This window comes from Brevibacterium otitidis, assembly GCF_042429315.1.
Lineage (GTDB): Bacteria > Actinomycetota > Actinomycetes > Actinomycetales > Brevibacteriaceae > Brevibacterium > Brevibacterium otitidis.
The window spans coordinates 1-57,671 of the sequence record NZ_JBHMAU010000039.1 but is presented as its reverse complement, the minus strand read 5'-3'; the positions used below and the strand labels follow the sequence as shown (position 1 = coordinate 57,671).

Genomic DNA, 57,671 nt, shown 5'->3' with positions numbered 1-57,671 from the left:
GCCCGGGATTCGCTCTCGCCTAAGTTCGGGTCGGCGTAGAGCACCCGGGTGGTGGCCCCGGGTTCGGGCGCTGGCCGGACGGCCTTGAGATTCGCGTCCTCGCCTGCGAAGGCCTCAGCCGCAGCGATCTGCTCGGCCAAGGGCAGGGCAGTGGCAGTCGAAGAGCTGGTGAGGGCATCGGCGTAGATGACCTTCTCCAGCTGCGGACTCAGCGCGTAGAGACCGCCGCTGATCGCGGCGATGAGGATGAATGGGCCGACGAGGATGCCGGCATAGAAGTGCAGACGGCGCAGCAGGCCGTAGAACCACGCGGAGCTCGACCGGCGCTGCCGTTCCGGTTGCCCGCCCGCGCTAGGCGGATGCTGAGATCTGTCGTCATGGGGACCGGCACCCGAAGCGATAGGTGCATGGGATGTCTGATGGGACATGGTGTGCTTTCTGTCAAAAAGGGTCGGTGAAACACGCACGTGCGCCGCAGCGCAGGTACGCAGAGAGATGGGGGAATCAGAAAGCGAGCACCGGAGGGCCGCGACTCAGCACCGGAGACCGGAGCAGGCACGGCCGCAGCGGCTCGACCCAGCACAGGGCGATGCGCAGCTGCGGGTGCGCGGCAAGAACGGGGACACGCGGAATGACCGGCAGCAGGGCGCGGATGAGGAGTCGCGCACATGCCCCGATCCTGGTGAGCAGCGTTTCGGCCCAGTAGATCATCGCCACGGTGATCGCACCGGCGGCGAGGTGCGCTGCGAGCATCGGCAGTGAGCTGTGGTCATGCCCAGCATGCCCGCCGCCGGCAACGGCGAGGACATCGGCGCCAACCGGCCCGCCGTGCCCGCCGTGGCCAGCCAGTACGCCGTGGCCAGCCGGCCCGCCGTGCCCGCCGTGATGGAGCATGTGCCGTTCGAGGGCGGTTGCGGGCCCTGGCGCTGCCGGGCCGGTGAAGACCAAGAACAGCAGATGGAAGATCGCCTGACTGGCCGCAACCGAGACCGACAGCCGCCAGAGCGAGAGGTTCCGGCCGGCGAGGATGATGCAGATGGGATGGGACAGCGCCAACGGAACGATGACGCCCAGGGGATTCGGCAGCGAACCGCCGCCGATGACGTGAAAGGCCAACGCGATGAGCGTCGCGGCTGTCGCAGCTGCGCTGCCGCGCAGCAGGCGGCGACGCCTGGCCTCGAATGTCATTCCATGATTCTCTCACAGTCGGCCATTGCCGGCGCTCAGCTACGGCCACTACGCTGAGACGATGGATGCGCCAACGGAGATGAATCCGGCCTTCGACACGACCACCGAACTCTGCCAACTGCCGAACAGCGGCACCGAACTCGAGGTGCTCACCGGCTTCATCGACTTCTCCCGCAGCGTGCTGCTGCGCAAGACCGAAGGACTCAGCGATCAGCAGCTGCGCACCGCGCTCGCCCCATCGACGATGACGCTGGCCGGCATGCTCACCCACATGGCCTTCGTCGAGGACTACTGGTTCGGCTTCCGCGTCGCCGGCCGCGCACCCACCGAGCCCTGGGCCACCGCGCCCTGGGAGAGCAACAACGACTGGGACTGGGACCTCGCTGCCGATATTCCCACCGCCGAGGCGCGGGCCCTGTTCGCCGACTCCCTCGCCCGTTCCCGTGAGATCACCGCAGGGCTCGCCGACCTGTCCGCACCGGTCGCCAAGCCTGCACGCGAAGGCGAGGCGTGGAACGTCCGCTGGGTGCTCGTGCACATGATCGAGGAGTACTCCCGCCACCTCGGCCACGCTGACCTCATCCGCGAGCACCTCGACGGCTCGACCGGCGACTGAGCCGCCAGCCGCCGCACACCCTGCCCGCCGCACACCCTGCCCGCCGCACACCCCGGCCACCGCCTCGGGACCGGTGCGTTGCGCATGTGAGCAGGTGGTGAGAGCGATGTCCGGGGCCTGCGATACCCTGGAAGCGTGAGCAGCGAAATCGAAATCGGCAAAGGCAAGCGCGGCCTGCGGGCCTTCTCCCTGGATGACATCGCGATCATCCCGGCCAGGCGCACCCGCGATCCGCAGGACGTCTCCCTCGACTGGCAGATCGATGCCTATCACTTCGACATCCCGTTCATCTCCGCCCCGATGGACTCCGTCGCCTCCCCGGCCACGGCCATCGCGCTCGGCAAGCTCGGCGGACTCGGCGTGCTCGACCTCGAAGGCGTGTGGACCCGGTATGAGGACCCGCAGCCCTACCTCGATGAGATCGCCACGCTGCCGGCCGAGCAGGCCACTGAGCGGATGCAGCAGATCTACGCCGAGCCGATCAAGGAAGAGCTCATCACCGCCCGGCTCGCCGAGATCCGCGAAGCCGGCGTCACCGTCGCCGGCGCCCTGACCCCGCAGCGCACACAGGAGTACTGGCGCACCGTCGTCGACGCCGGTGTCGACCTGTTCGTCATCCGCGGCACCACCGTCTCAGCCGAGCATGTCTCCTCGAACGCCGAACCGCTCAACCTCAAGCGCTTCATCTACGAACTCGACGTGCCCGTCATCGTCGGCGGCGCGGCCACCTACACCGCCTCCCTGCACCTCATGCGCACCGGTGCCGCCGGTGTGCTCGTCGGCTTCGGCGGGGGAGCAGCCGCGACCACCCGCCGGACACTGGGCATCCACGCCCCGATGGCCACCGCACTGGCCGATGTGCACGCCGCCCGCCGGGACTACATGGACGAATCCGGCGGCCGCTACGTCCACGTCATCGCCGACGGCGGACTCGGCACCTCCGGCGATATCATCAAGGCCTTCGCGATGGGCGCTGACGCTGTCATGCTCGGCTCTGCCCTCGCCCGTGCCGAAGAGGCTCCGGGCAAGGGCTGCCACTGGGGTGCTGAAGCCCACCACCCGCAGCTGCCGCGCGGCCGCCGCGTCGACATCGGCACCGTCGCCCCGCTCGAACAGCTGCTCTTCGGTCCCGGCCACACCGCGATCGGCGAAGTCAACCTCGCCGGAGCGCTGCGCCGGGCGATGGCGACAACCGGCTACCTGGACCTCAAGGAGTTCCAGCGCGTCGACGTCGTCGTCTCCCCGTACCAGCCGCAGAACGCCGGTTTCTGAGCCGCGGTCTGCCGCCGGGCCGTTCGATCCGCATGCTCCGACTCGCCTTCACCCCACGCTGGATGGGCTTCCTCGCCATCGTCCTCGTGCTCGCCACCGCCTTCGTCGGGCTGTCCTACTGGCAGCTTAACCGCGCCCAGCACAAAAACGACGCGCTGAGCTCCCAGGACATCGAAACCGTCAAGGACTTCAACGACGTCGTCGACGCCCAGGTCCCGCAGCCAGGCCTCGTCGCCGACCAGCGGGTCAAACTCACCGGCCACTACCTGCCCGATGCGCAGGTCGTCGTCGCCGGCCGCTACCACGACGGCACCGAGGGCTTCTGGGTCGTGACGATGTTCGCCCCCGACGGCGCGACGATCGGCGAGGACGCCCAGCTCACCGGCGCCGAGGCGGATGAGACCCGCCCGATCGCCATCCCCGTGGTGCGCGGCTGGGTGGAGAACGAAGACGCGGCGATGAACTCGCGTGCCAAGGACGGTGCGGTCGAGATGACCGCCCGGCTCGGCCCGATCGAAGGACCCGAATCGACCGAGGGCCTGCCGGCCGGGCAGGTGCGCACCGTCTCGACCTCGCAGCTGGTCAACCTCTTCGACGTCTACACCTACTCCGGCTATCTGTTCCCCGAACAGGACACCGGTCCGGGCGCCTCGGCAGCGGCCGATGGGCTCACCCGCGTGCACCTCAACGCAGACGAATCCGGCGGCTTCGACCTGCAGTCCGGCGTCTACGCCCTCGAATGGCTGTTCTTCGCCGGGTTCGCGTTCTACATCTGGTGGCGGCTGCTGCGCGACGCCTACCTCGCCCAGCAGCGCGCCGCGGCCGGGAAGACAGTAGACTATGTGGTCGTCAAGCCCGCCGGAGCGAGCCGGCCCGGCCAGGACGCGCAGCCTCAGCAGCACCCGATGAAGGACACCGATGGTCACTGACCCCCATGATGCCCGCCAGCACCCCGACGACGCCCGACCCGACCTGTCCGATGACAACGTCTGGCTCTACAGCCGCTACACCTCAGCGCTCAACGCCTCGCGCTTCTACCGGGTCATGGCGATCATCACCGGCACCCTGCTGCTCATCCTCACCGTCGAGATGATCTACAAGTACATCATCGTCAGCCTCATCATGAACGGCGACGCCTCCCAGGCGCTCATGATCGGCAGCTTCAACCTCGCCGCCGCGATCGCCATCAGCCACGGCTGGTGCTACGTCGTCTACCTCATCTCGTGTCTGTGGCTGAACCAGACGATGCGCTGGAAGCTCAGCCAGTTGCTGCTCATGGCCCTGGCCGGTGTCGTGCCGGTCATGTCCTTCATCCTCGAGCGCCGCGTCCACCACCGTGTCCAGCACGAACTCGATCAGGCCGTCGTCGTCGCCCCCGTCGAGGGCTGACCTCGCACCCGCCAAGCACACTAGGATTGAGCACATGACCCAGACTCCCGCCGCAACGCAGGTGCCACCCGTTCTCGTCGTCGACTTCGGCGCCCAGTACGCCCAGCTCATCGCCCGCCGCGTCCGCGAAGCCGGCATGTACTCCGAGGTCATCCCGCACACCGCGACAGCCGCCGAGTTCGCCGAGCGCAAGCCGGTGGCGATCGTGCTCTCCGGTGGCCCGTCCTCGGTCTACGGCGAGGGCGTGCCGGCCCTCGACACCGATGTCTTTGACCTCGGGGTGCCGATCTTCGGCATCTGCTACGGCTTCCAGATCATGACGACCTCACTCGGCGGCACCGTCGCCAAGACCGACCGCCGCGAATACGGCTCCACCGAGCTGACCGTCACCGAATCCGGCACGCTGCTCGCCGGCCAGCCGGAGACCCAGACCGTGTGGATGAGCCACGGGGACTCCGTCACCGAAGCTCCAGACGGCTTCACCGTGCTCGCTGAGACCGCCGGTGCTCCGATCGCCGCATTCGAGGACCACGAGCGCCGCTTCGCCGGCGTGCAGTGGCACCCGGAGGTCATGCACTCCGAATACGGTCAGCAGGTGCTGCGCAGCTTCCTCTACGACGTCGCCGGTCTGTCCTCCGACTGGTCGCCGGCCAGCGTCATCGACGAGCAGGTCGCCCTCATTCGCGAGCAGGTGAGGGACAAGAAGGTCATCTGCGGCCTGTCCGGCGGCGTCGACTCCGCCGTCGCCGCAGCGCTTGTGCACAAGGCCGTCGGCGATCAGCTCACCTGTGTGTTCGTCGACCACGGGCTGCTGCGCCAGGATGAGCGCACCCAGGTCGAGAACGACTACGTCGACGCCACCGGCATCCGCCTGGTGACCATCGACGCCGCCGAGCAGTTCCTCGGCCAGCTCGCCGGCATCACCGAACCGGAGGCCAAGCGCAAGGCCATCGGCCACGAGTTCATCCGCACCTTCGAAAGCGCCGCCGCCGACCTCGTCCTCGAAGCCCGCGAGAACGCCGCCGACGGCTCGGGTGAGGAGATCGAGTTCCTCGTCCAGGGCACCCTGTACCCCGACGTCGTCGAATCCGGCGGCGGATCCGGCACCGCCAACATCAAGAGCCACCACAATGTCGGCGGCCTGCCCGAAGATCTGCAGTTCACGCTCGTCGAACCGCTGCGCGCCCTGTTCAAAGACGAGGTGCGCGCCATCGGCCGGGAGCTCGGCCTGCCCGAGGTGATCGTCGCCCGGCAGCCGTTCCCCGGCCCCGGCCTGGGCATCCGCATCATCGGCGAGGTGACGAAGGACCGCCTCGACACCCTGCGCCGGGCCGATGCGATCGTCCGCGCCGAACTCACCGCCGCAGGGCTCGATGCCGAGATCTGGCAGTGCCCGGTCGTGCTGCTGGCTCACGTCCGCTCCGTCGGCGTGCAGGGTGATGGCCGCACCTACGGCCACCCGATCGTGCTGCGCCCGGTCTCCAGCGAGGACGCGATGACCGCTGACTGGACCCGCCTGCCCTACGACCTGCTCGCCAGGATCTCCAACCGCATCACCAATGAGGTCGAAGAGGTTAACCGCGTCGTCCTCGACGTCACCTCGAAGCCGCCGGGCACCATCGAGTGGGAGTGACCCGGGGTGCCGGGGAACCGGCCCGAGGCGCGGGGAACCGGCCCGAGGCGGGGTGTGCCCCGGCCCGAGGCGGGGTGTGCCCCGGCCGCCGGAGGGCCGTGAAGCGCCTCCGGCACATGTGCTGCGCCGCCAGCTGACAGCTGCTTCAGCTGTACCCCATGCACACAATTGAACGGTGTTCAGTTAAGGTGTTCGAAGTGCATCTCCGCACTGCGACCTGACTGGAGTTTTCATGACCTCTTCTGCTTCTGCCAGCACCACCGAGCAGCCGGCCTCCGCCGGCGCACACCCGGCCCCGGCCACCGGGCGCACCGCCAGCCGGTTCACCTCGACGGACATCGCTCTCATCGCCGTGTTCGCCGCTCTCATCGCAGGCTTCGCGATGACTCCGCCGATCCCGGTCGGCAGCCTCGGCGTGCCGATCACCCTGCAGACGCTCGTCATCGGGCTGACCGGCCTGACGCTCGGCCCGCTGCGCGGCTTCCTCGCCGCGCTGCTGTACGTGGTGCTCGGACTCATCGGCCTGCCGATCTTCGCCGGCTTCTCCGGCGGCCTCGGCGTGCTCGCCGGCCCGACTGCCGGATACCTCATCGCCTTCCCGATCTTCGCCCTCCTCGCCGGTGTCGTCGCCGGCTGGGCGGTCAAGCGGCTGACCGGCGGAAAGCTGTGGGCGGTGCTCTTCGGCGGCGGACTGCTCGCCAGCTTCCTCAGCATCCACCCGCTCGGCATCCTCGGCATCTCGGTCAACGCCGGCATCCCGCTCTCGGCTGCCTTCCTCGCCGATCTGCCGTTCTGGCCCGGCGATGTCGTCAAGAACCTCGTCGCCGCTTCGCTGGCGCTGCTCATCCACCGCGCCTTCCCCACGATTCTTGTGAGACGCTGAACGCGTGAGCTTCACCCCGCAGAGCGCATCGGGGCCCGGCCATGTGCCGGGCCCCGCTCCCGACCCCACCGGCCGCACCGACCCCACCGGCCGCGCCGACGGCCAACCGCGGCAGGCGATCGTGTTCGAAGGCGCCTCCGTCTCCGTCGAGGACATGGATCCGGCGACGAGCCGGCTGCGCACCCGCACGCTGCTCTGCGAACTCAATCTCAGCCTCACGCAGCAGCGCATCAGCATCATCGGCGCCAACGGCTCGTGCAAGTCGACGCTGCTGCAGCTCATCAACGGGCTCACTGCGCCGAGCACCGGCCGCGTGCGCCTCGGCGAGCTCGACACCGTCCGCGACGGCGCCGCCGTGCGTCGGCAGGTGGGCTTCGTGTTCTCCGATCCGGCCGCCCAGCTCGTCATGCCCACCCCCGTCGAGGACGTCGAGCTCTCCCTCAAACGCCGCATCCGCGACCGCCGCGCCCGCCGCCAGGCAGCGCTGGAGTCACTGGCGGAGTTCGGCGTCGCCGACCTGGCGGAGCGCTCCATCTACGAGCTGTCCTCCGGCCAGCGCCAGCTCGTCGCCCTAGCCAGCGTGCTCGCCGTCTCCCCGAGTGTCCTCATCCTCGACGAGCCGACCACACTGCTCGATCTGGCGAACTGCGAGCTGCTGCGCGCCACCCTCGACGACCTCGCCGCCCGCCGCGGCGTGCAGATCATCGCCTCGACCCACGATCTCGACTTCGCCGGCGACGCTGAGCGCACGCTCGTCCTGGACGAGGGCCGGATCGTCGCAGACTCCGCCCCGCCCGAGGCGGTGGCCGCCTACCGGCAGCGCATCGCCGAGGCCGTGGCCTACGCCCGCCACCACCCCGGTGGCGGCTCGCAGCCTGGCGGCTCGCAGCGTGGCAGCGCGCAGCCTGGCGACAGCAGCCGGCGCGGCGCGGCAGGGGAGAGGCAGGCGTGAAGCGGCAGACGCGGTTCTTCGGCACCTATGTGCCCGCCGATGGCTGGCTGCACCGCACGCCGGTGCTGCTCAAACTCGGGGTGGTCGCGGCGATGAGCATCGTCGTGTTGGTGCTGCGCAGCCCGCTCTTCGACGCTGGGGTCTTCACGGTGCTCGTCGTCTGCGGGCTGAGCTCGCGGCTGCGGCTGCGCCAGGTGCTCTCGCCGCTGGGAGCGATCTGGCTCATCGTCGCCCTCATCATCGCCGTCCACCTCATCTTCACCGGCACGGCCGCCGCGGTCGTCATGATCACCAAGCTCATCGTCTGCGTGCAGGCGGCCGGGCTGCTGATGCTCACTTCGACCATCGGTCAGCTGCTGGAGGCCTTCGCCGTGCTCGTGCGCCCGGTGCGCTTGATCGGCATCGATGCCGAGCGCGTCGCCCTCACCGCCGCGCTGACCGTGCGGTCGATCCCCTTCATGGCCCAGCTCATCGGCCAGGGTGCCGATGCGGCGCGCGCCCGCGGACTGGAGCGCAGCATCCGGGCGCGCTCAGTGACCGCAGTGCTCGGCGCCGTGAAGTTCGCGCACGACACCGGCCGGGCGCTCGATGCCCGCGGACTCGGCGACTGAACCCACACCTCGGGCACAGCGCTCCCGCCTCGGGAACGGCACCCACACCTCGGGAACGGTACTCCCACGTCGGGCGCAGCACCCACACCTCGGGAGCGGAGCCTGCCTGAGCAGGCGGGCGATCAGCTCACGCGGTCCTGCGCCCAGCGCGGCACGCCCACACCGGAGCGGCCGATGACCTGCGGGGCCGGCTTCTCGATCGCGGCTGCGTAATGGCCGATGAGCTGGGAGCACACCGACTTCCACGACCGGCCGAGCACGGTCTCGCGGGCCGTCTGCCCGAAGGCCCGCCGCTTGGCCTCATCGCCGGCGAGATCCCTGACGTGGCCGCGCAGCGCAGCCAGATCGCCGGGCTCGTAGAGCCAGCCGGTGCGGGAGGAGTCGACGAGGTCGAGCGGGCCACCGCGAGCCGGGGCGACGACCGGCACGGCCGAGGCCATCGCCTCCTGGATCGTCTGGCAGAAGGTCTCCAGCTCACCGGGGGCGACCATGACATCGAAGCTCGCGACCGCCTGGGCGAGAGCATCGCCGCCGAGGAAGCCGGTGAAGTGGGCCTTGGGCAGCACCTGCTGCAGGCGCTTCTTCTGCGGGCCCTCGCCGACGATGACGAGCTTGAGGGAGGGGTCGTCGGCGATCATCGCGAGGTCGTCGACCTGCTTCTCCGGGGCGAGGCGGCCGACGAAGCCGATGATCTTCTCGCCATTGGGCGCGACCGAACGGCGCCAGGCGTCGCTGCGGCGGGTCGGGTCGAAGCGGGTGGCATCGACACCGCGCGCCCAGGTGCGCACCGTGCCGACACCGCAGGAGGTCAGCTGCCGGGCGGCATAGCTGGAGGGCACGAGGGTGAGCGAAGCGTGCTGGTGGATGTTGCGCACATGGTTCCACAGCATCTGCTCCAGCCCGTGCATGCCGTAGCGCGCGGCATAGGCCGGCACCTCCGTCTGATAGACCGCCACCGAGGGCAGCCCCAGATCCTGGCAGGCGAGCACCCCGCGCCAGCCGAGCACGAACGGCGAGGCCAGATGCACGACATCGGGTTCGAACTCCGCCAGCAGCCGCCGGATGCGGGCGACACCGCCGGGGGCCACGCGCACGCGGCGGTACTTCGGGAGGGCGAAGGACGGCACGCGCACGATCGGAGCGCCGGCCACCTCATCGGGCTTGTCTCGTTTGCTGCCGGGGGCGATGACGAGGACATCATCACCGCGGTCGGCGAGGTGATCGAGCACGCGCAGCAGCGAGTGCGTCACCCCATTCATGTGCGGGAGAAATGATTCAGCCAGGATTGCGACGCGCATACTCTTCAGTTCACCGGGGGCGCGTGACAGAAGTGCGGCCACGACGTGACATGTCGGGCAACACCCGGCGAAGCCCGTTCGACAAGGCGAACAGGGGGTAAACTGTTGGCGGCGCCGTATCTGCCGGCGCGCTCAGAGGCCCGGCGGGAAGGATGCGCCGGTACGTTCGTCGCGGCCTGAAGAGAGGAGCATGATGCCGACGCTGCTGTGGTGGGTGATCGCGCCGCTGGGCGTGCTCGTCTGCGCCGCTGCCGTCATCGCCGTCATCCGCTTCAATCAGCTCAGCCTCGCCCGCGATCTGTGCCAGGAGAGCCGCCGCCAGCTCACCGCCGCGATCGCCGAACGCCACACCCTCATCCCGTCCTTCCTCGAATCCTGCGCCCTGCTGGTCGCGGAGCATCCGGAGATGAAGCCGCAGATCGAGGCCGTGGGCGACGCCTTCGCCGCCGCCCGGAAGGCAACCGAGCCCGAGGCGGTGGGCGCGGCCGAAGAGCAGCTCACCGTGGCGCTCATGCAGCTGCATCAGGTGTTCGGCGAGCAGCAGCTCTCGCCGGCCGAATCGGCCTCGGATGCCGAGTACATCGCCCGGGCGCTGTTCATCCAGATGTGCGTGGTCGAATCGCGCATCGCCGCGACCTCCCGCTACTTCAACGCCAACACCGCCCGCTACAAGCGGCGTCGCCGCGGGCCGCTGCCGGTGCTCATGCCGCGCCGCTTCCCCGACTGCAAGCCGCTGCCCTACAGCGAGCTCGACTTCGATCCCGACACCGACTCCTTCGATGTGGTCCCGGGCATCGACACCGGCTACCGTCCCGGCCCGCTGAGCGAGGGCCGGTGACCGAGGCGGCTGAGCGCGGGCCGGTGACGGGGGTGGCGGAGCCGGCTGCCGGGTCAGCGGCCGAGGCGGCTGAGCCGGTTCCCGAGGCGCAGCAGCGCATCCGCCTCGACCTCGGCTACCGGGGCACCGACTTCCACGGCTGGGCCCGGCAGCCGGACGCCCGCACCGTGCAGGGGCTGCTCGAACAGGCCCTGGAGACGATCTGCGGCACCCCCATCCGCACGGTCGTCGCCGGCCGCACCGATGCCGGGGTGCACGCCCGCCGGCAGGTCGTCCACCTCGACATCACCCCGGCGATCGCCGCGAAGCTCATCGGCCGCTCCGCGCGCAGCGCTGGTGAGGCGCTGGCCGCTCGGCTGCGCGGGGCGCTGCGCCATCTGGGTGCCGATGACATCGCCATCCACGCCGCCGCCGAGGTGGATGCTGCCTTCGACGCCCGGTTCGCCGCCGTCTCCCGCCGCTACACCTACCGGATCGCCGACCCGGCTGCCTTCCTCGACCCGCTCACGGCGCCGCACACAACCGTGTCGAAGGAGCGCCTCGATGCCGAGCGCATGCATGCTGCCGCGCAGGAGATCCTCGGGCTGCATGACTTTCTGCCCTTCTGCAAACCGCGCCCGGAGTCGACGACGATCCGCACGCTGCTGGAGTGCAACGTCACCCGCGATGCTGAGGGCATCATCGTCATCGACCTGCGCGCTGACGCCTTCTGCCACCACATGGTCCGAGCGCTCGTCGGCGGGCTTATGAAGGTCGGCGCCGGCGCCTGGCCGGCCACCCGGCCGGCCGAGCTCATCGCCCGCGCCGAGGCGGGAAGCACTGACCTCGGCCCGATGTTCGTCACCCCCGCCCACGGCTTGGTGATGGAGCACGTCGAGTACCCGCCGCCTCGGGAGTGGCGGGCCCGCGCTGAGCGCACCCGCGCCCGCCGCGACTCCGATCCGGGTGCCGACTCATCACCCGGCGCATCTGTGTGAGAGGGGTTACAGCCGGCCCAGGTCTATGAAAGAGTGATTCCTGGACCATGTGTAGAACCTGGGTGTTTCACAGCGCGTTCAGCTTCAGTTCGCCGGCACGCAATCGGCAGACGGCAGGCTGGGACAGTGCGCCTCCGGCCCTGAGCGGGCCCGGCGCGGAGACGAATCAGGTACCTGACGAAGGACGATAATGGCTTCATCCCTGCCCCGCTTGCTCATCGGCGCAACTGCCGCTGCCGGTCTGGTGGTGCCGCTCGGCGCCCTCCCGGCCATGGCTGATGTCGAGGAAGGCAAGAAGATCCAGATCCTGGGCATCGCCGATTTCCACGGTCGCCTCAACGGTGATGGAATCGGCACCGCTTCGGTCATCGAGCGTGAGCGCGCTGCCTTCGACGGCGGTGAGGCAGCTACGACGCTGCTGTCAGCCGGCGACAACATCGGCGCATCGATCTACACCTCCTCTGCCCAGGACGACGCTCCGACGATCGACTACCTCAACGCGCTGGACCTCGACGCCTCAGCCGTCGGCAACCACGAGTTCGACCGCGGGCTCGACGACCTGCGCAACCGGGTTGTGCCGCGCAGCGACTTCCCGACCCTCGGCGCGAACGTCTACAAGGACGGCACCAAGGAGCACTTCGAGGAGCTGCCGGCCAGCCACCAGTACGAGGTCGACGGCGTGAAGATCGCCGTCATCGGTGTCGTCACTCAGGACACCGCCAGCCTCGTCGCACCCGACGGCATCGCAGACCTCGATTTCGGTGACGCCACCGAAGCCGTCAACACCGAAGCCGAGCGTCTCGAAGCGCTTCCTGAGGGGCAGAAGCCGGATCTCACGATCGTGCAGGCCCACCTCGGCCCCGAGGAGACCGATACGATCGACAGCGCGCGTGCGTCGAACAAGGAGTTTGCCACCCTCGTCGACAAGGCCGACGCCTCGATCGACGCGCTGTACTTCGGCCACTCGCACAAGCCGATGACCCTCGAAGCGCCGGTGCCCGGCACCGACCGCACCCGTCCGGTCATCCAGGCGGATCACTACGCCAAGGCCGTCTCGAAGCTCATCCTCACCTCCGAAGGCGACGGCAGCTGGAGCGTGGACACCAACGAGGTGCTGCCGACCAAGGGCGTGGACTACGACTCCGAGCGGGTGACGAAGGCCAAGAAGGTCATCGCCGATGCCGAAGAGGTCGCCAAGGAAAAGGGCTCGGAGGTCGTCGGGAAGATCACCGAGGACATCACCCGGGCTGAGAAGGACGGCAAGGAGGACCGCGGAGCTGAATCGACGCTGGGCAACCTCGTCGCCGATGCCCTCAAGGAGGGCGCGTCCTACACCCAGCTCGGGGAAGCCGACTTCGGCATCACCAACCCCGGCGGTCTGCGCACCGACCTCAAGTGCGATGACATCTACAACACCGAAGAGAAGTGCGAAGTCACCGTCGCCGAGCTCAACGGCGTGCTGCCCTTCGCCAATGACCACGGTGTCGTCACGCTCAAGGGCGCCGATGTCATCGCGCTGTTCGAGGAGCAGTGGCAGCCTGAGGGCGCCTCGCGCCCGTTCCTGCACCTGGGCATCTCCAAGGAGCTCAACGTCGTCTACAACTCCGAGGCTGAAGCCGGCAAGCGCGTCGAGTCGGTGACCGTCAACGGCGAGCAGATTGACGAGAGCAAGGAGTACAAGGTCGCGACGCTGTCGTTCCTGGCAGCCGGTGGTGACAACTTCGAGTCCTTCGCCAAGGGAACCTTCGAGCAGTCGGGCATGACCGATTTCGAGATCTGGCAGAAGTACTTCGAGGAGAACACGCCGGTCAGCCCGGACAAGAAGGAGCGTCAGGCTGACGCCGCGCTCGACGTCATCAGCAACGGCACCGTCGAAGCGACGCTCAAGGGCAGCGAGGACGAGCCGATGAACTTCGCGGTCGCTCTCAAGGCCAAGGAGAAGGTCACCGGTCCGGTCGTCTTCGAGGTCAAGGATCTGCCTGAGGGCTTCACCGTCGACTACGGTGAGCACGCCGCCGAGGGCGCTGCGGGTGCGGAGGAAGGCGCACAGCAGGCAGCCGGTGCACGGATCGACGAGATTCCCGCCGGGGACTCGGAGTACCCCTTCACCATCACGGCACCGGAGGGCACCAAGCCCGGTGAGTACCCGTTCACCGTAAACCTGACAGCTGATCCGAAGCACGCGTTCTGGGATGACAACCCGATGCCGCTCATCCATGAGGTCGAGGCAGCTGTCACGGTGCCCGAAGAGGACCCCTCGGATGACCCGTCCGATGACCCGTCTGACGGCCCCAGCGATGACCCGTCTGACGATCCGAGTGATGAGCCCTCCGACGACCCGTCCGATGACGGCAAGGACAAGGACGACAACGGCAAGGACAAGGACAAGGACGGCAAGGGCAAGGACGACAAGGGCCGGCTGCCGCGCACCGGTGCCGAACTCGCCACCGCCCTCGGTGTCGCACTGGCACTCATCGGTGCAGGTGCAGCCTCGGTCTACGCCGTGCGCCGCCGCTCACAGCTCTGAGCAGAAGGTGAGACCGGTCAGCTGAACCGCTGATCGGCTGCGGCCACCAGCATCGGCCCGCCTGCCGGAACCCGGAATCCCCGGGAACCGGCAGGCGGGCCGATCGCGTCAGCAGTCCAGGGGAGCGGAGAGGCAGCGGCGTGAGCGCCTGGCCGCGTCTGGTGGAACCAGCGTGACGGGCCGCAGCCTGCTGCGCCGGCGTCACCGCCGCAGCCTGCTGGGCCGGCGTCACCGCCGCAGCCTGCTGGGCCGGCGTCACCGCCGCGGCGTCTCCGGTGCTGCGGCCACCGGGTGCGAGGCGCGGTCTGCGAGCTGGCATTCGGCTGCCTGCCGTCCGACGAGATGGGCGAGTGCCGGAATGAGGAACAGCAGCCCAACAGCCGGGACGATGATGCCGGAGTCGTTGACGACGGTACCGACGCCGAGCAGCACCGCCAAGGAGATCATGCCCATGCGCAGATGCGGGAACCGGGCGTAGAGCCGGGGCAGCGCCGGGATGCGGAACCGGCCCGGAGCGATCGCCGCCCAGAACACCGCAGCGATGATGAGCGGCAGCAGCAGCGTCATCCACGATTGGGTGAGGATGTCGATGTTCATGCCGATCTTGCGCATGAGCACCGCGCCGGCCTCACCGCTGATGATCGAGGCGAAGAACCGGCCGAAATGGGTGCGGTCATCGGCCGGGCGCAGCCAGTCGATGACGAGAACGGCGATCATGATGCCGGCCGTCGTGCCGACGATGAGCGCCAGCCGCTTGATCGAGGCCCGGATCTCGGCAGCCGCCAGCGCCAGCACGCCCAGGCCGACGACGAGCGCCGGCACGGAGCCGAACTTCGTGCCGAGTCCGGGGGTGGCCAGCAGCAGGCAGGCGAGCACCATCGTCACGAGGACGACGCTCATGCGCATCCACCGGCCGGTGATGAGCGAACAGGCGGTGACGAGCGCGAAGACGAGCGCTGTGAGGAACAGCGCGAGAGCCGAATTGCCGATGCCGTAGAACCGGGAGGCGATGAGCAGCGGCTCCCCGAGCAGCGTCGACATCTGCAGGTGCGAACCGGTGATGACATCACCGGCGAGGATGAGCACGGTGGCGACGGCGACGAAGGTGAGCGGTCCGAGCGTGAAGCGCTTCCACGGCCCGAGCAGTCCGGCCAGCGTCAGCGCCAGCGCCCACCCGGCCAAGGCTGCGAGCATCGCAACATCCGGGCTCGTCGAACGCTCCCACGGGATGGCGTTGACGAGGTAGGTTGAGACCGGGATCGCGGCGAAGAACAGCCCGCCGACGCGCAGCGGATTGATGACCCGGGACCAGGCGCGCCGGCCGACGAGCGCGGCAACCGCGAGCAGTGCGGCCATGAGCCCGGCGAAGACGGGATAGAACCACACCGACATCGCCGCCTGTGTGGCGACCGCGACCTGCCGGTCGAGCATGAGCTGGTAGCGATCCCCAGCACTGGCCGGCGCCGAGGCGGTGGTGATCGGGGCGCCGGCGAGGTTCGCATCCGTCTGCGCGCCGGTCGCGCGCACGAGGGTCGGCATGATGTCCGTCGTCTGGATGAGACCCGGCTGCTTGGTCGACGGGGAGGTGAGGATGCCCGCCTGCTCACCGGGCCGCTGGATCGCAGCGAACTGCATGCTGGAGGACTCAGTCCAGCCGTCGGCGATCGAGGCGACCATGAGCAGCGGCTGCGCGCTGTCTGCACCGCCTGCGGCGTGTTCGTCGTAGGCTGCGAGGATGTCGCCGAGGTGGTCGTCGAGTTCGGTGATCGAGTAGCCGGGGGTGCGCACATTGCCCAGGTCGATGAGCACGAGCGGATGGTGCTCGGCTGCTGTGCGCACCTGTTCGCCGAGGTCGGCGTCGAGGCTCTCGTAGGAGCGCACCCGGCCATCGGATTCAGCTGCGGCGATCGCTGCTCCCGGGCCGATCGCATGGAGATCGGGGACGGCTGCGGCCAGCGCACCGAGGTCAGCGTCATAGCGGTCGTGGGCGACCTTCTCCTGGTAGACGTCCCAGTCTGCCGTCCAGCCTGACAGCGGCGGCTGCAGCGCCCGGCACTGGGCGGCAGACTCATCGGCAGCACGCCGCCCGGAGCTCACGGCCAGCCAGCCGTCGGCCGGGCAGCTCGTCGAGCGCACCGACCGCGGGGTCATCGTGCCGATCGATCCGTTCTTCACCAGTGACCACAGGTGCGGGGTCCGCCATCGATCGAGGTCCTCGTGCTCGAGGCCGGAGACACCGACGAAGATGACCGGCTGGGACTGCGACTGACCGGCAGCCGGGGCCGGCTGCGCCAGAGCACCCGGTGCCTGGGCGCCCGGCACCTGTGCACCCGGCGCTCCGGTGCCCTGGGTCTGCGCGGAGGCCGCAAGCGGGCCGGCGAGTCCGAGGGCTGCGATGAGCACGGCGGTGAGCACCGCCAGAAGGGCTGGGCGCAGACGGATCATCGACCCTCCCCAGCCACGCTGGCCCCAGCCGACTCCTGCCGTCCAGAATCCGCCTCGGGCATGGTCGCCGCCGTTGAGGGCGTGCGGCCGGCGGGGACATCGGCGCTGAGGGCGAGGAGGAATGGGACGAACATCATCGCCCCGGTGCCGGGTACGGCGACCCCGGAGTCGGTGATGACGAGGCCGACGAGCAGGCCGGTGCACACGGCGAGGAACCCGGCGTGGACGCAGCGATCCTCCAAGGCCTCAGGCAGTACGCCGTCGAAGCGGCGGGTCAGCGGCGCGGTGGCGGCGAACCGGCGCAGGTAGGCGAGGAAGATAAGGATGACGACGGCGGCCAGCGGCACGATGATCGCCATGCCGGGGTTGACGACGATGATGTTGAGGTTCGCGCTCAGCTTGCGGGAGATGACCTCGAAGGCCTCACCGCTGAGCAGCTGGGCGAAGAAGTTGCCGAAGTGCGAGCGGGCTGCCGGTGCGCGCAGGTAGTCGAGGGCGGCGACACCGAGGATCGCGCCGAGCGAGACAGCCCCGATCCCGGCCAGCCGCAGCAGCGACAGGCGGGCGCGGAGGCTGAGCGCGATGAGCACCATGAGCCCGGACAGGGTGGCGACGGTGCCGCCGAACTTCGCACCCCACACCGGGTTGCCGAGCGTGCCGACGGCGATCGCGCCGAGACCTGCGAGGAACAGGATCAGCGGCCCGCGCCGGTCAGTGCGTGCCGCCAGTGCCCGGGCACCGAAGGCCAGAGCGAGGAACAGGGCGACGATGAACAGGGCCGCGCCCTGGTTGCCGAGGCCGTAGAACCGGCCGGCGACGATCGCGTTGTAGCCCATGAGCGAGTTGTACTGCAGCTGCGAGCCGAACAGCGCGACGTCGACGCCGAGCAGCACCGCGGTGACCGTGCAGATCGCGGCGACGCGTCCGGCGAAGGTGCGCCGCCAGGGACCTGCGAAGCCGGTGGCCAGCAGCAGCGCGGAACCGGCCGCGATCGCCAGGCCGAGGCCGAGGACCGGGTCGGGCATCCGCTCCCACGGCAGGAGGGCTGCGATGAACGAGCCCATCGGCACGGTGCCGAGGATGAGACCGGCCCAGCCGAGGCCGGTGCGGATCCGCTCGGCGAGCACCGGCTGGGCGATTCCGGCCCGGCGGGCCCACCAGCGCTGCAGCGGAACCAGGAGCAGCAGGCCCACGGCGACGGTGAGGACGTAGAAGGCGGTGGTCACCACGATCGAGAAGGTCTGGGCGCTGCGATGCACAGTCGCTGCCGCGGTCGCATCCCCGACAAGCGCGTCGATGCGCTCGGCTGCCGGTGCACCGGCGTCGATGCGGGTGAGCTGGGCAGGATTCGGGGCCAGCTCGCTGTCGATGCCCGGAGCGGCGGCGAGCAGCAGCCCGGTGAGGTCGGTCAGCTGCAGCACCGGCTTGCGCGTCGAGGAGCTCTCCAGGATCCCCGGGGACGCATCACCGGTGGCGACCTGTGGGGTGGAGCGCAGCAGGGCGCGCAGCCGGGAGGGGTTGCCGAGGTCGCCGACCCCGGCGATGTGCACGGTCGTCGTCGTCAGGTCGAGGCCTGCGAGGTACTCGCCGATGTGCTCGTCGATCGCGGCGAGCTGCTCATCGTGCTCCCCGGCCGGGGCGTCGGCCGTCCAGCGCTCCGAGCCGATCGTGCCGGCATCGATGAGGGTCAGCGGGCACAGTCCGGTCCCGGCAGTGTCGGCCTGCTGGGCGCGCGCCGAGCTGCCCGGCTTCGTGCCGGCCGGCTCCCACGTGTCGATGCGGCCGGACTCATCGGCTGCCGCCCACGCAGCCCCCGGGCCGATCGCCTCGACGCACACCCCGGACTCCCGGGCGGTGTCAGCCAGTTGGCCGATCCCTGAGCTGTAGGAGTTCTGCGCATTGGCTGCCACGATCCGGTCGAAGTTCTCCACCGTGAGGTCCGCACCGGTGCCCTCTGGGGTGCGCAGGTCCGGGCACGCCGAGCGGCGCTCCTCCGCTGCCCGCTCCTCATCCTCCTCGCTCAGGGTGCCGTCGGCCTCCGCAGCCGCCTGTTCACCGGTGACGTAGGGGGAGATGTTGACCGCGTGCATGCGCGCCCCAGAGCCGACGGCCAGCCAGCCGGCCGCCGGGCAGGTGACCGAGACCATGGAGCGGACGGTGACATTGGCCATGTCGGCGCGCTCGGCGAACGTCCACAGGTGCGGGGTCTTCTCCGGGCTGATGTCGGACATCGACAGGCCCGAGGCACCGATGAAGACGACCGGGTGCTCCGCTCCCGAGGCGTTGGCCGGCTCGCCGGCGGCAGCAGGTGCCGCGGTGGGAAGCACGAGGGCTGCGATGACACCCAGGCATACGAGAAGGCGCGTGAGGATGCTCGCCGGAGCGGCACCTCGCGCGCGGGTGGGAGTTGAGGAAGCTGGCACCCGCTCAGCTTATCGGCTGGAGCATGGCGCCTGCTGAGAGGCCTGCTGCCAGCCGGCGCGGGTCTGGTTTGCGCCCGAGACGGGCCCGGTTTGCGCCCGGGGCGGCGATTCCGGTAGATTAGCCTGTTGTTGTATACGTCTATACACGCTCCTCATGAAGCCTCATTCGCGTTGCAGGCACTGGGATGAGGGTCAGCTGTGTGGGAACGTATGCGCGCCAGACAAGCCGGACGCCGTTTCCTGGATCACGACCTGTGGAAGCGGCGGCCATCGAGCTGTTCACTCAATAGACGAAGAAGAAGGCTACTTTTGCGTACGTACACCCCCAAGCCCGGCGATGTTCAGCGCCAGTGGCACGTCATCGACGCCACTGATGTCGTTCTCGGCCGTCTTGCCTCGCAGGCTGCCCGCCTGCTGCGCGGCAAGCACAAGGTGACCTTTGCACCGAATGTCGACTCGGGTGATTTCGTGATCATCATCAACGCCGACAAGGTCGCGCTCACCGGCGCCAAGCTGGAGCAGAAGCGTGCTTACCGCCACTCGGGCTACCCGGGCGGCCTCAAGAGCACCAGCTACTCCGAGCTGCTGGCCAAGGATCCGCAGCGCGCCGTCGAGAAGGCTGTTGCCGGCATGCTGCCGAAGAACCGCCTCGGTCGCGCTCAGATCAAGAAGCTGAAGGTCTACGCAGGCGGCGAGCATCCGCACGCCTCGCAGAACCCGCAGCAGTTTGAGATCAGCCAGGTTGCGCAGTAAGCACCAGGCAGCAGAGACTTTAAGAGGAGAACCGTGGCTGATACCACCAACATTGACGTCGAAGACGTCGAACTGACCGAATACTCAACTGAGACTCCGGCTTCGGCTGGTCTGGGCGAGGCTGTGGCCGGTGGCCGCGGACAGTCGCTGACCGCCCCGGGGTCTGGCGTCGGCCGCCGCAAGCAGGCCATCGCCCGCGTCCGCCTGATCCCCGGCTCCGGCCAGTGGACGATCAACGGCCGCGACCTGGAGACCTACTTCCCGAACAAGCTGCACCAGCAGCTCGTCAACGAGCCGTTCCGCCTGCTCGACCTCGAAGGCCGCTTCGATGTCGTCGTGCGGATCTCCGGTGGCGGTCCGTCCGGCCAGGCCGGTGCCGTGCGTCTGGGTGTGGCCCGTTCGCTCAACCAGATCGACCGCGAGAACAACCGCGGCGAACTGAAGAAGGCCGGCTACCTCACCCGTGACGCCCGCGTCCCGGAGCGCAAGAAGGCCGGACTCAAGAAGGCCCGCAAGGCACCGCAGTTCTCGAAGCGCTGATGCGCTTCGCCGCTGTGCCGGCATGCTGCTGAGATCTCAGACCCCCGCAACCGCTCCTCATGTGCGGTGCGGGGGTCTGAGCGTATTCGGCCCCGGGCCCGCCAGGCCCTCTGACCTGTCACCCCACCCTCAAGGACGACCATGTCACGACTCTTCGGCACTGACGGCGTGCGCGGACTCGCCAACGCCGACATCACCGCCACCCTCGCCCTGCAGGTTGCAGAAGCCGGTGCCCGCGTGCTCGCCCGCCGCGGCAGCAACGGCCAGCATGCCGCCGTCGCCGGACCCTCGGGTGCCGGCGTGGCCGCCAACGGCCAGCGACCCTTCGCCGTCATCGGCCGCGACACCCGCGCCTCCGGCGAGTTCCTCACCCACGCCGTGGCCTCCGGCATCGCCGCCGCTGGCGTCGACGTGCTGCTCGTCGGCGAACTGCCGACCCCCGGCGTCGCCCACGTCGTGAAGAATACCGGCGCCGACTTCGGCGTCGTGCTCTCGGCCTCCCACAACCCGATGCCCGACAACGGCATCAAGTTCTTCGCCCGCGGCGGCACGAAGCTGCCCGACGCCCTCGAAGACGAGATCGAAACGCTCATCGGCACCGACTGGGACCGCCCGACCGGTGACGCCGTCGGCCGCATCCGCAACTTCCCCTCCGCTGCCGACGAATACGTCGAATCCCTCGTCATGGGCGTGTACAAGGGGCAGCGGCCTGCCGGCTCCGCACCGGACGTCCCGGTCGCACCGGTCACCGGTGCACTGGAGATCATCGGTGCACCGCTGGCCGGCCTCACCGTCGTCGTCGACTGCGCCCACGGCGCCGCCTCGGTCGTCGGCCCAGCTGCTCTTCGCCAGGCCGGCGCTCGCGTCATCGTCACCGCCGCCGACCCGGACGGCTACAACATCAACGACGGTGTCGGCTCGACCCACATCGATTCGCTCATCGCCGCGGTCAAGGAGCACTCCGCTGATGCAGGTGTCGCCTTCGACGGCGACGCCGACCGATGCCTGGCCGTCGACGCCCTCGGCCGCGAGGTCGACGGCGACCAGATCATGGGCATCCTGGCGCTGAGCCTCAAGGACGCCGGACAGCTGGCCAACGACACGCTTGTCACCACCGTGATGTCGAACCTCGGCCTGCACCTGGCGATGGAGCAGGCCGGCATCAAGACCGTGCAGACGAAAGTCGGCGACCGCTACGTCCTCGAGCGCATGCTCGCCGACGGCTACGTCCTCGGCGGTGAGCAGTCCGGCCACGTGCTCATGCTCGACTACGGCACCACCGGCGACGGTGTGCAGACCGCCCTGCACCTGCTGGCCCGCATGGCGAAGACCAAGCGCTCGCTGGCCGACCTGGCTGCTGAGATCCCGCGGCTGCCGCAGGTCCTCATCAACGTCAAGGGCGTCGACAAGACCCGCGCCGGCGACCCGGTCATCGCATCCGAGGTGGACGCCGTCGAGGCTGAGCTCGGCAAGACCGGCCGCGTGCTGCTGCGGGCGTCTGGCACTGAGCCGGTCATTCGCGTCATGGTCGAAGCTGAGACGCATGACTTCGCGCAGCGTCAGGCCGAACGGCTGGCAGAGGTCGTCAAGCGCGAACTCGCCCTCTGACCGTCGGGCGGAACTGACCGTCTCCGCCAGGTGGGGCTGACCTCCCCCGCGTGCGCCCCAGTGACCGGCGGCCCTGAGCAGAATCCGCTCAGGGCCGCCGGTCCGTCTGCACATCCGTGCGCTGCCGCCAGTCTCGCGCTGTCGCGCGGAGCCAGCACCCTGCAGAGCCCAGGACTTAAGCCTGGTGTGGCACCGGCCTCAGTCGATGCTGATGAATTTCAGCTGCACGCCGCGATAGACGATCTGCGAGATGCTCTGGGCATGGAGCTTCTCTCGGAGGTGCTGGGCGTGCGTGCGCACGGTTGCCGGTGAGACCGTCAGCTCCGCGGCGATCGCCTCATAGTTCAGGCCCTGTGACAGAAGCCGGAGCACGCGATGCTCAGTCTTCGTCAGGCTCGGGGACAGGGCGCCATCCGTTGAGATCATGTCACCGCTGATGATGATGGTCTCGGCGAGGCGCTTGAGGATGCGCGGGTCGTCATCAGCGAGCAGCATTCGCAGGGCTCGGGTGAGAACCATTGGCGGTTCGGACTTCGTGAGGATGCCGGCCGCTCCAGCTTCGAGCGCTCGGGCGATTCCGGGGCCCGGTGCTGACGTCGTCAGGATGACGATCGTCGACGCAGGTGAGAGTGTGCGGATCTGCGCAGTTGCGTCGATTCCGTTCATCCCGGGCGGCATGTTGATGTCGAGCAGGACGACGTCTGGCTGCAGCTTCGCTGCGAGTTCCACTGCTTCCTGACCGCTGTACGCGCTGCCGACGACGGAGAAGCCGTCATCGGTCAGTGCCGCAGAGATTCCGCGCACAGCCCATGCATCGTCGTCGACGACTATGACTGTCGTGGCGGAATCGGGTGGAGGCGTTGCGGGGTCTGTAGCTTCTCGGTGTGCCATCACTGATGGACCTCTCCGTCTAGTTCGTGTGGCTCTCCGTCCGATTCGTGCGATCCGTGTGGAGTCTCCACGGCGCGGTCCGCAGCATCACGGGCCGGTGCAGAGGAGGGCTCGCCTGCGTCACCGACCGAAGAGACGGTGAACGGAATGACTGCTGTGAATGTGAAGGTCTCGCCATCACTGCTGGCTTCGCAGGTTCCGCCGAGTCGCCGGATCCGAGAATTCAGCGAGTGGGGGGACGCGGTCTCAGCGTCGTGGCGGCAGGGGTTACGTGCGTCGAGCGTGATCTGACCGTCGCGCAGCGGCACGACGGTGATCTGAGCGTGCGTGCCGGAATCAGTGGAACTGTGGCGGATGATGTTGGCGGCGACTTCGGTGAGGATGCACTCGAGATGATGAAGCGTCCGAGGCGAGACGACACCGTCGGGCAGCTGAATGGATATGCGGGCCTCAACGTCGGATCCTTCGAAGGCAGCGGCCAGGTCGGCTTCGAGCTGCGCCGCATGGAGTGGAGCGCTCGATCGGTGGATGTGTGAACGGATGCGGGTGTTCGCGACGACCTGGCGGAGTGCCCGCTGGGCATCCTGATTCACGAGGCGCAGGATCGCGAGTTCGTCACGGACGCTCTTGTCGCCGACACTGCCGATCAGTCGGGTGATGATCGTCGCCTCTCGGCTGACATGAAAGGTCACGAGGTCATGGACGTCGCTTGCAAGAGCCAGTCGCTCGGCTGCAGCCTGCTTCTCGGATTGTCGCGCCCGGCTGATGGCCGATTTCACCGCCGCTTGAGCTGCGCCGGCCCCGGCTCCTAAGACAAGTGCCAGGACGAGGAAACGAAGCTCCGCAGCCACGAGCGCATCGGCAGGAATGTTGTGTGTGAGGACATGCGCCGCGCTGATGAGAGCGATGGCAGAGAGACCGGTGCAGACCGCCTTCCAATGGAAGTGCGAGAGCGAAATGGCGACCGCGACGGCACACGCGACGAGTGTTCCCGAGTCAGCTCGGATCAGCAGCTCCACAGCCGCGGCCGCAACGGCGACGGTCAGACCGAGAGTCGGTCGGAAGAACGCAATGAGCACACCGCTGACCGACAGCAGCTGCAGGACGGAGCCCGTTGAGAATGCTGTGACAGGGAAGTCGAGGACGAGAATGGCCAGTGCGATGACACTTGCGAGTCGAATCGGAGGGTCGATGAGGCGCGGCCCGGCAACGAAGCGAATCGTTCGGCGGTCCGCCCGCTCCCTCGAGGCATCCCCAGAAACCACCATGACTGCATCGTAGCGTCAGCCCTCTTGGATTGGAGCGCCTGCTATCGCACTTGCTGAACATAGTCAGTTGAAACCTGGCACAGCTGCGGAGGCGGCATATACGTCGTTCGTCGGATGTTCACAAGTTCGTAGCGTGAAAAACTAGGGAGACCAGATGATCCCTGGATGGCCGGGGTACGATAAGGAGGACATGGGTGTTCGGAGTCAAGGTTCGTGCAGCTGCCTGTGCGGTAGCGATAGCGGTTTTCGGGGGCGTCGGAATGATCGCGTCACCGGCAACAGCTGCGCCAGGAAAGTGTCACACATTCTCGACCGATTTGAAGCAACAGCGAGTGAAACCCAATACCAAGTGCAAGGATGTCAACCTCGTGGAGGTGCGTGCCAAGCGGGTCCGGAGCACTGTCTACTGGGGGCAGTACAAGGTGGGCAACAGCTGGCGGAACGCTGATGCTCGTTTGGAGTTGCGAAACGGGAAGGTGGGAACGAAAATTCTCATCAGCAACGTTCGCCCTGGAACGATCTATCAGGTGCGGGCGAACAATGGGGCGATTGTGAAGGTGTTGCATTGAGTGAACGTCTGCGGATACGCGGTACGTCGCTGCGGCGAGTCGTCGGACTCGCCGCAGCGACGGCCGTGATGTGTCTTCTCGCCGGCTGCGCGGGACAGCACGATGAGAACGTCGAGGGACGTGTTGACTCCCGAGTCCTCAGCGCGGTCACACCGATCCCTGGCAGTGACTCCTACTACGACCGAATCTGGGTCGTGAAACAGCTGAATCAATGGCAAGCCGACATCATCCGCAAGTGCCTGGAGCAGAACGGGCGCAAGGATCTCTGGCCCCGGGCTGAAGAACCCATCATGACAGATGCGGTCTGGGCAGATCATCGGACGCTGTCGAAGAAGATGCTGAACGACACTGGCTATGACTGGCGGCGTGCCCCCGATGCGCATGCTTCGATCCATGAGAACGACAAGGTGCTATGGGACTGCAGCGGCAGCTTCGAAGAAGAGACGCCGTCTGAGGATTCCAAGAGGTCTCAGCTCTTCGAAGACCTTCAATCCGCGTGGAAGGACGAGCTCGACAAGGTGCTCGACGATCCGAAGTACAGCGCCCGGAAGCAGGAGATCAACAAGTGTCTGGAAGCCGGCGGAGCGCAGATCAATTCCCACGACGACGGGTCGACAGGTGCCGGCTGGGAAGCTGAGTTCGTCTATGGCGCCGCTTCAAAGGATGATATGACCGATGAGCAGGCGAAGACGGCCGGGAAGCTCCTCGTCAAATGCGCTGAGCCGCTGTGGGACGAGTGGAGTGGGGTGCTCGAACCCAAACGTGCCGATTTCGCTGAGAAGCACGCGAAGGATCTGGCTGACCTCAGTGCTGCCGTCGACCATACCGGATAGCGGCGACGGTGAATCGGATGAAGCTTGTCGCCGTTGCCGGTGACCGACACCGCACGGTGATCATCGGAATCGGGATCGCGATCGCACTCATCGGCGCACTCATTGCCGGGTTCATTCTGCTGCGCTCAACGCAGTCCCCCGCGCAGCGGGTCGCCGACGCCGAACCGCCTCCGAGTCCGACGAGCACCGCGCAGGTGGAGAAGCGCGTGCTCTCTGTGCAGACGACGCTGCCGGGCAAGACCGAATCCGGTGGCGGTGAACCCGTGCAGGCCCCCTCGCTTCCCGATGGCGGCAAGCTTGTCGTGACTGATATCGCTGTCGGTCAGGATGCAACGGTGTCCGCCGGCACGGTGCTTGCTGAGGTGAGCGGTTATCCCATCATTGCGATGCCGGGGAAGTTCCCGATGTACCGAGGGCTGAGCGCGGGCGACTCCGGCCCTGACGTCCGTCAGCTGCAGGCTGCCCTGCGCGAACTCGGATTCTCGAACTCGGATCGGAAGGGGACTTTCGGACCCGGCACCGCGCGAGCGGTGGCGAAGCTGTTCACCAACCGCAAGCTCGACCCCTCTGTGCTCTACTCCGCTGCAGAGACCAGCTCCGGCGATGATGCAGGCGACAGCAGTGATGAAGCGCAGGAATCAGCTTCGCCTGCTGCAGGTGCCGCCGACGGGAAGAACCCACAGACGCGGGATTCCGACGCTCAGACGATGACGATCCCGGCCGGATTGTTCTCATTTCATCAGGGGCTGCCCGCGCAGGTCGGCGAGATCTCCGCGCGGGTGGGGGCGGTGCTCGACGACAACGCCGCAATCCTCACGCTGTCCTCCTCGGGGGTGCGGGTTGCTGCAGAAGTGCCGGAGTCCACTGCCGCCATGGTTGAGAAGGGCATGGCCTGCACGATCACGCTGCCTGAAGCGCAGTCTGCGGTCGATTGCACGGTGGACCGTATCGAGGACTCCGAGCAGGAGGGCTCGCGACGCATCGTCCTCAGCCCAGCGAACACCGATGAACTCAAGGCCGGTGAGGACGTCTCGGTCGCCATCGAGGTCGAGACCTCCGGAAAGGAGGTGCTCGCTGTTCCCGTCACGGCCGTCCGGTCAGAACCCGGCGGTGCCTCGTATCTTCTTGTGCAAGCAGACGAGAAGCACAAACGCACAGACATCACCGTCGGGCGCACAATCGGCGGCTGGGCTGAGATCACATCAGGCGAGGTGAAAGAGGGAGACACGATTGTCCTGCAATGACGATCGCCAGCCGACGTTCGACGCTGACGACGTCGCGAGGCCGAACAGCACCGGCCGCAGCGATTGGGCTGGAATGCTCGCCCGCGCTCGTGCAGCAGTGTTTCGCCAGGACGCGCCCGGTGCCCATCCGAGCGACGAGAGCGATGCCCATCCGATCGACGCGCACGGTAGCCATCTCAGCGACGCGCCCGGTGCCCATCCTAGCGACGAGCGCGATGCTCATCTCAGCGAGAACGGCAGTGCCTGCGCAGTCCGCCCGGCACTGCTGCATGCCGAGAATGTGTCGCTGACCTATCCGGGGCCGATCCCAGTGCATGCTCTCAGCGATGTCAACCTTGCGGTGGCCCACGGTGAGCGTATCGCCCTCATCGGGCCATCTGGAGCCGGCAAGTCGAGTCTGCTCAACATCCTCGGCCTCCTCGACACACCCACAGCTGGTGAGTACCGCATCGCCGGCCGCCGCACCGCGGCAGCCTCGGAGAAGGAACGCGCGCACCTGCGCAGCACGTGGTTCGGCTTCATCTTCCAGGCATTCCATCTCCTCGACCGGCGCAGCGTGCTCGACAACGTCAGACTCGGGATGTTCTTCAGTCCCATCCCCACCGACGAATGGGATGATCGAGCCGCAGATGCCCTGGAGACCGTGGGATTGGCTCACCGCATCCGCACGCAGGCACGGCTGCTCTCAGGCGGAGAGCGGCAGCGGGCTGCAATCGCACGCGCCGTCGTCCACTCACCGCGCGTCCTCATGGCAGATGAACCGACCGGCAACCTCGATTCCCGCAACTCCGAACGCATCCTCGAGCTGTTGGCATCGCTGCACCAGCCGGATGGGGCGCAGATCATCGTCACCCACGATGAGGATGTCGCAGCCCAGATGGACCGGGCGGTCACCGTCTTCGACGGGACGGTAAGCAATGCTGCGACGGACTGACCGGCTGCTCCTGGCCGAGGCCTTCAAGACGGTCGCCTCAACACCGTTCAGGTCGGTGCTCAGCAGCCTCGGGCTGCTCATCTCGGTGACTGCCGTCATCTCCGTGCTCAGTCTTACGACGACGGTGCGCTTCCAGGTCGCAGCGGATTTCGACGTCCGGAAGGCGACCGAGATCATCGCACAGATCAATGCCATCGACCCGGACGCTCCGCATGCCGTCGACTCAGACGCCGGACGTCTGCCGCTCTCCGGAGTCGCTTTCCCTACTGAGGCCGTCGAACGGGTCCGGCAGCTGTCAGGAGTTGAAGAGGTCGGTTCGTTCTCTGACAGCTATGGACAGCAGCTGCTGGTGAGCACCTCGAACCTGCCGGATTCCGCAGCAGCCACCGCGCCGCCGGTGATGATCGCAGGTCCGGGACTGTTCGAAGCCGCCGAAGCGACGATCCGCGGCCGCCCGTACGACGCCGGTCTCGCACACGCCGATATCGCCTACCTCGGCAAGGCCGCCGCTGAGACACTCGGCATGAGCAGCGCCGCCCACAGCGGAGAGCCGCGATACATCTTCGTGAGCGGGCACCCGTTCCTCGTCGCCGGGATCATCGAGGAATCCCCTCGCCTGCCGCAGCTCGGGGGAGCGGTCATCGTGCCGACGCAGACAGCCATCGATCGGTTCGGGCCCCCGGGGGACGGTGAGTCCCTGCTCGTCACCGTTGCTCCCGGTGCTGCCGGGAACGTCGCTCGTGCGCTGCCGACCGCTGTCTTTCCGGCGCAGCCAGACGCACTGCGGGTCACTCCGCCGACCGAGAGCGAGGCCAACCGGCGCAGCGTCGACTCCCTCCTCGTCAACCTCGGGATCGGAGTGGCCGTGCTTGCTTCGGTCATCGGAGCGGCATCGATTGCGATCACCGGCACCATCGGGGTGTCCTCGCGGACAGGGGAGCTCGGTCTGCGACGTGCAATCGGCGGCCGACCGCGCGACCTGCTCGAGCAGATCCTGTTCGAATGCGCCTTCATCGGCGTGCTCGCCGGTGTTCTCGGCACCGTGGTGGGCACAGCATGCGTGCTCATCGTCTGCGCCGTGCAGAACTGGGTTCCGGTGGTCTCGCCGACGCACCTCATCGCCGTCCCGCTCGCCGCGATCGGAGTCTCGGTGCTCGCCGGCCTCATCCCCGCGTGGCGGGCGGGCCGGATCCAGCCGGCTGCGGCCCTGCGACAGTGACGAACCGGCTGCACGTCGCGAGAGTCACCGCTCTGCGGCAGGGGCACGAGCGCGACCGTATGGAGGCGGTATCGCAGGCGGTTCCTCGGCCGGGCGGCGCGCACCCGTCCTGTCAGGCGCGCACCGGCTCTGCCGGTGGGACGGCGTCGATGAGCTGCTGGGTGTAGTCGGTCTGCGGGTCGCGCAGGATCTGCTCGGCGGTGCCGTATTCGACGACCTCGCCGTCCTTCATCACCGCGACGGTGTCGCTGACCTGCTCGACGACAGCGAGGTCGTGGCCGATGAAGATGTAGCCGAAGCCGTGCTCGTCCTGCAGCTCGGCGAGCAGATCGAGGACCTGCGCCTGGATCGAGACGTCGAGCGAGGCGGTCGACTCATCGAGGATGAGCAGCTCGGGGTCGACGGCCAGGGCGCGGGCGATGCACACACGCTGCCGCTGCCCGCCGGAGAGCTCATGCGGATAGCGCTCGATGAACGACGCATCGAGACCGACCTGCTCGAGCAGCTGCGCGCAGCGCTGCCGGCGCTGCCGCCGCGGTACGAGATTGTGCGCCATGAGCGGTTCGGCGATCGAACGCTGCACCGTCATCCGCGGGTCGAGGGCCGCGAACGGGTCCTGGAAGACCATTGCGATGCGCCGGCGCATCGTCTTGAGATCGGCACCCGTGAGCCCGAGCACCGGATCCCCGCTCATCCGCGCATCACCCGAGGCTGCTTCGACGACACCGGTGAGCACATTGGCGATCGTCGACTTGCCCGAACCCGATTCGCCGACGATGCCGAGCGTGCGGCCGCGGTAGACATCGAGGCTGGCATTCTTGACAGCGGTGATGGTGCGCTTGCCGGTGGGGGAGGAGACCTCGAAGTCCACCGTCAGGTCTTCGATCCGCAGCAGCGGGTCGCCCTGCTCCTCCCGGTCGGCGTACGCGTCTTCAGCATCATCGTCCTGCTGGGTGCGCAGCAGCGGGCGGACAGCCAGCAGCGTCTTCGTGTACTCGTGCTGCGGACGTTCGAAGATGTCGGCGACGCTGCCGCGTTCGACGATCTCGCCTGCGCGCATGACGACGATGTCATCGGCGATCTGCCCGATGACCCCGAGGTCGTGGCTGATCCAGATGACGGCCATGTCCCTGGAGCGCTGGAGGCTGGCGACGAGGTCGATGATCCCGGCCTGCGTGGTGACGTCGAGGGCGGTGGTCGGCTCATCGGCGATGAGCACGTCGGGCTCACACGCGAGAGCCACAGCGATCATGACGCGCTGCTTCTGCCCGCCGGAGAGCTGATGCGGATAGTAGCCCAGCCGCAGCTCGGGATCGGGCAGCCCGAGTTCGGTCAGCAGCGTCAGCGACCGTTCGCGGGCCTCGGCAGCTGAGATGCCGAGGTGCTTCATCGGGCCCTCGGCCAGCTGCGCCTCCAAGGTCATGAGCGGGTTGAGGCTCGTCGACGGGTCCTGGAAGACGAACCCGATGCGGCGGCCGTGGATGCTGCGCAGCAGCCCGGCAGGTGCTCCGACGATCTGCTCGCCGTCGAGTGTTGAGGAGCCGTGCACGTAGCCGCCGGGGGCCTCGAACAGGCCGGTGGCCGAGAGCACCGACAGCGACTTGCCGGAACCGGATTCGCCGACGATGCCGAGCGTCCGGCCCTTGGCCACGGCGAAGTCGACGCCGTGGACGATGTCGTTGCGGCCGACGCCGACGGTGAGGTCCGAGACCTCCAGGACCGGCGCCTCGGGTGCGGACTCATGGCTGGTGCCCACCGCCTCGGGAGCGGGAGCCTGATCAGGGGTGTGGCTCACTTCTTCCTCCGGTTCTGCATGATGGTGCGCTGGCGGGGGTCGAGGACGTCGCGCAGGCCGTCGCCGAGGAGGTTGAAGGCGAGCACGACGACGAAGATCGCAAGGCCGGGGAAGACGGCCATCCACCAGGCGTCGGCCATGAAGCCCTGCGCGTCGAAGAGCATCTTGCCCCAGGAGGGTTCGGGCGGCTGGACGCCGAGGCCGAGGAACGACAGGGCTGCTTCGGTGAGGATCGCGAACGCCAGTGACAGCGAGGTCTGGACGATGACCGGTCCGGAGATGTTCGGCAGCACGTGGCTGAAGACGATGCGGCCGGACGAGACGCCCATGGTGCGGGCGGCCTGGACGTAGGGCTCCTGGCGGACCGACAGGGTCGAGGCGCGGGCGACGCGGGCGAAGATCGGGATGTAGACGATGCCGATGGCGATCATCGCCGAGCCGATGCCCTGGCCGAGGATCGCGACGATCGCGAGGGCCAGCAGCAGGACGGGGAAGGAGAAGGCGACGTCGACGATGCGCATGAGGATCGAGTCGATGACCCCGCCGAGGTAGCCCGACAGCACACCGACGCCGACGCCGACGACAAGCGCAATGCCGACGGAGATGAGTGCGATCTTGAGCGAGGTGGCTGCGGCGATGATGACGCGGGAGAGGACGTCGCGGCCGAGTTCGTCGGTGCCGAACCAGTGCGCACCGCTGGGTGCCTGCAGGGCGCTGGGGACGTCGATGTCGTTGGCGCCGTAGGGGGCGATCCACCTGCCGAAGAGGGCGAGGATGACGATGACGGCGAGCACGATGAGGCCGAAGACGGCCGTCGGGTTCGTCATGAGCAGCGACAGCGTCGAGGCGCGGGTGTTCGCCTGGCTGCTGGCTGCACCGGTGGCGGTGCTGCCAGTGTCTGGGGTCTGCTGGGTCGGCTTCTGGGCACTCATGAGATCCGGATCCTCGGGTCGATGATGGCGTAGAGCACGTCGACGAGCAGGTTGATGGTGAGGAAGATGAAGGCGATGAGCAGGATCGCGCCCTGCAGCAGCGGATAGTCGCGGGCGGCGACGGCGTCGTAGATGAGGCGGCCCAGGCCGGGATAGGCGAAGACGACTTCGACGACGATGACGCCGCCGAGCAGCGTCGCCAGCTGGATGCCGGAGATCGTCAGCACGGGGATGAGGGCGTTGCGGCCGATGTGCTTGGTCAGCACCGCCCAGTACGTCAGGCCCTTCGAGGTGGCCGTCCGCACGAAGGTCGCATGCGAGACGTCGATGACGGCAGTGCGGATGAACCGCGTGAGGATCGCTGCGGAGACGACTCCGGCGGTGATCGCCGGCAGCACCATGTGCTGCGCCCAGCCGAGCGGGTCCTCGGTCAGCGGGGTGTAGCCCGAGGAGGGCCAGCCGAAGCCAAGGGCGAAGACGCTGATGAGCATCATACCCATCCAGAAGTCCGGGATGGAGACGCCGAACTGGCTGATGACGCGCACAACCGAATCGACGGCGCCGCCTTCGCGCAGTCCGGCGATGGTGCCGAGCGGAATCGCGATGAGCAGGGCGACGAGGATGCCGCACACCGCCAGCGAGATGGTCGCCGGGAGGCGTTCGAGGAGCAGCAGCATGACCGGTTCGCCGTTGCGGAAGCTGACGCCCAGGTCGCCGGTGAGTGCGCCGGCGATATAGGAGAAGAACTGGACGATGAGGGGCTTGTCGAGCCCCGATGCCTGCTGCAGCGCCTGATAGGCCTCATCGGTGTAGCGGGTGCCGAGGGCGATGCGCACCGGGTCGCCGGGGACGAGCTGGATGAGGAAGAAGACGACGACGATGACGCCGAGCAGGGTGACGAAGGCCAGCAGGATGCGCCGCAGAATGAAGGTGAGCAGCGGATGCCGGGTGAAGAACCCCGCCTGTTGCGTCTGCTCGGTCTGGCTGGACTGGTTCGCGTCTGCAGAACGCGTGGTGTCTGCAGACCGGTCCTCCGCCTCGGGAGCGGTACTGCTGCCATGGGTGTTCGGATCGCTCATGCCTATCAGTCCTCTGTCAGCTTCGCGTCGCGGAACCGCACGGCCCGGTCGGAGCGGATGGTGTAGCCCTCCAGGCGGGAGGTGTGGGCCTGGATGACCGCCGGGTTGTACAGGTACAGATAGGAGATGTCGTCGACGATGTGCTTGGCGGCCTCGTCGTAGAGCTCCTTGCGCTTGTCCTCGTCCATCTCGACGCGGCCGGCGTCGAGGAGCTCGTCGACCTCCGGGTTCGAATAACCCTGGCTGTTCGACGGGCCCTCCGAGTGGTGCTGGGCGTAGTAGTAGTCATCGGGGTCGATGTTGCCCAGCCAGCCGAGCATGAGCGCATCGAAGTCGCCTTGGGCCTGCCGGTCGAGCCACGAGCCGAAGTCAAGCGTCGTGATCGAAACCGTGATGCCGACGTCGGAGAGGTTGTCGGCCACGACCTGGGCGGCGGTGACGGTCTCGGGGTACTCGTTGGTGACCATGAGCTCCATCGACAGGTCGGACACGCCGGCCTCGCCGAGCAGCTGTTCGGCCTTGCCTGGGTCGTAGTCGAAGGGGGCATAGTCGAAGGCCCAGGGGCTGGAGTGCGGGATCGCGGTCTCGTTGACCTCCGAGGTGCCGAAGCCGGTGGCCTGGGCGATCGACTCGCGGTCGACGGCGTAGGCGATGGCCTGCCGGACCTGCGGGTCGTCATAGGGCTCCTTCGCCTGGTTCATCGCCACATACCAGTAGTCGTTGGAGATGACCGATTCGATGTGCAGCGACTGGTCCCTGTCGAGGGTGCCGAACTGCTGGGGCGGGATCGAGTCGGTCCAGTCGATCTCGCCGGAGCGCAGCGCGGCCACCGCGGTATTGTGCTCGGTGATGTAGCGGAACTGCACGCCGGCGACCTCGGGCGCGCCGTCCCAGTAGTCGGGGTTGGATTTCAGGGTCACGGAGTCGCCGGGCCGGGCGGATTCGACGGCGAAGGGGCCGGTGCCGATCGGCTGGGTGGCGATGTCGCCGGATTCGGCGTTGTCCTCCTGCACGATCGCGACGCCCTTGAACCCGCCGAGCGCTGAGAGCAGGGTGGGGCTGGGCGCGTTGACGTCGATCTCGACGGTGTGGTCGTCGACGGCGCGGATGTCTTCGAGCATCGTGAGCTTCCACGCGTTGGCCAGCTCATTGTCGATGATGCGGCGGTAGGAGTAGACGACGTCATCGGCGGTGAACGCGGAGCCGTCATGGAAGGTGACGTCCTCGCGCAGGTGGAAGGTCCAGGTCAGCTCGTCGTCGCTGACCTCCCACGATTCGGCCAGCGCCGGCTGCATATTGAACTCCTCATCGGGTTCGACGAGGGTGTCGTAGACGTTCTCGAGCACTTCGAAGGCGAAGTAGGAGGTGGTCGAATGCGGGTCGAGCTGATCGGGCTCACCGGAGATCGAGGCGACGATGACATCGTCGGTGTCGGCGGTTCCGAGGTCGACGCTCTGGCGCGAGCAGCCGCTGATGACAGCGAGGATCGCGATCGCTGCAGAGGCGGCGGCCTTGGCCAGGGGATGCAGGCGTGGTGCACGTGCAGGGATTCTCGTCATAGTCGTCATCTCTTCATCGCCATCGATGGTGCTCCAGTTCCTTCCATTATGGGCACAACTGGGATGAGTCTGCATGGAAGCTGAGCGAACGGTGGGGGATGAGAGGTGATCGTTACAGGTGAGACGGCAGGGCCGGAACGAGGTGTGCAGGTGGGACAAGTTGAAGCAGCTGTAAAATTGTTCTAGCCGCGAAAAGTGCTGTGATACGGGTATTCTGCCTGGTCAGCGAGCTGCCGCCGGGATCCGGTAGACAAGCACTAAAGTACTCTAACGCTGAGGTGTTATAGCTCGGCCTAGTTCAGCCGCCATGTCGCACGCGGGTCTTTTGGCTGCTCGCCGTGCCAGGTGACGATCTCGGCGTCGCGCATTCGAGTGAGATGTCGCAACACGGTGGGACGGGTCATCCCTACCAGTTCGGCAATCTGGCCCGTGCCCAATGGGCGTTGAGCCTGCCGCATTGCTTTGAAGATCTTCATTCCCGTAGGCCCCAGTGCTCCTTCAATGGAGCTGGGAAGTGAACTGCGTGCCAAGAGCGTCAGGCGGACTGATTGGGATGACTGAACGTACATCGGTTCGGACAGCCCGGTGCGTCGCATCTCCGCGAAAATTCGGCGGATGCCCTCTCCTAGCTCTTGTGTGATTCCGAGATCTGCGCAGACTCTGGCAATGCGTGGATTGCGCGCATTGCGGCTGATCGATTCGGGCGAGATGATGTCGGCCATGCCGGGGAACCTGCCCGGGCTTGTGATTTCGATTCGATTGGGGAAAATCTCCACTCTGACATGGTCGCCGCTGATGCTATAGGAGCGATGGACCACGGCATTGACGAGGCCTTCCAACCATGCGTCTCCAGGGATGATTGGGAGGCTCTCGAATCGTCCAGAATCGCCGAGGGCGCGGCGGTGCGGGATCATTTGGGCAATTGCATCGGCAGCCTCGCTGATCTGTGATGGCAGTGAGCCTTCGCACCTGACGTCACTTCCGGATTCAACGGCGTGTGTACGTCCAGCGCCTCTTTCGTTCTGCAAGTACTTCAATACTCTGACGTGGGCGCTCGGATAGATGGTTTGTGGTCGGCGTGCAAAGAGCAAGTACGCGGCTACCGAGATGTGGTCGTCTTTGGTGAGCAACTCACGAGCGCGCAGAGCCCGTTCGGGAGAGGACGACCCAAGCAGCTCTTGAAAGTCCCTAAGGTGGTCGGAGTCGAGGTCTGAGATATCAGCTTCAGGTGCCCGAGTGCCATCAAAGCTGGCGAAGCCACGATCCCACTCAAGTTCTTGGCGTTGCGCAAAGCTCAATCGTCGCGACTCGTCGCCGATACGCTGATAGCAATCACCTGATTGTGACTCATGCACATAGTCGCTGGGGCCCACCCTAAAGATCAGGACCCGCCCCTCCGTTGTGCTGAGTTCGCGCACATTGGTTCGCACCGGCGGTTGTGTGAAGTCTGCGGCTGTCTGTCTGAGCTCGTTGTCGTTTCTGTCAGAAACTGGTGTGACTAAGCCATTTGAAATTCCTACGACGACGACCCCTCCTTCTGCATTTGCCATCGCGATCAGAGGGACAGCGAGATCTTTCGCTTTGATCGCGCCGGACTTGCGTTCAAACCACTGATTCTCGGGCAGCGCAGCGAGTTTGGTGACGGCTTCATCTGCGTCTAGCGAGATCGCGTGGTCAACGTCTGCAGGAGTCATGCTCTAACTATAACAATTTTACAGTATGTTCGAGTTGGTGAAAGCCCTTTCGGCGGCGGGGAGCTTCAGCGTGGTCCAGCTCCGCGGTGATGCCCGGACTCGGGAGAGCGCGCGAGCGTTATACCGTAGAGATATGGCACCCACACCTCCTGATTCCGGCTCTGCAGACCAGCCCGAACGAAGCTCTCACGCCCGCGTTCCCAGCCCCTCCCGCCGTACGCCCTTCCTCACTGTCGAGAGCCGGCCGGTGCGTGCCGGCGTCGTCGCCGCCGGCTCGACAGCCCTCATCACGCTGTTGGTGACCGGCGCCTCGGCTGCGGTGCAGGCGAGCCGACCTGCCGGTGGACTCGCGTGGATCTTCGGCGAGCTGATGAGCTCGTTCCTGCTGCTGGGCATGGTCGCGGCGCTGGCGAACTTCGCGATCGGCGCCGTGCGCTGGAAGAAGCCGACCGCCGGTCTCAAGGGCACGCTCATCACCGCGCTGTTCCTGGCGCTGGCCTTCCCCGCCATCGTCTACATGGTCAGCGTTGTGTGGATGCCCTCGGCGCTGTACGTGTTCATCTCACTGCTGCTCATCTGCATCCCCGCCAGCGTCCTGTTTGCGATCATCGCCCGGTTGCCCTTAGGCCCGCGCCAGCCGGACGTGCGCTGATCAGCTGCGGCGCTGCTGCACCCACTCCGAGGCGAGGATCGCATACGAGTAGGCGTCGACCCAGCCGCGGTCGCGGTGCAGACTCTCCGCGATGTAGGTGCCTTCGCGGCGCAGGCCCAGCCGGTCGAGCAGCCTCCAGGAGGCGGTGTTGTCGGCCATGCAGCACGCTTCGATGCGCCGGATCCCGAGATCGACGATGAGGTCGAGGACAGCAGCGACCGCCTCGCCGGCGAAGCCGTGCCCGGTGGCGCCGGGGTGGAAAGCGCAGCCGATCTCAGCCTGCGTGCCGCGAGCCAGGTGGGCGACCTCCGGATGTGACCAGGCATCCTGCATCTTCACCAGCACCTCGCCGAGGATCGGGGCCGTCTCGGGGTCGCTGCTCTCATCGTCTCTGCGACGCACGACGAGCGTGTTGCCGACAGCCAGCCGCTCGGTCATGAGCTCATCGGCATTGGCCGGTCGTGACGACGTCCACCCCGAGGTCTCCGGCAGCTGCCAGTAGGACCACAGACCCTCAGCGTCGGATGGCACCAGCAGGCTCAGGCTCAGTCGCGGCGTGTGCAGCGGGAACTCGGCACCCGTCGCCTCGGTCAGCTCTGCGAACGTGGCCGGGTCTGGGGTCGGCGAGGGCTCCTCGGTGCCTGTGTCGGCAGTCTCGGCGCTCATATCTCATTCCTGGTTGGCGAACTGGGTGCGGTACAGCTCGGCGTAGCGGCCGCCTGCAGCCAGCAGCTGGCTGTGCGTGCCGCGTTCGACGATCCGGCCGTCTTCGACGACGAGGATCGCATCGGCCCCGCGCACGGTGGACAGCCGGTGAGCAATGACGAGCGCGGTGCGTCCGCTCATCGCCTCCGACAGCGCATGCTGCACGTGAGCTTCTGAGGTGGAGTCGAGCGCGGAGGTCGCCTCGTCGAGCAGCACGACCGGTGGGGCGGCCAGCAGCAGCCGGGCGATCGTCAGCCGCTGGCGCTCGCCGCCGGAGAGCCGGTAGCCGCGCTCGCCGATGATCGTGTCGAGCCCGTCGGGCAGTTCGGCGAGCACGTCATCGAGCCGGGCCCGGGAGATCGCCGAGCGCAGCTCCTCCTCAGTCGCCTCCGGCTTGACGATGAGGAGGTTGTCGCGGATCGACTCATGGAACAGGTGTCCGTCCTGGGTGACCATGCCGACAGCGGATTTGAGGTCGTCGAAGCTGAGGTCACGGACGTCGACACCGCCGATGCGCACACTGCCTTCGGTGGCATCGTAGAGGCGGGGCACGAGCGAGGCGATCGTCGACTTGCCCGCCCCCGAGCTGCCGACGAGGGCGACCGTCTGCCCGGGTGAGATCTCGAAGCTGAGGTCATGCAGCACCTCGTGGTCGGTGCGCTCATCGAGGATCGCGACCTCTTCGAGGCTGGCAAGGGACACCTCGGCGGCGGAGGGATACGTGAACGAGACGTTGTCGAACTCCACGGGCAGGGACCCGGCCGGCAGCGGGCGGGGGTGCGCGGTTTCGGCGATCATCGGCTTGAGGTCGAGGACTTCGAAGACGCGCTCGAAGCTCACGACGGCGCTCATGATGTCCAAGCGGGCGTTGGCGAGCATGGTGAGCGGGCCGTAGAGGCGGGTGAGCAGCATCGCGAGTGTCACGACGGCGCCGGCGTTGAGGGTGCCGAGCACGGCCTGGACGCCGCCGAGGCCGTAGACGAGGGCGAGTGCGAGCGCGGAGACGAGGGTGAGGGCTGTGACGAAGCTCGTCTGCAGCATCGCGGTCTTGACGCCGATGTTGCGCACGCGCGCTGCCCGAGCGGCGAACTGCTCGGATTCGCGGGCGGGGCTGCCGAAGAGCTTGACGAGGGTCGCGCCGCCGGCGGCGAAGCGCTCGGTCATGCGGGTGGACATGGCCGCGTTGTAGTCGGCGGCCTCGTGCTGCAGGGCGGCAAGCCGACCGGCGAACATGCGAGCGGGGATGAAGAAGATCGGCAGCAGCAGAATCGACAGCAGCGTGACCTGCCAGGAGACGGTCACCATGACGGCGACGGTCAGCAGCACCGAGACGAAGTTCGACACGATGCCTGAGAGCGTGTTGGAGAACGCGCGCTGGGCGCCGATGACGTCGGTGTTGAGACGGGAGACGAGAGCGCCGGTGCGGGTGCGGTTCAAGAATGCGATCGGCATCGTCTGCACGTGGTCGAACACGGCGGTGCGCAGATCGTAGATGAGACCTTCACCGGCGCGGGCGGACAGGTAGCGGCTGACCAGGCCGAGTGCCGCGTCGGCCAGTGCCAGGCCGGCCATGATGAGGGCGATCGTGATGATCGCGGAGATGTCCTGGGTGCCGGTGATGGCGTTGACGACGCGGCCGGCGAGCACCGGGGTGATGACGCCGATGGCGGAGATGACGACGGACAGGACGATGAAGCCGATGAGCAGGTGGCGGTGGCCGGCGGCGAAGCGCCAGATCCGCTTGAGGATGTCGGCGGAGAGCCCGCTGGAGCGTGAGCCCTGGCCGTGCAGGCGCTGCGATGCCATGGTGCGGTGCATGAGCGCCAGGGGTGAAGGGGTCGTCATGGAGTCTCCTCAAGGGTGCGGGCCGGCCAGGGTGGCTGCGCTGGTGACGGCAGGGTGCCGGGGAGGCGCGCCCAGTGGGTGCAACTGCGGGCAGGCGCTCACTTGTTCCCGGCGGGGCTTCTGCTCGCTGCGAACGGAGGCCGCAGGACCGGCTGGGCCGGCGGGCGGACAGGACCGGTTGGGCCGGCCGGTGCCTTCGAGCGTGCCTGCGGGGCTGCTCAGCTCAGACCGTGCGCTCTTAGGCTCAGAGCTTGCGCATCCGGATGTGGCGGATCGAGTGGTCACTGTCCTTGCGCATGACAAGGTCCGCACGGCCTCGGGAGGGGAGGACGTTCTCAGCGAGGTTCGGGGCGTTGATCGAGTCCCAGATCTCGCCGGCCAGCGAGCGAGCCTCCTCGTCGCCGAGCGTGGAGTACCGGTGGAAGTAGGAGTCGGGGTCGCGGAAGGCGCCGGCCTTGAGCTTCATGAACCGGTGGATGTACCAGTCGCGCACATCTGCGGTGTTGGCGTCGACGAAGACCGAGAAGTCGAAGTAGTCGCTGACGGACATGCCGACCCGGCCGTCGAAGCGCGGGCGCGGAGGCTGCAGGACGTTGAGTCCCTCGACGATGAGCACGTCGGGGGAGCGGACGGTGACCTGTGCTCCGGGGACGATGTCGTAGGTGTGGTGCGAGTAGATCGGGGCCCGCACCTCGGGAGCGCCTGACTTGACTGCCGAGAGGAACCGCAGCAGGGCGCGCCGGTCGTAGGACTCGGGGAAGCCTTTGCGGCCGGAGAGTCCGCGGCGTTCGAGTTCGGCGTTGGGGAAGAGGAATCCGTCGGTGGTGATGAGCTCGACGCGCGGGGTCGAGGGCCAGCGGGCGAGGAGCTCACGCAGCACGCGAGCAGTCGTCGACTTGCCGACGGCGACCGAGCCGGCGACGCCGATCACGAACGGGGTGCGCTTGGGTGCGGGATCCTTGCCGGTGTCGCGCAGCGGGGCGAGGAACTCGCGGGTGAGCTGGTGCTTCTGGCCGCGGGCGGCGACGTAGAGGTTGAGCAGGCGTGAGAGCGGCAGGTAGATCGTCTCGACCTCGGCCAGGTCGATGGTGTCGCCGAGGCCGCGCAGCCGGTTGACATCGGCGGCTGAGAGCGGCAGTTCGGAGTTCTCGGCCAGCAGCGACCAAGAGGCGCGGTCGAATTCCCAGTACGGGGTGGCGACGCTCTCAGCCTCACCGGCGCGCGCCGGCGTCAGGCCGGCGAGTTCGCGTTCGGCGTCGAGGGACGATCCGGCAGGGCTGCCTGTGGCCGGGAAGCTGTCGATCCGGGTGCTGCCGTCATCGTCAGGGGCATGGGTGCCTGGGGTCATGCCGACATTGTTGCACGAACAGCCCAGAAGCTGTGGCGCGGTTCCCCGGGTGGGCGGGTGCGAGCCTGGCAGATCTGCCGATACGAGCACAGGCACCGGCTATCGCCTCGGCAACGGGGACCGACGGCCTGGCTGAAGCGGTTACCCCCGCAGGTTGAGGGATGGGGGCGGTTCGCGGAACCCGCGGGTGAGGACGGCCAGGTATCCGACGCCAAGCGCTACCCATAGCAAGCCGAAGAACAGCGTTGAACCTGAAAGGCTCGTCCACAGCCACAACGTCAGGCCGAAGCCGACGACCGGCACGAGACCGTAGAGAAGAATCGACGGCGCTCCTCGGTGACGTTTCTGCACGAGGAAGATCGAGACGACGGCCAGGTTGACGACGGTGAAGGCAGTGAGCGCGCCGAAGCTCACGATGGAGGCGACGAAATCGACGCTGGCGAAGACTGCCGAGACTGAAATGACCGCGACGACGAGAATCGCTCCGACTGGAGTGCGGAACCGCTCGCTCAGGACACCGAAGATGCGACGCGGCAGCACGCCGTCGCGACCCATGCTGTAGAGGATCCGTGAGACGCTTGCCTGCGAGGCGAGGGCTGAGCCGAGGGCGCCAGTGACATACGCGGCTAGGAAGAGCGCGACGAGCAGGTTTCCGCCGATGTGCATGAGCATGGCGAGGGCTGCGGTGTCGGCGTTCTCTCCGGTGACGAAGTTCGGATGGGCCACGTGTGCCAGCCAGGAGATGGCGATGAAGATCCCTCCGCCTGCCAGGGTCGTGAGGATGACGGCGACGGGTACTGTCCGCCGTGGCTCCTTGGCCTCCTCCGACATCGTTGAAACTGCGTCGAACCCGAGGAAGGACAGGCATAGGATCGCTGCTCCCGCCATGATGAGGGAGGCGTCGATATCCCCGCCGATGAACGGATCGAGAAGGCTGACGTTCGGGTCGAAGGACCGCACCGCCATGACGGCGAAGATGATGAAGAAGAGCACCTGCAGCGACACGAGGACGACATTGGCGTGCTTCACGGCGTTGATGCCGACGATATTGAGGATGAGGACGAGCAGGAGCGCGGCCATTGAGAACACCCAGGCGGGGATAGTGGGGAACTGCTCGTGGAGGTAGAGGCCGATGAGCAGGTAGTTGAGCATCGGCAGGAGGATGTAGTCGACCATGATGACCCAGCCGGTCATGAAGCCGATATGGCCGCCGAAACCAGCACGAGCATAGTCATAGGCAGCGCCAGCGGCAGGAACTTCGCGACTCAGCACTGCATAGCTGACCGCGGTGAAGAACATGGCGCTCAAGGTGACCGCATAGGCAAGCGACAAATGGCCCTGGGTGATCTCGTTGACGATGCCGTACGTGGTGAAGACCGTCATTGGCACCATGTACGAAAGACCGAACATGACAAGAGTCGGAATGCCGAGTGAGCGGCGCAGTGTCGGACTGTGGATAGCGGTGCTCTCAGGTGTCATGCGGAGGGTTCCTCTCGAGTGCGGTGCTTCGTTGCACCAGCTTCGACGTCGGTGTGAGCAGTGGTCGTCGGGTTGACGCGTCAAGCGGGAGCGGTCATATTGGTCAGGTGACCAATATGGCGTGTGTCACAACCTAGGCAACGGACAGGACGGTGTCAAGAGATGGCAGGGCCGCGAGTGCGCAAGTCTGCTGAAGAGCGTCGCGCCGAGATGCGTGAGGCTGCTGATGCCATTGCAGTGTCTGATGGTCTTGCAGCGGTGACAGTGCGCTCTCTGGCGCAGCGGATGGGCGTGGTACCGGGGCTTATCGCCCACTACGTGGATTCGATGGACGTTCTGCGAGCCGAAACAGTCGGTCGCGTGCTGACCGCCGAGCTGGAGGGTTTTCGCGTGGTGGTGGAAGCAGAGACGACCACGCGCGGCCGGCTGCGGCGACTGACCGATCTGCTCACGAGAGCGGGCCGAGAAGGCTCCTCAGCGCTCTGGCTCGACGCGTGGAGCCACGGTCTGCGGGTCCCTCCCATCGCCGCAGAAGTGCGTTCGCATATGGACGCGTGGCAAGCATTCATCCAACAGCTGATCGAAGCTGCCGTCGATGCCGGTGACGTTGAATGCAGAGATCCGGACGCCACCGCTTGGCACATCATTGCGGTGGCGGATGGCCTCAACGCACACGGGCTCGTTCAGTACCGCGACCGCGAGGCTCTGCGAGGTCAGATGGCAAAAGCAATTGGAGAGAGCCTGGGTCTCTCTCCCGAAGTCCTGTGCTGCTGAGTCGCCACCCAGGGACCCCGCTCAAGCCTTGTGCAATGGGCATCTCAAAGAACGGAGACAAGGATTATGAAGACGCAGAACGTCGCACCGGATCACGACGTGGTGGTCATCGGCGCCGGGCTTTCCGGACTCACTGCAGCCACACAGCTCGTGGAGGCTGGATACGACGTCATCGTGCTCGAAGCCCGAGACCGGGTCGCCGGCCGAAACGAGAACGGAACATTCTCAGACGGGCTATCGATCGAGCTCGGCGGGCAATGGGTCGGGCCGACTCAGGACGCCGTGCTGGAGCTGATCGACGACCTCGGTTTGGAGACGTTCACCGTCTACGACGAAGGCAAGACGCTCTTGGCGATCGGTGGGCAGATCCACTCCAGCGAGGACGACGCGATCGGACTGACCGACGAACTGGCCGCTGAGTTCCAGTCCACCGTAGACATGATTGACCGCACCTGTGCTGGTATCGACATCGAGCGACCATGGCTGTCGGACAAAGCCATGGAACTGGACCGCATGACAACGCAGCAATGGCTAGCGGAGAACGTTCCGACGCCTGAAGTTCGAGACGTGCTCGACGTGCTTCTGGCAACGATCTTCGCAGCCGAATCCGAGGAGTACTCCGCTCTTCACTGTCTCTTCTACCTTGCCTCTGGCGGTGGGCTGCATCGCATGATGGCGACGATCGGCGGGGCTCAGGAGGCACGCGTGCTCGGCGGCACTCATCAGATCTCCGAACGCCTGGCCAGTCGACTGAAGGAACGTGTACACCTCAACACTGAAGTCACAGGGCTGACATACGGCGACGACGACGTCACAGTGCACACCGCCACGGGTGATGTGCGCGCTCTCCGGGTTATCGTGACGCTGCCGCCGACGTTGGCAGGACGGCTGCGGTACGATCCGCCGATGCCGCCGAACCGCGACGTTCTCACCTCCCAGATGCCCGGCGGAAACGTCATCAAGTTCCAACTACGGTATGCCAGCCCATTCTGGCGCGATGCAGGCCTGCGAGGCACGGTGCTCAGCCTTGATCACGACGTAGCGCTCGTCTACGACAACTGCATTCCCGGCGAGGAATCCGGGATCCTCGTGGCCTTCGTCGAAGGCCACCACGCGAAGGCCTTCGCCAGGCTCTCGGAGGACGAACGCACTGCGCGAGTGCTGGAGTGCCTAGCCGACTTCTTCGGTGACGATACGCGGAAGCCGCTCGAAGTGCTGCAACGTGACTGGAGCGCTGAGCCATTCACGCGCGGTTGCTACGGCGGCCGGCTCGGAGCGGGACTGTGGACGCACGTCGGTGAGGAGCTGCGCCGACCCGTTGGCCCTGTGCACTGGGCCGGAGCCGAAACCGCAGCCGAATGGAACGGCTACATGGACGGGGCAATCCGAAGTGGCCGGCGGGCAGCCAACGAGGTTGGCGACGCACTCAGCTGAACGCAGCCACCGCCTCGGGAACGGGGGCGAACAGCGCCCGCAGAGTCGCAGATGTCACGCGCCGGGCGGACGCGAGCGTGCAAACGCTGGGGGCTTGCGGGTTTAAACTGAAATCTATGTGCGGAATTGTTGGATACGTTTCATCGTCAACCCCCGAAGCTGCCGGCCACAGCGCCCTTGACGTCGTCTTGGGCGGCCTCAAGCGACTCGAATACCGCGGCTACGACTCAGCCGGCGTCGCGCTCGTCACCGATGAGGGCCAGGTCGCCAGTGCGAAGAAGGCCGGCAAGCTCTCGGCGCTGACCGAGGAGCTCGAGGCCCGCCCGCTGCCGGCGGCGATGACCGGGATCGGCCACACCCGGTGGGCCACTCACGGCGGCCCGACTGATGAGAACGCCCATCCGCATCTGGCTGACGGCGGCCGGCTGGCTGTCATTCACAACGGCATCATCGAGAACTTCGCGTCGCTCAAGGCGGAGCTGCAGGCCGCCGGCGTCGAGTTCCTCTCTGAGACCGACACCGAGGTGGCCGGCCACCAGCTGGCGAAGAACTATGCGGCGACGAAGGACCTGACCGAGGCGATGCGCCTGACCGCCGGTGAGCTCGAAGGCGCGTTCACGCTGCTGGCCGTGCATGCCGACCAGCCGGGCACCGTCGTGGCTGCCCGCCGCAACTCGCCGCTGGTGATCGGGCTGGGCGAGGGCGAGAACTTCCTCGGCTCCGATGTTGCGGCGTTCATCGACCACACGCGCACGGCCGTGGAGATCGGCCAGGACGAGATCGTCACGATCACCCCTGACGCGGTTGCGATCATCGACGCTGCGGGTGCGCCGGTCGAAGGCAAGAGCTTCGACGTCGACTGGGACACCGCGGCTGCTGAGAAGGGCGGCTTCGCCTCGTTCATGGACAAGGAGATCCACGACCAGCCGCAGGCCGTGGCCGATACGCTGCTCGGCCGGATGGACGCCGACGGCAAGCTGACCCTTGATGAGATCCATGTCGACGAGACGATCCTCAAGTCGATCGACAAGATGATCGTCATCGCCTGCGGTACCGCCGCCTATGCCGGTCAGGTCGCCAAGTACACGATCGAGCACTGGTGCCGGATCCCGGTCGAGGTGGAGCTGGCACATGAGTTCCGCTACCGCGACCCGGTCGTCAATGAGAAGACCCTCGTGGTGGCCGTGTCGCAGTCCGGCGAGACGATGGACACGATCATGGCTGTGCGCCATGCCCGCCAGCAGGGCGCGAAGGTTGTGGCGATCTGCAACACCTACGGTTCGACGATTCCGCGCGAATCCGACGCTGCGCTCTACACGCATGCCGGGCCCGAGGTGGCGGTCGCCTCGACGAAGGCGTTCCTGTCGCAGATCGTGGCCTGCTACCTGCTGGGTCTGTACCTGGCGCAGCTGCGCGGGAACAAGTTCACCGATGAGGTGCGCGTCATCCTCGATGAGCTGCAGCAGATCCCGGCGAAGATCGAGCAGGTCCTCCAGCTCAAAGGGCAGGTCGAGCAGCTCGCCCGCAGTGTGCAGGACACGCAGTCGGTGCTGTTCCTTGGCCGGCACGTCGGCTTCCCGGTGGCGCTCGAAGGTGCGCTCAAGCTCAAGGAGCTCGCCTATATCCATGCGGAGGGCTTCGCTGCCGGCGAGCTCAAGCATGGGCCGATCGCCCTCATCGAAGACGGCCAGCTCGTTTTCATCGTCGTGCCGAGCAGGGAAGGCCGCGACTCGCTGCATGCGAAGGTCATCTCCAATATCCAGGAGGTGCGTGCCCGCGGTGCGAACACGATCGTCATCGCCGAAGAGGGTGATGAGGCTGTGAAGGAATATGCCTCGGAGGTCTTCTATGTGCCGAAGACCCCGACGCTGCTCGCGCCGCTGCTGACGACGATTCCACTGCAGTTCTTCGCTATGGAGCTGGCGACGATGAAAGGCCTCGATGTCGATCAGCCGCGCAACCTCGCCAAGTCCGTCACCGTCGAATAAGACAGAGACCGGCGGACAGGCAGACTGGGAAACTGGGAGACCGGCGGACAGGCAGACTGGGAGACTGGGAGACCGGCGGACAGGCAGACTGGGAGACTGGGATGGGGATCATCGGAATCGGGCTCGACATCGCCGATGTGCCGCGGTTCTCTGAGCACATCGAGCGGGTGCCGGAGCTGCTTGACCGGCTGCTGACGCCTGCCGAACAGCTCAAGCGCAACGGAAAGCTGCGCACACCTGAGTCGCTGGCCGCCCGGTTCTCCGCGAAGGAAGCGCTCGTCAAGGCGATGCAGTATCCGGGCATCATCGAATGGCAGCACGCCGAGGTCGTTGCAGCACCATCGGGCGCGCCGTCGTTCAGGCTGAGCGGACCGGTCCTCGAGCACTTCAAACGGATCGGCGGGGAGCGCATCCACCTGTCGATCACCCATGATGCCCGCGTGACGATGACCTATGTCATCGTCGAAGGCTCCGGCGAGCCGCTCGCACCGCCTGTCGATCAGCCAGCGCCGCCCCTTCCAGGCAGCCCTGAGGCACTCGCCGCCTTGGCAGAGCGGCGAAAGAAGCCGAAGGCGAGCTGAGTCGCGAGGGGCCGAGTGGCCGCTTCAGTGCAGGGGAACCGACCGGCACCGGAGCTGAGCCAGACCGCAGCTGAACCAGACTGAGCTGAGCCAGACCGCAGCCGAATCAGAACGGGGGAGCCTCGTCGCGGCTCTCCGGTCCTGACTGTTCTGATGCCTCCTCTCGCATCGCCTCGCGTCGTGCAGCGTCACTGAGTTCGTCGAACTGCGCCATGCCCAGATAGTGCCGGGCGAGCTCGGTCGCCGTATCGAGATACACCTCGGTCTTATCAGCCGGGGAGCTTTCCAGGGAGCCGGCAGCGTCACCGGTGACCCAGTGTGAGCCCGGTGCGGCATCATCGCGCAGCAGCTCACGCTGCTCCTGCGGCAGCGCCTCGCCGATGATGCGCGCCTGCCGGCACTCAACCGGGTTGCGCGGCTTGCGCGTGTGCCCGGACAGCCCGAACATCATCGTCCAGCGCAGCACCCCGTCATCTCCCTTCCGCACGCGCAGGTGTCCGCGCGTCTTCAGGTCGTGATGCCTCTTGCACAGCGGCTGCAGGTTTCCTACCTGCGTCTGCCCACCGGAAGCGGGATCGCGATGGTTGAACGACTCGATGTGATCGGTCTCCGAGGTCGCGGCCCGCCGGCTGCACCCAGGTGCAGTGCACCATGCCCACGCAGCCTGCACTGTGGTGCGCACAGCACGCGGAACCGTGTACTTCTGCGCCGGCTCATCTAGGACCTCACCGGTCAGCGGATCTGTCAGCAGCCGGTACAGCGTCGAAGACTCAGCAGCGAACTGCCGTGCCGTCACCGCCGGAATCGGATGCTGTCCTTCCAACGAACCTGGCAGGTCCGCCTCGCCGAGCAGCGTGAGCACCGGAACTGTGACGTTGACACAGGCCTGCCGGCGCAGCCATTCGGCACTCGTCGGACACGAGATCTCAACGAGCTGTTCGCCGCCGTCCTCGGCCGTCACACGCAGCTCGGTGGCCGGGGCCATGCCGGTGAGCATGTCGAACATCGTCTGCGGGATCGTCCGCTCTTCGATGAGCTGGCCGACAGTCGCATCAGCCGGACCAGCCGCATCAGCCGGACCGGTCGGACCAGCCAGCATGCTCGGCCCTCCCGGCATGCTCGGCTCACCAGCCTGCTGACCAGCAGAATCCAGTCCGAAGGCGTCGAGCTGCCGGCGCACCACCCCGCGAGCGCAGGCGAGTGTGCGCTTGTACAGTGCCGTGAGCGGAGCCAGCGGCCCACGCAGCGTCAGCGTCGCACTGCCGTCGGGCAGCGCATCGAAGAGCACTGCCCGCCGCTCATGGATCTGCTCGGCGGCCTCATCCTGCGGGACGATCGTCGCCAACTCCATGTCGACGTGCCGGCGCACCTCGCGCATCGCCCGATGCCGGGGAATCCCCGCCACGGAAATGTCCATCTCCTCCAGCTGTTCAAGGGAGAGATCCGAGCACTTCCGGGCGGTGTAGTCGAGCCGTTCGAACGGCACCTCACCACGCAGCACCAGCGCCGTCAGCCGCGGCAGCCCCACGAATGACACCAGTGCCCGCGCCACCAGCGTGTACGCCTTCTGCAGCGAGCAGTCGTGCATCGTCGAGACCACCACGCGGATCGCGTTCTCCGCTCGGTCATTGGCGCAGAACCACGACATGAGCGAACCGCTGAAGCGCACCTGCCGCAGACCAGCGGCGACATCGCCCGGCGACGGCAGCACCGCCTCGGGCGCGGTGACTCCCGGCAGCTCCGGGACGAACCCGACCATCCGGGCGGGATCGAAAGCCGGGACGCGAACCATCGATTCCGGGTCCGGCTCCTCGGCGCCGGCCCCGCCGGAACCAGCCGGCCAACCAGTGGAACCAGTAGGCACCTCGGCGCCGGCCACCGCCTCGGGACCGGGTGGAGCATCCTCCTCTCGTGGTGTCGCCGGCCGGTGCTGCAGCGGCAGAGTCGCCAACCGGTCATCGATGTTGAGCACTGCGAACGCGAGCCGCGTCAGCCCGTACATCTGCACCGCCTCGAAGCGGCCCAGCTGGCGGTTGTAGGCGGCGACGTGATCGCTCAGTAGGGAGACGGGACTCGCCGGCACCTCGACGGCCAGCTGCGGGTCATCTTCTGGCTCCATTCCACTCACCTCCTTGGGAGTGCGCAGCCGTTCTTCGGCTGCCTTTCTCGTCGTGATCTCAGGCTATCGGGAAGCACTGACATCGGCTTGCTGATGCGGAACGCGGCGGTTTTCGTCCGTGCCAGAGCAGGGTGTTGTCCGCTGCCGGGGTTAGGGTTGGAACATGTCTCTCATCAGCCACTCGGCGGCGGTCGAGATCCTGCCGGATCTCCAGCGGCTGCGTCGAGATCTGCACCGCCATCCTGAGCTCGGACTCGACCTGCCGCGCACGCAGGCGCGCGTAGCTGAGGAGCTCGCCGGGCTCGATGTCGAGGTCACCCGCGGGCAGTCGCTGAGCTCGCTGACGGTGGTGCTGCGCGGCGGCAAGCGCGACCCGGAGAACCCGGTGGCGGTGCTGCTGCGCGGGGACATGGACGGGCTGCCGGTGACCGAGGCGACCGGCTTCGACTTCGCGTCCACCAACGGCGCGATGCACGCCTGCGGCCATGATCTGCACACCACCGGCCTGCTCGGTGCGCTGCGCCTGCTCCATGAGGTCCGCGCGGAGCTCGCCGGCGACGTCATCTTCATGTTCCAGCCCGGCGAGGAGGGCTACGACGGCGCCGGCCACATGCTGCGCGAAGGGGTCCTCGACGCCGCCGGAGTGCCGGTCATCGCCGCCTACGGCGTGCATGTCTCCGCTGATCAGGAGCTCGGCAACCTGTACTGCCGGCCGGGGTCGTATATGTCGGCGTTCTCGCTGATGCACATCACCGTCCGCGGCAAGGGCGGGCACGCCTCCCGTCCGCACACCACCCGCGACCCGATCCAGGTCGGGGCGATGCTCGTCGGCCAGCTGCAGGAGTACAACTCCCGCCGCTTCGACGCCTTCGACCCGATTATCATCACCGTCGGCCAGTTCCACGCCGGCACCGCGCCCAATGTCATTCCCGACACCGCGGAGCTCACGGTCGGGATCCGCTCCTTCTCCGAGGCCTCGACTGCCCAGGCCGAAGCCGAGCTGCCGCAGTTCGTGCGCGACCTCACCGCCGCCCACGGTCTCGAAGCCGAGGTCGAGTACCGAAACGTGCTGCCGCCGGTCATCAATGATGAAACGGAGACGCGCTTCTATATGCAGACCGCTGCCGAGGTGTTCGGCCCCGACCACACGCACCTCGTGACCGTGCCCAAGCCGGGTTCCGAGGACTTCTCCCGCGTCCTGCAGCAGGTCCCCGGCACCTACGGCCACGTGGGTGCCGCCCTGCCGGGCGTGGTGGCCGAGGAGCAGGACTCGAATCATTCGCCGCGCGCCCGCCACTCCGATGAGGGGCTGGGCCAGCATGCCCGGTTCCTCGCTGAGCTCGCCGCCGGGCGCCTCGCCCAGCATGCCGCCGCTCCCGAGGAGGGTGTCGCCCGTCCCGAGGCGGCGACCGTTCCCGAGGCGGTGGCCGCCGTTCCCGAGGCGGGGGCCGCCGTTCCCGAGGCGGACGGCACCAGCCGAGGAGGGGACTTGGCATGAGGCTCGGGTACACCGCTGCCGCGGTGCGGGCGGCTGAAGCACCCCTGCTGGCCGCCGGACACGGGGAGGCGCTCATGCGCACTGCCGCCGCCGGGCTCGCGACTGTGTGCCGCCGCGAGCTGAGCACACGCCACCAGACCGGCAGCACCCGCGGCACCCGCGGCCGAATCTCCGGCAGTCGGGTCGTCATGCTCGTCGGCGCCGGCAACAACGGCGGCGATGCGCTCTTCGCCGGAGCGAACCTCGCCGATCGCGGGGCACACGTCACCGCCATCGACGTCTTCGGCAAGATGCACCCGGCCGGCACCGCCGCCTTCACAGCCGCCGGCGGGCACATCGAGCCCTTCACCGCAGAGCGTATGAGCGAGCTCGCGGCTCTGCTGCGCCGCGCCGACCTCGTCATCGACGGGGTGCTCGGCACCGGCGCCAAACCCGGCCTGCCCGCCGACCTCGCCGCCCTCATCCGCGCCTGGCAGGGCGAGCCCCAGCCCGCCTCGGCCGGCGCAGGCACCCCCGCTTCGGCCGGCACAGGCACTCCCGCCCCTGTCGCATCGCCCTCCCAGCTCGTCATCGCCGTCGACGCACCCACCGGGGTCGACGCCTCGACCGGCGCATGCGGCGACACCTGTGTGCGCGCCGCCCACACCGTCACCTTCGGCGCCGACAAGGCCGGACTCATGCTGCCCGACGGCGCCGCGGCAGCCGGACAGGTCACCCTCGTCGACATCGGCCTCGACATGTCCTCCCACGTCCCGGCCGTCCACGTCCCGGAGCCCACCGACCTCACGGCCCTCTGGCCGCGCCCGCAGACAGGCGACCACAAGTACTCCCGCGGCGTCCTCGGCCTCGTCGCCGGCTCCGCCCGCTTCCCGGGTGCCGGCGTGCTCACCGCCTCGGCGGCGGCCGCCACCGGCGTCGGCATGCTGCGACTGCTGGCCCCGCCCGAGGTGACCGGCACCGTCCTGCAGAACAACCCGGAGATCGTCACCGGCACCGGCCGCGTGCAAGCCTGGGCGATCGGCCCCGGCGCCCCGGACCGGCTGACGATGCAACACGCGATCACCGCTGCCGAAACCCACAATCTGCCGCTTGTCATCGACGCCGGCGGCCTGTCCCTGCTCACCCGTCCGCTGGAGACCAGCTGCATCCTCACCCCGCACGCCGGAGAGCTCGTCGCGCTGCTGTCCCGGCTGGGCACCGGCGCGCCCAGCCGCGCCGATGTCGAAGCCGATCCGGTCACCCACGCCGTGCGCGCAGCCCAGGTGCTCGAGGCGGTCGTGCTGCTCAAGGGTAACCGGACGATCATCGCCCGTCCCGACGGCACCGTCGTCGCCCCCGCGCCAGGTCCCGCAACTCTGGCCACCGCCGGCACAGGTGACGTGCTCACCGGTATCCTGGGTGCGCTGCTGGCCACCACCAGCGGAACCGACATCGACCTGGCCGACCTCGGCGGCCTCGGCGTAGCAATGCACGCCCGCGCCGGCACTCACGCAACCCACGCCTCGGGCGTGGTCACAGCACTGGCCGGCGAAGTCCTCGAGGTGCTCGCCGGCCGGTGAGCGCCGCAGAGGCTCGCTGGCAGCAACGGAACGACAACAGGAGGGACAGCTGATGGCAGCAGCACCGCCGTCCACTGCCGCGACCCGCTCGCTCGTCACGGCCCGCATCGACACGGCAGCGCTCATCCGCAACGCCGACACCATCGCCGCGCGGATCGCTCCCGCCCAGCTCATGGCCGTCGTCAAAGCCGACGCCTACGGCCACTCCACCCGCCTCATCGCCCCGGCCCTATGCGCGGCCGGGATCCGCGACTTCGCCGTCGCCACCGTGCCCGAGGCGCTGGCCCTGTCCCAGCTGCTCGGCACCGATGCAGAGGCGAGCGCAGACGTGCGGATCCTGTGCTGGCTCTTCGAGCCGGCCGCCGATCTCACCGCCTGCACACGCGCCGGCATCGAACTCGGGATCTCCACGCCCGAAGGGCTCGAATCCGCCATCGCCGCTGGCCAGGCCACCGGAATCACGCAGAACGTGCACCTCAAACTCGACACCGGACTTGGTCGCAACGGGCTGTCCCTCGCTCAGCTCGAAGCCGTGCTCAACCGGCTCCGGCAGCTCGCCGACAGCTGCCCCCGGCCCGTCAGCGGCACCGTCGATGCCGGGGACGGTCGCGACGCCGAGGCGGCGGTCGCTGCGGTGCCGCTGCGGGTGACCGGTCTCATGACCCATTTCGCCAACGCCGATGTCCCCGGCGATCCGGCCACCGTCGACCAGCTGCACCGCTTCGACACCCTCTACGGCCGGCTGGAGGCCGAGCTGCCCGGTGCCCTGCGTGCTGCGGATCTGCGGGTCACCTTGGCGAACTCGCCGGCGGCGCTGTCCCTCGACCCGGTGCCGGGCACCCATGTGCGCGCCGGCATCGGCCTCTACGGCATCAGCCCGTTCGAACACCGCACGGCTGCGCAGCTCGGTCTCACACCGGTCATGACGGTGACCTCGAAGGTCCTGAATATCAAGGACGTCCCCGCAGGCCATGGTGCCTCCTACGGGCTGACGTACCGCACCGCCCGCGACACCCGGTTCGCGCTCGTGGCCGGCGGCTACGGGGATGGGCTGCCGCGGCTGGCCGGCAACCGCGGTGAGGTGAGCATCCGCGGCCGCCGCTATCCGATCGTCGGGCGCATCGCGATGGACCAGATGATCCTCGACCTCGGCCCTGCCGAAGCAGCCACCGCGGCCGAGGTGGCGATCGGCGACGAGGTCGTCATCATCGGCGACGGCACCACCGGGCCGAGCGCCGAGGAGTGGGCCGCATGGTGCGAGACGATCAACTACGAGATCGTCACCTGCATCAGCTCGCGCGTCGACCGGATCGCCGTCGGCGACCGAGCCGCTGCCGGCCCGCCCGACATCAGTGCTGCGACTGCTGGCGCCGAGCCCGAGGCGGTGGCGCATGAGCACTGACCCGCACCTGCACACTGACCCGCACCTGCACACTGACCCGCACCTGCACACTGACCCGCACCTGCGCATCGGCGACAGGGAGGAGATGGAGCGCTTCGCCGGCCTGCTCGCCGCGCAGCTGCATGCCGGCGATGTCCTCATCCTCACCGGCAACCTGGGCGCCGGCAAGACGACGCTCACCCAGATGCTGGCCACTGCCCTCAGCGTCACCGGCCGCGTGTCCTCACCGACCTTCGTCATCGCCCGCGCGCATGCGAACCCGAACTCAGACCGGCCGCCGCTCGTCCATGTCGACGCCTACCGCCTCGGCGACGCAGCCGAATTCTCCGACCTCGACCTCGAATACGGCCACGATGAAGCCGTCACCGTCATCGAATGGGGCCGTGGTCTGGCCGAAGAACTCGCCGACGACCGGCTGGAGATCGTCATCACCCGCGCAGGCGAGGACCCGGACGCCGCACCTGAGGCCGACCCCTCGGCAGCCGCCCTCGACCTCTCCGACCTCCTCGGGCCCGGCAGCACACCCGACGACGTCGTCGACCTGAGCGACGCCGGAGAGGACGAGACCCGCACGATCCGGCTCATCCCGACCGGGCCGACCTGGCAGGCGCGCATCCGCGCCATCGCCGCCGCCTTCGCAGAGCAGGAGCCCGCATGATCATCCTCGCGATCGACACCTCGGCCACGGCCACCGCGGCACTGACCGACGGCGAGACCGTGCTGTCCGAATGGAGCGCAGCCGCCGGCGGCAAGCACGCCGAACTCACCGGCCCGGCCGTCCGCGAACTCACCGCCGGCCGCCCCGCCCCGGAACTCGTCGTCACCGGCATCGGGCCCGGCCCCTTCACCGGGCTGCGCGCCGGCATCGCCACAGCGATCGGCTACGGCCTCGGCGCCGGCATCCCGGTCCACGGCGTGCCCAGCCACCTCGCGCTCGCGATGCGCGCCTACCGCCGCTTCGACCCTGGCACCCCGCTGCTCGCGGTCACCGACGCCCGCCGCAAGGAGGTCTACTGGACCCGCTTCAGCGGTGTTGATGAGCACGGCGTGCCCGTCGTCGCGGCCGGGCCCGAGGTGTCGGCACCGGCTGATCTCGCAGCCCACTTGGCCGAGGCGGCAGGGGAGCAGGCGCCGGCGGGCATCGGCGGTGGATTCGAGCTCTATCCTGAGCTGCTCGCCGTGCCCGAGGCGGCCGACCCGATCCTCGACACCGCACCTCCTGCCGCTGCGGACCTGGCGATCGCCGCTCACCGCATCCTGGCAACCGGCGGTGAGCTGTGGCCGACGACCCCGCTGTACCTTCGCGCCCCCGACGCCGCACCGGCCGCTCGCCGCGAGACGAGCCTGCGATGAACGACGACCCCGCTGCAGGAACCGATGCCGCAGGAACCGATGCCGCGGTGATCCGGCGGATGCGCTGGTTCGACATCGCACCCATCGCCGCCCTCGACGCCGATATCTTCGGCGCCGACGCCTGGTCAGAGGCCTACTTCTGGTCCGAACTCGCCGCCCCCGGACGGCACTTCATCGTCCTCGACGACGCCTCGAAAGACACCGCCACGAGCCCGGGGCTCCTCGGCTTCGCAGGCCTGAGCGTCTCCGGCCCGCAGGCCGACATCCTCACGATCGCCTCCCACCCGGATGCCCGCCGGCAGGGAATCGGCCGCCGGCTGCTCGACGCGCTGCTCGACTACGCCCGCGCCCACGACGTCGAAGCCGTCCACCTCGACGTCCGCGCTGACAACACCGCCGCCCAAGCGATGTACGAGTCCTACGGATTCGCCGAACTCGACCGCCGGCCCGGCTACTACCGCAGCGCCGACGCCGTGCTCATGCGCATGCTGCAGACGTAAGGCATGGGTTCGTCATCCTAAGGTAGATGCAGGGTGGTTAGACTGGAGCTGGTCGAAGCGACGGGTCCTCGCTATGTTGTGCCGCCTCAAGGAGAACTGGATAATGCCAACGAATTATAGGGACTGCTGAAGGTTTGGTTGACTCTGGGGTTTATGGGCTCTTCCGGTTTTAGAGTGCGTTGACCCGGTTCGATAGTTGCCCGGAGTGGAGCAAGCAGCGCAGGACGTAATGCTCGAAGTTCCTGAACCCCAAACCGATACCGCGCAGGTGCTCGAGACGTCCGTTGATCGCTTCGACCGGCCCGTTCGACGCGCGACCACGATCGAAGAACGCCAGCACCTGAGCCCGTTTCCGCCACAGCGTCCGCCCCAACTGAGCAAGCTCCTCCAGCCCTTCAGGTAGGCCTCTGCGCAGACTCTCGATCACCGTCTGCATGAGCTTCTTGCCGGTCTTCCGATCGGGATGCTCGTACGCATCGATGACGTCTTGGTAGACGAGGTACGTCACTTCCAACGCGACATGGTCATCATGCTCGGCCCACAACCGCTCCAGCCGGTCCCTACCCTTCTTGTTCAGCAGGGACCTGCGTGTCAGCAGGGTCCGGCGTCCTTGATAGAGGAGGTCTGTCTTCCGGCCGCGGTGTCCATGGATCTGCTGCTGGAGCCGTTGTCTGCAGGCAGTGAGTTTCTGCCCTGCGAGTTGGACGACGTGGAACGGGTCCATCACCGGCACCGTGTCCGGCAGCGCATTCGTGGTCGCGGTGTGGTAGCCGGCGAACCCGTCCATCGTGACGGCCTCGACCCTGTCACGGAACGCTTGGGAGCGTTCCTGCAGCCACGAGGTCACGACCTTCGCGGAACGGCCTGCCTTCACGTCCAGTAGCCGTGCTCGACCGGTCCCGTCGATGAGCGGGGTCAGGTCGACGAAGATCGTTGCGAAGGAGTCCTCTCCTTGTCCGCGCATGTGTTTCCAGCAGTGCTCATCGATGCCGAGCACCCGGACCCCGACCAGATGGTCCGGGTGCGTGTAGACGAGGGACTGTGCGGCAGTGGTGGCCAGCTGGTTGACGAGGTCCCAGCCGAGTCCGAGTGCCCTGCTGATAGCAGAGATGCTCATCTGGTCCTGGATGAGCCGTTTCAGGATCCAGGTCGTAGCGCGTTTCGTGGTCTTCGCCCCGGGTTCGGCCGCTTCGAGCTGGTGCTGAAAGATCGTGCGCGGGCACTGGGCGTGGACACACTGGTAGCGGGGCAGACGTACGTGCAGGCGGGTCGGGTGGCCGGTGATCGGGACATCCGTCAGCCGGCGGATCACGTGGTCACGCAGCCGGCCTTCAGCACCGCACTCGGGGCAGTACCCGAGAGGTTCGCGTGGTGAGGCTTCGATGACAGTGATGTCATCATCGGTGATGTGAGCGCCGGTGATGTGGATGCCCAGCTCGAGAGTGCGGCAAATGACATCAGCGACGGGACACGGCGCGGCAGAAACGGTAGATTGCACGACAGGGCCTTGGGTGAGAGACGAGTTGAGGAACTTCTATCTTCACCCAAAGCCCGCCCCTCATTCATCACCAACACCCGGCAGTCAGAGACCGCGTCACGCACTCTGAAACCGGAAGAGCCAGTATGTGAGGCACCGAGGGTGACTCGAGGGCGGTTTATCTGAGTCTCGTCGAGCACTTGACGAGAGGTGCGTCACACTGTAGGTTCTGGAGTGTCCTACTGGCTAGTAGAAACCGAATAGGAGAAACCATGGTCAATTTCAGCACTATATCGAGGGATCGGGGCCCAAAAAGGTAATTGAGAGCCACTTCGCCTTCTCCGATGCTATGGCGGGTAACCTCGTGCCATTTCGGGCTCACCAGCATTTGGTCAGTTCTTCATATCCAGTGGACTCGTTGGGTGAGATATACGAGTCGATAAGTGTCAAAGGGCAGAGTTTTTATGTCACTGAGCGTGGATCGGCCGATTTGGATTCGCTTTTAAATATCCGGGGGCACGTGGTCGTAGCGGCTAGTGAAAACTTGCGTCGGCGGCTTGTCGAAGCGTTGGAGTTGCTCACGAGTTACGACTCGGCTTGGCCTTATGTCTGCAGTTTTGTCCGTTCAGTATCCGTGGTGAAAAAGACTGAGCAGGGAGGAGAGCCGGAGGTGACGTCGTGCACGCTTCCTGAGTTCCCAGGAATGGTGGTCTTGTCGGAGAAGGCGTGCAGGCATATCCCGCCAGCTTCGATTACGAGCTGTGACTCATCCGTCCTACTCGCGGAGAATTTACTGCACGAGGCAGTTCATCAGATTGTCAATATGGGAATTCTATTCGAGGACGTCCTTTCTCCCGAATTTTCTTCGGCTGAATCGGTTAAGGGGCTCTTCAGAGTTGAGTGTGGGTTGATGCGTCCAGGCCGCCAGCGATGAGCAGCATGCGGAGTCGGTAGTTCTCGAGGTTGCGGAATCCGCGAGCGATCCGC

General features: G+C 67.2%; 48 protein-coding genes (1 of these 48 running past the window's edge). 30 read left to right on the top strand and 18 right to left on the bottom strand.

The genetic code is table 11. From position 1 onward, the window contains the following. Both ACFFN1_RS05715 and ACFFN1_RS05710 read right to left on the bottom strand, forming a co-directional pair. Window positions 1-428, bottom strand: partial view of a PepSY-associated TM helix domain-containing protein gene (locus ACFFN1_RS05715; protein ID WP_376839450.1) — the beginning only. The gene continues 1,114 nt to the left of window position 1, outside the view; the window shows 428 of its 1,542 coding nt (coding positions 1-428); its start codon is at window positions 426-428; its stop codon lies beyond the left edge, outside the window. A gap of 76 nt (window positions 429-504) precedes the next feature. Beyond that, on the bottom strand, window positions 505-1,188 hold the full coding sequence (locus tag ACFFN1_RS05710) for a hypothetical protein (protein WP_376839449.1): 684 nt from the start codon (window positions 1,186-1,188) through the stop codon (window positions 505-507). A gap of 61 nt (window positions 1,189-1,249) precedes the next feature. Between ACFFN1_RS05710 and ACFFN1_RS05705 the strand changes: the two genes are divergently transcribed. The 8 genes from ACFFN1_RS05705 to ACFFN1_RS05670 all read left to right on the top strand — a co-directional run bounded on the left by ACFFN1_RS05705 (window position 1,250) and on the right by ACFFN1_RS05670 (window position 8,544). Then, complete coding sequence (locus ACFFN1_RS05705; protein ID WP_376839448.1) at window positions 1,250-1,804, top strand: DinB family protein; 555 nt, start codon at window positions 1,250-1,252, stop codon at window positions 1,802-1,804. A 135-nt stretch (window positions 1,805-1,939) separates the two neighbouring features. Further along, complete coding sequence (locus ACFFN1_RS05700; RefSeq protein ID WP_259877160.1) at window positions 1,940-3,076, top strand: GuaB3 family IMP dehydrogenase-related protein; 1,137 nt, start codon at window positions 1,940-1,942, stop codon at window positions 3,074-3,076. 32 nt (window positions 3,077-3,108) lie between these two features. Then, window positions 3,109-4,005, top strand: coding sequence for an SURF1 family protein (locus ACFFN1_RS05695; protein WP_376839446.1), 897 nt, complete (start codon window positions 3,109-3,111; stop codon window positions 4,003-4,005). Further along, a complete protein-coding gene (locus ACFFN1_RS05690; protein ID WP_376839445.1) occupies window positions 3,995-4,465 on the top strand; it encodes a DUF3817 domain-containing protein in 471 nt (156 codons plus the stop codon). The genes ACFFN1_RS05695 and ACFFN1_RS05690 overlap by 11 nt, the downstream gene beginning before the upstream one ends. A 34-nt stretch (window positions 4,466-4,499) precedes the next feature. Next, a complete protein-coding gene (gene guaA, locus ACFFN1_RS05685; protein WP_376839443.1) occupies window positions 4,500-6,098 on the top strand; it encodes a glutamine-hydrolyzing GMP synthase in 1,599 nt (532 codons plus the stop codon). 232 nt (window positions 6,099-6,330) lie between these two features. Beyond that, window positions 6,331-6,981: a biotin transporter BioY gene (locus ACFFN1_RS05680; RefSeq protein ID WP_376839442.1), complete on the top strand. Its 651-nt coding sequence runs from the start codon at window positions 6,331-6,333 to the stop codon at window positions 6,979-6,981. A 4-nt stretch (window positions 6,982-6,985) separates the two neighbouring features. After that, window positions 6,986-7,933 carry an energy-coupling factor ABC transporter ATP-binding protein gene (locus ACFFN1_RS05675; protein WP_376839440.1) on the top strand — a complete coding sequence of 316 codons (948 nt, stop codon included), beginning with the start codon at window positions 6,986-6,988 and terminating at the stop codon, window positions 7,931-7,933. Further along, complete coding sequence (locus tag ACFFN1_RS05670; protein WP_376839438.1) at window positions 7,930-8,544, top strand: energy-coupling factor transporter transmembrane component T family protein; 615 nt, start codon at window positions 7,930-7,932, stop codon at window positions 8,542-8,544. Before ACFFN1_RS05675 ends, ACFFN1_RS05670 begins: the two co-directional genes overlap by 4 nt. Window positions 8,545-8,666: 122 nt before the next feature. Here ACFFN1_RS05670 and ACFFN1_RS05665 read toward each other — a convergent pair whose 3' ends face one another. Then, a complete protein-coding gene (locus tag ACFFN1_RS05665) occupies window positions 8,667-9,842 on the bottom strand; it encodes a glycosyltransferase family 4 protein (RefSeq protein WP_376839437.1) in 1,176 nt (391 codons plus the stop codon). A gap of 190 nt (window positions 9,843-10,032) precedes the next feature. Between ACFFN1_RS05665 and ACFFN1_RS05660 the strand changes: the two genes are divergently transcribed. The 3 genes from ACFFN1_RS05660 (at window position 10,033) to ACFFN1_RS05650 (ending at window position 14,184) form a co-directional block, all read left to right on the top strand. Beyond that, a complete protein-coding gene (locus ACFFN1_RS05660; protein WP_376839436.1) occupies window positions 10,033-10,680 on the top strand; it encodes a hypothetical protein in 648 nt (215 codons plus the stop codon). Further along, on the top strand, window positions 10,677-11,657 hold the full coding sequence (truA, locus tag ACFFN1_RS05655) for a tRNA pseudouridine(38-40) synthase TruA (RefSeq protein ID WP_376839434.1): 981 nt from the start codon (window positions 10,677-10,679) through the stop codon (window positions 11,655-11,657). Before ACFFN1_RS05660 ends, truA begins: the two co-directional genes overlap by 4 nt. Window positions 11,658-11,847: 190 nt before the next feature. Beyond that, window positions 11,848-14,184 (top strand): bifunctional metallophosphatase/5'-nucleotidase, encoded by a 2,337-nt coding sequence (locus ACFFN1_RS05650; RefSeq protein ID WP_376839432.1) that lies wholly within the window; start codon window positions 11,848-11,850, stop codon window positions 14,182-14,184. A gap of 255 nt (window positions 14,185-14,439) precedes the next feature. Here ACFFN1_RS05650 and ACFFN1_RS05645 read toward each other — a convergent pair whose 3' ends face one another. Beyond that, window positions 14,440-16,629: a hypothetical protein gene (locus tag ACFFN1_RS05645; RefSeq protein ID WP_376839431.1), complete on the bottom strand. Its 2,190-nt coding sequence runs from the start codon at window positions 16,627-16,629 to the stop codon at window positions 14,440-14,442. Beyond that, on the bottom strand, window positions 16,626-19,052 hold the full coding sequence (locus tag ACFFN1_RS05640; protein WP_376839429.1) for a hypothetical protein: 2,427 nt from the start codon (window positions 19,050-19,052) through the stop codon (window positions 16,626-16,628). Before ACFFN1_RS05640 ends, ACFFN1_RS05645 begins: the two co-directional genes overlap by 4 nt. A 309-nt stretch (window positions 19,053-19,361) precedes the next feature. On the opposite strand from ACFFN1_RS05640, the gene rplM reads away from it, so the two are divergent. The 3 genes from rplM to ACFFN1_RS05625 all read left to right on the top strand — a co-directional run bounded on the left by rplM (window position 19,362) and on the right by ACFFN1_RS05625 (window position 21,953). Continuing rightward, the gene (gene rplM / locus ACFFN1_RS05635) at window positions 19,362-19,805 is read left to right on the top strand and encodes a 50S ribosomal protein L13 (protein ID WP_376839472.1); all 444 of its coding nucleotides are present in this window, start codon (window positions 19,362-19,364) and stop codon (window positions 19,803-19,805) included. Window positions 19,806-19,838: 33 nt separating this feature from the next. Next, complete coding sequence (gene rpsI, locus ACFFN1_RS05630; protein ID WP_376839427.1) at window positions 19,839-20,345, top strand: 30S ribosomal protein S9; 507 nt, start codon at window positions 19,839-19,841, stop codon at window positions 20,343-20,345. A 141-nt stretch (window positions 20,346-20,486) separates the two neighbouring features. Further along, window positions 20,487-21,953, top strand: a complete 1,467-nt coding sequence (locus ACFFN1_RS05625; RefSeq protein WP_376839425.1) for a phosphoglucosamine mutase — start codon at window positions 20,487-20,489, stop codon at window positions 21,951-21,953. 198 nt (window positions 21,954-22,151) lie between these two features. On the opposite strand, the gene ACFFN1_RS05620 is transcribed toward ACFFN1_RS05625, so the two are convergent. Next, on the bottom strand, window positions 22,152-22,844 hold the full coding sequence (locus ACFFN1_RS05620) for a response regulator (protein ID WP_376839423.1): 693 nt from the start codon (window positions 22,842-22,844) through the stop codon (window positions 22,152-22,154). Continuing rightward, window positions 22,844-24,112: a sensor histidine kinase gene (locus ACFFN1_RS05615; RefSeq protein ID WP_376839421.1), complete on the bottom strand. Its 1,269-nt coding sequence runs from the start codon at window positions 24,110-24,112 to the stop codon at window positions 22,844-22,846. Before ACFFN1_RS05615 ends, ACFFN1_RS05620 begins: the two co-directional genes overlap by 1 nt. Before the next feature lie 194 nt (window positions 24,113-24,306). On the opposite strand from ACFFN1_RS05615, the gene ACFFN1_RS05610 reads away from it, so the two are divergent. The 5 genes from ACFFN1_RS05610 to ACFFN1_RS05590 are packed head-to-tail and all read left to right on the top strand — an operon-like array spanning window position 24,307 to window position 28,911. After that, window positions 24,307-24,681 carry a hypothetical protein gene (locus tag ACFFN1_RS05610; protein ID WP_376839419.1) on the top strand — a complete coding sequence of 125 codons (375 nt, stop codon included), beginning with the start codon at window positions 24,307-24,309 and terminating at the stop codon, window positions 24,679-24,681. Beyond that, entirely contained in the window at window positions 24,678-25,514 is an 837-nt protein-coding gene (locus tag ACFFN1_RS05605) for a hypothetical protein (protein ID WP_376839417.1), read from the top strand. Before ACFFN1_RS05610 ends, ACFFN1_RS05605 begins: the two co-directional genes overlap by 4 nt. A gap of 17 nt (window positions 25,515-25,531) precedes the next feature. Then, window positions 25,532-26,758 carry a peptidoglycan-binding protein gene (locus ACFFN1_RS05600; protein WP_376839415.1) on the top strand — a complete coding sequence of 409 codons (1,227 nt, stop codon included), beginning with the start codon at window positions 25,532-25,534 and terminating at the stop codon, window positions 26,756-26,758. Beyond that, window positions 26,745-27,692: an ABC transporter ATP-binding protein gene (locus ACFFN1_RS05595; protein WP_376839414.1), complete on the top strand. Its 948-nt coding sequence runs from the start codon at window positions 26,745-26,747 to the stop codon at window positions 27,690-27,692. Before ACFFN1_RS05600 ends, ACFFN1_RS05595 begins: the two co-directional genes overlap by 14 nt. Next, window positions 27,676-28,911, top strand: a complete 1,236-nt coding sequence (locus ACFFN1_RS05590) for an ABC transporter permease (RefSeq protein ID WP_376839412.1) — start codon at window positions 27,676-27,678, stop codon at window positions 28,909-28,911. Before ACFFN1_RS05595 ends, ACFFN1_RS05590 begins: the two co-directional genes overlap by 17 nt. A 112-nt stretch (window positions 28,912-29,023) precedes the next feature. On the opposite strand, the gene ACFFN1_RS05585 is transcribed toward ACFFN1_RS05590, so the two are convergent. The 5 genes from ACFFN1_RS05585 to ACFFN1_RS05565 all read right to left on the bottom strand — a co-directional run bounded on the left by ACFFN1_RS05585 (window position 29,024) and on the right by ACFFN1_RS05565 (window position 35,970). Next, window positions 29,024-30,706: a dipeptide ABC transporter ATP-binding protein gene (locus tag ACFFN1_RS05585; protein WP_376839411.1), complete on the bottom strand. Its 1,683-nt coding sequence runs from the start codon at window positions 30,704-30,706 to the stop codon at window positions 29,024-29,026. Then, window positions 30,703-31,638: an ABC transporter permease gene (locus tag ACFFN1_RS05580; protein WP_376839409.1), complete on the bottom strand. Its 936-nt coding sequence runs from the start codon at window positions 31,636-31,638 to the stop codon at window positions 30,703-30,705. Before ACFFN1_RS05580 ends, ACFFN1_RS05585 begins: the two co-directional genes overlap by 4 nt. Beyond that, complete coding sequence (locus ACFFN1_RS05575; RefSeq protein ID WP_376839407.1) at window positions 31,635-32,717, bottom strand: ABC transporter permease; 1,083 nt, start codon at window positions 32,715-32,717, stop codon at window positions 31,635-31,637. The genes ACFFN1_RS05580 and ACFFN1_RS05575 overlap by 4 nt, the downstream gene beginning before the upstream one ends. 5 nt (window positions 32,718-32,722) lie before the next feature. Continuing rightward, on the bottom strand, window positions 32,723-34,276 hold the full coding sequence (locus tag ACFFN1_RS05570) for an ABC transporter substrate-binding protein (RefSeq protein ID WP_376839406.1): 1,554 nt from the start codon (window positions 34,274-34,276) through the stop codon (window positions 32,723-32,725). 293 nt (window positions 34,277-34,569) lie between these two features. Next, window positions 34,570-35,970: an ATP-binding protein gene (locus ACFFN1_RS05565; protein WP_376839404.1), complete on the bottom strand. Its 1,401-nt coding sequence runs from the start codon at window positions 35,968-35,970 to the stop codon at window positions 34,570-34,572. 133 nt (window positions 35,971-36,103) lie between these two features. On the opposite strand from ACFFN1_RS05565, the gene ACFFN1_RS05560 reads away from it, so the two are divergent. Further along, the gene (locus ACFFN1_RS05560) at window positions 36,104-36,622 is read left to right on the top strand and encodes a hypothetical protein (RefSeq protein WP_376839403.1); all 519 of its coding nucleotides are present in this window, start codon (window positions 36,104-36,106) and stop codon (window positions 36,620-36,622) included. On the opposite strand, the gene ACFFN1_RS05555 is transcribed toward ACFFN1_RS05560, so the two are convergent. From ACFFN1_RS05555 to ACFFN1_RS05540, 4 genes are all read right to left on the bottom strand, one after another. Beyond that, window positions 36,623-37,288 carry a GNAT family N-acetyltransferase gene (locus tag ACFFN1_RS05555; RefSeq protein WP_376839401.1) on the bottom strand — a complete coding sequence of 222 codons (666 nt, stop codon included), beginning with the start codon at window positions 37,286-37,288 and terminating at the stop codon, window positions 36,623-36,625. 3 nt (window positions 37,289-37,291) lie between these two features. Further along, complete coding sequence (locus ACFFN1_RS05550; protein WP_376839399.1) at window positions 37,292-39,172, bottom strand: ABC transporter ATP-binding protein; 1,881 nt, start codon at window positions 39,170-39,172, stop codon at window positions 37,292-37,294. 244 nt (window positions 39,173-39,416) lie between these two features. Beyond that, a complete protein-coding gene (coaA, locus tag ACFFN1_RS05545) occupies window positions 39,417-40,520 on the bottom strand; it encodes a type I pantothenate kinase (RefSeq protein WP_376839397.1) in 1,104 nt (367 codons plus the stop codon). A 141-nt stretch (window positions 40,521-40,661) separates the two neighbouring features. Next, window positions 40,662-41,930 carry an APC family permease gene (locus tag ACFFN1_RS05540; protein ID WP_376839395.1) on the bottom strand — a complete coding sequence of 423 codons (1,269 nt, stop codon included), beginning with the start codon at window positions 41,928-41,930 and terminating at the stop codon, window positions 40,662-40,664. 246 nt (window positions 41,931-42,176) lie between these two features. Here ACFFN1_RS05540 and ACFFN1_RS05535 point away from each other — a divergent pair, with 246 nt between their 5' ends. The 4 genes from ACFFN1_RS05535 (at window position 42,177) to ACFFN1_RS05520 (ending at window position 46,776) form a co-directional block, all read left to right on the top strand. After that, a complete protein-coding gene (locus ACFFN1_RS05535) occupies window positions 42,177-42,773 on the top strand; it encodes a TetR/AcrR family transcriptional regulator (RefSeq protein WP_376839394.1) in 597 nt (198 codons plus the stop codon). Window positions 42,774-42,839: 66 nt separating this feature from the next. Next, entirely contained in the window at window positions 42,840-44,207 is a 1,368-nt protein-coding gene (locus ACFFN1_RS05530) for a flavin monoamine oxidase family protein (RefSeq protein ID WP_376839392.1), read from the top strand. A 116-nt stretch (window positions 44,208-44,323) separates the two neighbouring features. Then, entirely contained in the window at window positions 44,324-46,195 is a 1,872-nt protein-coding gene (gene glmS, locus ACFFN1_RS05525; RefSeq protein ID WP_376839390.1) for a glutamine--fructose-6-phosphate transaminase (isomerizing), read from the top strand. 101 nt (window positions 46,196-46,296) lie between these two features. Beyond that, the gene (locus ACFFN1_RS05520) at window positions 46,297-46,776 is read left to right on the top strand and encodes a holo-ACP synthase (protein ID WP_376839389.1); all 480 of its coding nucleotides are present in this window, start codon (window positions 46,297-46,299) and stop codon (window positions 46,774-46,776) included. 106 nt (window positions 46,777-46,882) lie between these two features. Here the strand turns inward: ACFFN1_RS05520 and ACFFN1_RS05515 are convergent, their stop codons facing one another. Beyond that, the gene (locus ACFFN1_RS05515) at window positions 46,883-48,895 is read right to left on the bottom strand and encodes a hypothetical protein (RefSeq protein WP_376839387.1); all 2,013 of its coding nucleotides are present in this window, start codon (window positions 48,893-48,895) and stop codon (window positions 46,883-46,885) included. A 163-nt stretch (window positions 48,896-49,058) separates the two neighbouring features. Between ACFFN1_RS05515 and ACFFN1_RS05510 the strand changes: the two genes are divergently transcribed. From ACFFN1_RS05510 to rimI, 6 genes are read left to right on the top strand one after another with little or no spacing between them, the layout of a single operon-like run. Next, the gene (locus ACFFN1_RS05510; RefSeq protein WP_376839385.1) at window positions 49,059-50,393 is read left to right on the top strand and encodes a M20 metallopeptidase family protein; all 1,335 of its coding nucleotides are present in this window, start codon (window positions 49,059-49,061) and stop codon (window positions 50,391-50,393) included. After that, window positions 50,390-51,952, top strand: a complete 1,563-nt coding sequence (locus ACFFN1_RS05505; protein ID WP_376839383.1) for an NAD(P)H-hydrate dehydratase — start codon at window positions 50,390-50,392, stop codon at window positions 51,950-51,952. The genes ACFFN1_RS05510 and ACFFN1_RS05505 overlap by 4 nt, the downstream gene beginning before the upstream one ends. Window positions 51,953-52,004: 52 nt before the next feature. Then, on the top strand, window positions 52,005-53,354 hold the full coding sequence (gene alr, locus ACFFN1_RS05500; RefSeq protein WP_376839382.1) for an alanine racemase: 1,350 nt from the start codon (window positions 52,005-52,007) through the stop codon (window positions 53,352-53,354). After that, window positions 53,344-54,012 carry a tRNA (adenosine(37)-N6)-threonylcarbamoyltransferase complex ATPase subunit type 1 TsaE gene (tsaE, locus tag ACFFN1_RS05495; RefSeq protein ID WP_376839380.1) on the top strand — a complete coding sequence of 223 codons (669 nt, stop codon included), beginning with the start codon at window positions 53,344-53,346 and terminating at the stop codon, window positions 54,010-54,012. The genes alr and tsaE overlap by 11 nt, the downstream gene beginning before the upstream one ends. Beyond that, the gene (gene tsaB, locus ACFFN1_RS05490; protein ID WP_376839379.1) at window positions 54,009-54,707 is read left to right on the top strand and encodes a tRNA (adenosine(37)-N6)-threonylcarbamoyltransferase complex dimerization subunit type 1 TsaB; all 699 of its coding nucleotides are present in this window, start codon (window positions 54,009-54,011) and stop codon (window positions 54,705-54,707) included. Before tsaE ends, tsaB begins: the two co-directional genes overlap by 4 nt. After that, entirely contained in the window at window positions 54,704-55,207 is a 504-nt protein-coding gene (gene rimI, locus ACFFN1_RS05485; RefSeq protein WP_376839377.1) for a ribosomal protein S18-alanine N-acetyltransferase, read from the top strand. The genes tsaB and rimI overlap by 4 nt, the downstream gene beginning before the upstream one ends. A gap of 169 nt (window positions 55,208-55,376) precedes the next feature. Here rimI and ACFFN1_RS05480 read toward each other — a convergent pair whose 3' ends face one another. Further along, complete coding sequence (locus ACFFN1_RS05480) at window positions 55,377-56,705, bottom strand: ISL3 family transposase (protein ID WP_376839375.1); 1,329 nt, start codon at window positions 56,703-56,705, stop codon at window positions 55,377-55,379. Window positions 56,706-57,671 lie beyond the last annotated feature (966 nt).

Coding starts and splice junctions, on each gene's coding strand:
- ACFFN1_RS05505 (WP_376839383.1), top strand. CDS start 50,390: ATGAGGCTCGGGTACACCGCTGCCGCGGTGCGGGCGGCTGAAGCACCC.
- ACFFN1_RS05600 (WP_376839415.1), top strand. CDS start 25,532: ATGAAGCTTGTCGCCGTTGCCGGTGACCGACACCGCACGGTGATCATC.
- ACFFN1_RS05645 (WP_376839431.1), bottom strand. CDS start 16,629: ATGATCCGTCTGCGCCCAGCCCTTCTGGCGGTGCTCACCGCCGTGCTC.
- ACFFN1_RS05530 (WP_376839392.1), top strand. CDS start 42,840: ATGAAGACGCAGAACGTCGCACCGGATCACGACGTGGTGGTCATCGGC.
- coaA (WP_376839397.1), bottom strand. CDS start 40,520: ATGACCCCAGGCACCCATGCCCCTGACGATGACGGCAGCACCCGGATC.
- ACFFN1_RS05515 (WP_376839387.1), bottom strand. CDS start 48,895: ATGGAGCCAGAAGATGACCCGCAGCTGGCCGTCGAGGTGCCGGCGAGT.
- alr (WP_376839382.1), top strand. CDS start 52,005: ATGGCAGCAGCACCGCCGTCCACTGCCGCGACCCGCTCGCTCGTCACG.
- ACFFN1_RS05695 (WP_376839446.1), top strand. CDS start 3,109: ATGCTCCGACTCGCCTTCACCCCACGCTGGATGGGCTTCCTCGCCATC.
- ACFFN1_RS05705 (WP_376839448.1), top strand. CDS start 1,250: ATGGATGCGCCAACGGAGATGAATCCGGCCTTCGACACGACCACCGAA.
- ACFFN1_RS05680 (WP_376839442.1), top strand. CDS start 6,331: ATGACCTCTTCTGCTTCTGCCAGCACCACCGAGCAGCCGGCCTCCGCC.
- ACFFN1_RS05560 (WP_376839403.1), top strand. CDS start 36,104: ATGGCACCCACACCTCCTGATTCCGGCTCTGCAGACCAGCCCGAACGA.
- ACFFN1_RS05550 (WP_376839399.1), bottom strand. CDS start 39,172: ATGACGACCCCTTCACCCCTGGCGCTCATGCACCGCACCATGGCATCG.
- ACFFN1_RS05660 (WP_376839436.1), top strand. CDS start 10,033: ATGATGCCGACGCTGCTGTGGTGGGTGATCGCGCCGCTGGGCGTGCTC.
- ACFFN1_RS05555 (WP_376839401.1), bottom strand. CDS start 37,288: ATGAGCGCCGAGACTGCCGACACAGGCACCGAGGAGCCCTCGCCGACC.
- tsaE (WP_376839380.1), top strand. CDS start 53,344: ATGAGCACTGACCCGCACCTGCACACTGACCCGCACCTGCACACTGAC.
- ACFFN1_RS05620 (WP_376839423.1), bottom strand. CDS start 22,844: ATGGCACACCGAGAAGCTACAGACCCCGCAACGCCTCCACCCGATTCC.
- ACFFN1_RS05570 (WP_376839406.1), bottom strand. CDS start 34,276: ATGACGAGAATCCCTGCACGTGCACCACGCCTGCATCCCCTGGCCAAG.
- ACFFN1_RS05510 (WP_376839385.1), top strand. CDS start 49,059: ATGTCTCTCATCAGCCACTCGGCGGCGGTCGAGATCCTGCCGGATCTC.
- ACFFN1_RS05565 (WP_376839404.1), bottom strand. CDS start 35,970: ATGACTCCTGCAGACGTTGACCACGCGATCTCGCTAGACGCAGATGAA.
- ACFFN1_RS05710 (WP_376839449.1), bottom strand. CDS start 1,188: ATGACATTCGAGGCCAGGCGTCGCCGCCTGCTGCGCGGCAGCGCAGCT.
- rimI (WP_376839377.1), top strand. CDS start 54,704: ATGAACGACGACCCCGCTGCAGGAACCGATGCCGCAGGAACCGATGCC.
- ACFFN1_RS05650 (WP_376839432.1), top strand. CDS start 11,848: ATGGCTTCATCCCTGCCCCGCTTGCTCATCGGCGCAACTGCCGCTGCC.
- ACFFN1_RS05575 (WP_376839407.1), bottom strand. CDS start 32,717: ATGAGCGATCCGAACACCCATGGCAGCAGTACCGCTCCCGAGGCGGAG.
- ACFFN1_RS05540 (WP_376839395.1), bottom strand. CDS start 41,930: ATGTTCGGTCTTTCGTACATGGTGCCAATGACGGTCTTCACCACGTAC.
- ACFFN1_RS05665 (WP_376839437.1), bottom strand. CDS start 9,842: ATGCGCGTCGCAATCCTGGCTGAATCATTTCTCCCGCACATGAATGGG.
- glmS (WP_376839390.1), top strand. CDS start 44,324: ATGTGCGGAATTGTTGGATACGTTTCATCGTCAACCCCCGAAGCTGCC.
- tsaB (WP_376839379.1), top strand. CDS start 54,009: ATGATCATCCTCGCGATCGACACCTCGGCCACGGCCACCGCGGCACTG.
- guaA (WP_376839443.1), top strand. CDS start 4,500: ATGACCCAGACTCCCGCCGCAACGCAGGTGCCACCCGTTCTCGTCGTC.
- ACFFN1_RS05590 (WP_376839412.1), top strand. CDS start 27,676: ATGCTGCGACGGACTGACCGGCTGCTCCTGGCCGAGGCCTTCAAGACG.
- ACFFN1_RS05690 (WP_376839445.1), top strand. CDS start 3,995: ATGGTCACTGACCCCCATGATGCCCGCCAGCACCCCGACGACGCCCGA.
- ACFFN1_RS05625 (WP_376839425.1), top strand. CDS start 20,487: ATGTCACGACTCTTCGGCACTGACGGCGTGCGCGGACTCGCCAACGCC.
- ACFFN1_RS05615 (WP_376839421.1), bottom strand. CDS start 24,112: ATGGTGGTTTCTGGGGATGCCTCGAGGGAGCGGGCGGACCGCCGAACG.
- ACFFN1_RS05520 (WP_376839389.1), top strand. CDS start 46,297: ATGGGGATCATCGGAATCGGGCTCGACATCGCCGATGTGCCGCGGTTC.
- ACFFN1_RS05580 (WP_376839409.1), bottom strand. CDS start 31,638: ATGAGTGCCCAGAAGCCGACCCAGCAGACCCCAGACACTGGCAGCACC.